The sequence below is a fragment of the Mycolicibacterium arabiense genome (genome assembly GCF_010731815.2).
Classification (GTDB): Bacteria; Actinomycetota; Actinomycetes; order Mycobacteriales; family Mycobacteriaceae; genus Mycobacterium; species Mycobacterium arabiense.
In genome coordinates this window covers 5,269,394-5,327,064 of sequence record NZ_AP022593.1, presented here as the reverse complement: position 1 = coordinate 5,327,064, position 57,671 = coordinate 5,269,394, and the positions used below count along the sequence as shown (strand labels likewise).

At 69.2% G+C, this 57,671-nt stretch carries 49 protein-coding genes and 1 pseudogene (2 of these 50 running past the window's edge); 23 read left to right on the top strand and 27 right to left on the bottom strand.

The genetic code is table 11. The features are described 5' to 3' along the window. Positions 1-1,246: the 3' portion of an FAD-binding oxidoreductase gene (locus G6N61_RS27350; RefSeq protein ID WP_163923861.1), read on the top strand. It extends 119 nt beyond the left edge of the window; the window shows 1,246 of its 1,365 coding nt (coding positions 120-1,365); the start codon falls outside the window, past its left edge; the stop codon is at positions 1,244-1,246. Between the two features lie 12 nt (positions 1,247-1,258). On the opposite strand, the gene G6N61_RS27345 is transcribed toward G6N61_RS27350, so the two are convergent. Together G6N61_RS27345 and G6N61_RS27340 are read right to left on the bottom strand one after the other, a co-directional pair. Next, complete coding sequence (locus G6N61_RS27345) at positions 1,259-3,004, bottom strand: ABC transporter ATP-binding protein (protein WP_163923859.1); 1,746 nt, start codon at positions 3,002-3,004, stop codon at positions 1,259-1,261. Further along, positions 3,001-5,592, bottom strand: coding sequence for an ABC transporter ATP-binding protein/permease (locus G6N61_RS27340; RefSeq protein WP_163923857.1), 2,592 nt, complete (start codon positions 5,590-5,592; stop codon positions 3,001-3,003). The genes G6N61_RS27345 and G6N61_RS27340 overlap by 4 nt, the downstream gene beginning before the upstream one ends. 136 nt (positions 5,593-5,728) lie before the next feature. Here G6N61_RS27340 and G6N61_RS27335 point away from each other — a divergent pair, with 136 nt between their 5' ends. Together G6N61_RS27335 and G6N61_RS27330 are read left to right on the top strand one after the other, a co-directional pair. Further along, entirely contained in the window at positions 5,729-6,967 is a 1,239-nt protein-coding gene (locus G6N61_RS27335) for a cytochrome P450 (RefSeq protein ID WP_163923855.1), read from the top strand. Next, the gene (locus tag G6N61_RS27330) at positions 6,964-7,533 is read left to right on the top strand and encodes a TetR/AcrR family transcriptional regulator (RefSeq protein ID WP_163923853.1); all 570 of its coding nucleotides are present in this window, start codon (positions 6,964-6,966) and stop codon (positions 7,531-7,533) included. The genes G6N61_RS27335 and G6N61_RS27330 overlap by 4 nt, the downstream gene beginning before the upstream one ends. Here G6N61_RS27330 and G6N61_RS27325 read toward each other — a convergent pair whose 3' ends face one another. The 3 genes from G6N61_RS27325 to G6N61_RS27315 form a co-directional block, all read right to left on the bottom strand. Beyond that, entirely contained in the window at positions 7,534-9,978 is a 2,445-nt protein-coding gene (locus G6N61_RS27325) for an arylsulfatase (RefSeq protein WP_163923851.1), read from the bottom strand. 59 nt (positions 9,979-10,037) lie between these two features. Next, positions 10,038-11,168 carry an acyltransferase family protein gene (locus tag G6N61_RS27320; protein WP_163923849.1) on the bottom strand — a complete coding sequence of 377 codons (1,131 nt, stop codon included), beginning with the start codon at positions 11,166-11,168 and terminating at the stop codon, positions 10,038-10,040. A 75-nt stretch (positions 11,169-11,243) separates the two neighbouring features. After that, positions 11,244-12,920, bottom strand: coding sequence for a DEAD/DEAH box helicase (locus G6N61_RS27315; RefSeq protein ID WP_163923847.1), 1,677 nt, complete (start codon positions 12,918-12,920; stop codon positions 11,244-11,246). A gap of 145 nt (positions 12,921-13,065) precedes the next feature. Here G6N61_RS27315 and G6N61_RS27310 point away from each other — a divergent pair, with 145 nt between their 5' ends. The 3 genes from G6N61_RS27310 to G6N61_RS27300 are packed head-to-tail and all read left to right on the top strand — an operon-like array spanning position 13,066 to position 18,483. Continuing rightward, positions 13,066-13,635, top strand: a complete 570-nt coding sequence (locus G6N61_RS27310; RefSeq protein WP_235887325.1) for an LppP/LprE family lipoprotein — start codon at positions 13,066-13,068, stop codon at positions 13,633-13,635. 55 nt (positions 13,636-13,690) lie between these two features. Further along, positions 13,691-17,128: a TM0106 family RecB-like putative nuclease gene (locus G6N61_RS27305; RefSeq protein WP_163923845.1), complete on the top strand. Its 3,438-nt coding sequence runs from the start codon at positions 13,691-13,693 to the stop codon at positions 17,126-17,128. Beyond that, a complete protein-coding gene (locus tag G6N61_RS27300) occupies positions 17,125-18,483 on the top strand; it encodes an FAD-binding oxidoreductase (protein WP_163923843.1) in 1,359 nt (452 codons plus the stop codon). The genes G6N61_RS27305 and G6N61_RS27300 overlap by 4 nt, the downstream gene beginning before the upstream one ends. A 3-nt stretch (positions 18,484-18,486) precedes the next feature. Here the strand turns inward: G6N61_RS27300 and G6N61_RS27295 are convergent, their stop codons facing one another. Together G6N61_RS27295 and G6N61_RS27290 are read right to left on the bottom strand one after the other, a co-directional pair. Then, positions 18,487-20,445 (bottom strand): MFS transporter, encoded by a 1,959-nt coding sequence (locus G6N61_RS27295; RefSeq protein WP_163925139.1) that lies wholly within the window; start codon positions 20,443-20,445, stop codon positions 18,487-18,489. A 210-nt stretch (positions 20,446-20,655) separates the two neighbouring features. After that, complete coding sequence (locus tag G6N61_RS27290) at positions 20,656-21,945, bottom strand: multidrug effflux MFS transporter (RefSeq protein WP_163923841.1); 1,290 nt, start codon at positions 21,943-21,945, stop codon at positions 20,656-20,658. A 136-nt stretch (positions 21,946-22,081) separates the two neighbouring features. Between G6N61_RS27290 and G6N61_RS27285 the strand changes: the two genes are divergently transcribed. Together G6N61_RS27285 and G6N61_RS27280 are read left to right on the top strand one after the other, a co-directional pair. Then, complete coding sequence (locus G6N61_RS27285; RefSeq protein ID WP_163923839.1) at positions 22,082-22,837, top strand: hypothetical protein; 756 nt, start codon at positions 22,082-22,084, stop codon at positions 22,835-22,837. Positions 22,838-23,013: 176 nt separating this feature from the next. Beyond that, positions 23,014-26,877, top strand: a complete 3,864-nt coding sequence (locus G6N61_RS27280) for a multifunctional oxoglutarate decarboxylase/oxoglutarate dehydrogenase thiamine pyrophosphate-binding subunit/dihydrolipoyllysine-residue succinyltransferase subunit (protein WP_163923837.1) — start codon at positions 23,014-23,016, stop codon at positions 26,875-26,877. Positions 26,878-26,942: 65 nt separating this feature from the next. Here the strand turns inward: G6N61_RS27280 and G6N61_RS27275 are convergent, their stop codons facing one another. Then, a complete protein-coding gene (locus tag G6N61_RS27275) occupies positions 26,943-27,317 on the bottom strand; it encodes a DUF732 domain-containing protein (RefSeq protein WP_163923834.1) in 375 nt (124 codons plus the stop codon). 106 nt (positions 27,318-27,423) lie between these two features. Between G6N61_RS27275 and G6N61_RS27270 the strand changes: the two genes are divergently transcribed. Then, on the top strand, positions 27,424-28,254 hold the full coding sequence (locus G6N61_RS27270) for an SDR family NAD(P)-dependent oxidoreductase (RefSeq protein ID WP_163923831.1): 831 nt from the start codon (positions 27,424-27,426) through the stop codon (positions 28,252-28,254). 19 nt (positions 28,255-28,273) lie between these two features. On the opposite strand, the gene G6N61_RS27265 is transcribed toward G6N61_RS27270, so the two are convergent. Together G6N61_RS27265 and G6N61_RS27260 are read right to left on the bottom strand one after the other, a co-directional pair. After that, complete coding sequence (locus G6N61_RS27265; protein WP_235887324.1) at positions 28,274-29,107, bottom strand: glycine betaine ABC transporter substrate-binding protein; 834 nt, start codon at positions 29,105-29,107, stop codon at positions 28,274-28,276. A gap of 4 nt (positions 29,108-29,111) precedes the next feature. Further along, positions 29,112-30,314, bottom strand: coding sequence for an NAD(P)-dependent malic enzyme (locus tag G6N61_RS27260; protein ID WP_163923825.1), 1,203 nt, complete (start codon positions 30,312-30,314; stop codon positions 29,112-29,114). Between the two features lie 132 nt (positions 30,315-30,446). Between G6N61_RS27260 and corA the strand changes: the two genes are divergently transcribed. After that, positions 30,447-31,550 (top strand): magnesium/cobalt transporter CorA, encoded by a 1,104-nt coding sequence (corA, locus tag G6N61_RS27255; RefSeq protein ID WP_163923823.1) that lies wholly within the window; start codon positions 30,447-30,449, stop codon positions 31,548-31,550. A 76-nt stretch (positions 31,551-31,626) separates the two neighbouring features. Here the strand turns inward: corA and G6N61_RS27250 are convergent, their stop codons facing one another. From G6N61_RS27250 to G6N61_RS27225, 6 genes are all read right to left on the bottom strand, one after another. Continuing rightward, positions 31,627-32,217 (bottom strand): suppressor of fused domain protein, encoded by a 591-nt coding sequence (locus tag G6N61_RS27250; RefSeq protein ID WP_163923820.1) that lies wholly within the window; start codon positions 32,215-32,217, stop codon positions 31,627-31,629. Next, positions 32,214-33,386, bottom strand: a complete 1,173-nt coding sequence (locus G6N61_RS27245; protein ID WP_163923816.1) for an ABC transporter ATP-binding protein — start codon at positions 33,384-33,386, stop codon at positions 32,214-32,216. Before G6N61_RS27245 ends, G6N61_RS27250 begins: the two co-directional genes overlap by 4 nt. A gap of 2 nt (positions 33,387-33,388) precedes the next feature. Continuing rightward, positions 33,389-34,225 carry a carbohydrate ABC transporter permease gene (locus tag G6N61_RS27240; protein ID WP_163923813.1) on the bottom strand — a complete coding sequence of 279 codons (837 nt, stop codon included), beginning with the start codon at positions 34,223-34,225 and terminating at the stop codon, positions 33,389-33,391. Then, a complete protein-coding gene (locus G6N61_RS27235) occupies positions 34,222-35,148 on the bottom strand; it encodes a carbohydrate ABC transporter permease (RefSeq protein ID WP_163923811.1) in 927 nt (308 codons plus the stop codon). The genes G6N61_RS27240 and G6N61_RS27235 overlap by 4 nt, the downstream gene beginning before the upstream one ends. Then, positions 35,145-36,503, bottom strand: coding sequence for an ABC transporter substrate-binding protein (locus tag G6N61_RS27230; RefSeq protein WP_179973532.1), 1,359 nt, complete (start codon positions 36,501-36,503; stop codon positions 35,145-35,147). Before G6N61_RS27230 ends, G6N61_RS27235 begins: the two co-directional genes overlap by 4 nt. Before the next feature lie 251 nt (positions 36,504-36,754). Beyond that, positions 36,755-37,255 (bottom strand): YflT domain-containing protein, encoded by a 501-nt coding sequence (locus G6N61_RS27225; RefSeq protein WP_163923805.1) that lies wholly within the window; start codon positions 37,253-37,255, stop codon positions 36,755-36,757. A 118-nt stretch (positions 37,256-37,373) separates the two neighbouring features. On the opposite strand from G6N61_RS27225, the gene G6N61_RS27220 reads away from it, so the two are divergent. Both G6N61_RS27220 and G6N61_RS27215 read left to right on the top strand, forming a co-directional pair. Continuing rightward, positions 37,374-38,054 carry a DUF4190 domain-containing protein gene (locus G6N61_RS27220; RefSeq protein ID WP_163923803.1) on the top strand — a complete coding sequence of 227 codons (681 nt, stop codon included), beginning with the start codon at positions 37,374-37,376 and terminating at the stop codon, positions 38,052-38,054. Continuing rightward, positions 38,054-38,548: a DUF4190 domain-containing protein gene (locus G6N61_RS27215; RefSeq protein ID WP_163923800.1), complete on the top strand. Its 495-nt coding sequence runs from the start codon at positions 38,054-38,056 to the stop codon at positions 38,546-38,548. The genes G6N61_RS27220 and G6N61_RS27215 overlap by 1 nt, the downstream gene beginning before the upstream one ends. Before the next feature lie 16 nt (positions 38,549-38,564). Here G6N61_RS27215 and G6N61_RS27210 read toward each other — a convergent pair whose 3' ends face one another. After that, a complete protein-coding gene (locus G6N61_RS27210) occupies positions 38,565-39,521 on the bottom strand; it encodes an HpcH/HpaI aldolase/citrate lyase family protein (RefSeq protein ID WP_163923796.1) in 957 nt (318 codons plus the stop codon). Positions 39,522-39,546: 25 nt separating this feature from the next. On the opposite strand from G6N61_RS27210, the gene G6N61_RS27205 reads away from it, so the two are divergent. The 4 genes from G6N61_RS27205 to G6N61_RS27190 all read left to right on the top strand — a co-directional run bounded on the left by G6N61_RS27205 (position 39,547) and on the right by G6N61_RS27190 (position 44,042). Then, positions 39,547-40,863, top strand: coding sequence for a magnesium transporter MgtE N-terminal domain-containing protein (locus G6N61_RS27205; protein ID WP_163923793.1), 1,317 nt, complete (start codon positions 39,547-39,549; stop codon positions 40,861-40,863). Next, a complete protein-coding gene (locus G6N61_RS27200; protein ID WP_163923790.1) occupies positions 40,860-41,423 on the top strand; it encodes a DUF1003 domain-containing protein in 564 nt (187 codons plus the stop codon). Before G6N61_RS27205 ends, G6N61_RS27200 begins: the two co-directional genes overlap by 4 nt. 119 nt (positions 41,424-41,542) lie before the next feature. After that, positions 41,543-42,856: a lytic transglycosylase domain-containing protein gene (locus tag G6N61_RS27195; protein WP_179973531.1), complete on the top strand. Its 1,314-nt coding sequence runs from the start codon at positions 41,543-41,545 to the stop codon at positions 42,854-42,856. A gap of 43 nt (positions 42,857-42,899) precedes the next feature. Continuing rightward, on the top strand, positions 42,900-44,042 hold the full coding sequence (locus G6N61_RS27190; protein ID WP_163923787.1) for an Mrp/NBP35 family ATP-binding protein: 1,143 nt from the start codon (positions 42,900-42,902) through the stop codon (positions 44,040-44,042). Between the two features lie 17 nt (positions 44,043-44,059). On the opposite strand, the gene tatB is transcribed toward G6N61_RS27190, so the two are convergent. The 4 genes from tatB to sigE all read right to left on the bottom strand — a co-directional run bounded on the left by tatB (position 44,060) and on the right by sigE (position 47,390). Then, positions 44,060-44,494, bottom strand: a complete 435-nt coding sequence (tatB, locus tag G6N61_RS27185) for a Sec-independent protein translocase protein TatB (protein WP_163923784.1) — start codon at positions 44,492-44,494, stop codon at positions 44,060-44,062. 4 nt (positions 44,495-44,498) lie between these two features. Next, positions 44,499-45,995: a serine protease HtrA gene (htrA, locus tag G6N61_RS27180; RefSeq protein WP_163923781.1), complete on the bottom strand. Its 1,497-nt coding sequence runs from the start codon at positions 45,993-45,995 to the stop codon at positions 44,499-44,501. Between the two features lie 78 nt (positions 45,996-46,073). After that, a complete protein-coding gene (gene rseA, locus G6N61_RS27175) occupies positions 46,074-46,469 on the bottom strand; it encodes an anti-sigma E factor RseA (RefSeq protein WP_163923779.1) in 396 nt (131 codons plus the stop codon). Between the two features lie 117 nt (positions 46,470-46,586). Next, positions 46,587-47,390 (bottom strand): RNA polymerase sigma factor SigE, encoded by an 804-nt coding sequence (gene sigE, locus G6N61_RS27170; RefSeq protein ID WP_163923776.1) that lies wholly within the window; start codon positions 47,388-47,390, stop codon positions 46,587-46,589. Positions 47,391-47,567: 177 nt separating this feature from the next. On the opposite strand from sigE, the gene G6N61_RS27165 reads away from it, so the two are divergent. From G6N61_RS27165 to G6N61_RS27145, 5 genes are all read left to right on the top strand, one after another. Beyond that, complete coding sequence (locus tag G6N61_RS27165; protein WP_163923773.1) at positions 47,568-48,227, top strand: O-methyltransferase; 660 nt, start codon at positions 47,568-47,570, stop codon at positions 48,225-48,227. Positions 48,228-48,391: 164 nt separating this feature from the next. Next, on the top strand, positions 48,392-49,054 hold the full coding sequence (locus G6N61_RS27160) for a TetR/AcrR family transcriptional regulator (RefSeq protein ID WP_163923769.1): 663 nt from the start codon (positions 48,392-48,394) through the stop codon (positions 49,052-49,054). Continuing rightward, positions 49,047-49,958 carry an ABC transporter ATP-binding protein gene (locus G6N61_RS27155; protein ID WP_163923766.1) on the top strand — a complete coding sequence of 304 codons (912 nt, stop codon included), beginning with the start codon at positions 49,047-49,049 and terminating at the stop codon, positions 49,956-49,958. Before G6N61_RS27160 ends, G6N61_RS27155 begins: the two co-directional genes overlap by 8 nt. Continuing rightward, a complete protein-coding gene (locus tag G6N61_RS27150; protein WP_179973530.1) occupies positions 49,955-51,589 on the top strand; it encodes an ABC transporter permease in 1,635 nt (544 codons plus the stop codon). The genes G6N61_RS27155 and G6N61_RS27150 overlap by 4 nt, the downstream gene beginning before the upstream one ends. A gap of 4 nt (positions 51,590-51,593) precedes the next feature. Beyond that, positions 51,594-52,268 carry a methyltransferase family protein gene (locus G6N61_RS27145; RefSeq protein WP_163923763.1) on the top strand — a complete coding sequence of 225 codons (675 nt, stop codon included), beginning with the start codon at positions 51,594-51,596 and terminating at the stop codon, positions 52,266-52,268. Between the two features lie 271 nt (positions 52,269-52,539). On the opposite strand, the gene G6N61_RS27140 is transcribed toward G6N61_RS27145, so the two are convergent. Then, positions 52,540-52,983 carry a hypothetical protein gene (locus tag G6N61_RS27140; RefSeq protein WP_163923761.1) on the bottom strand — a complete coding sequence of 148 codons (444 nt, stop codon included), beginning with the start codon at positions 52,981-52,983 and terminating at the stop codon, positions 52,540-52,542. Positions 52,984-53,062: 79 nt separating this feature from the next. Here G6N61_RS27140 and G6N61_RS27135 point away from each other — a divergent pair, with 79 nt between their 5' ends. Continuing rightward, a complete protein-coding gene (locus G6N61_RS27135) occupies positions 53,063-53,656 on the top strand; it encodes a DUF4126 domain-containing protein (RefSeq protein ID WP_163923758.1) in 594 nt (197 codons plus the stop codon). On the opposite strand, the gene glgC is transcribed toward G6N61_RS27135, so the two are convergent. Continuing rightward, positions 53,653-54,867 carry a glucose-1-phosphate adenylyltransferase gene (gene glgC / locus G6N61_RS27130; RefSeq protein ID WP_163923755.1) on the bottom strand — a complete coding sequence of 405 codons (1,215 nt, stop codon included), beginning with the start codon at positions 54,865-54,867 and terminating at the stop codon, positions 53,653-53,655. The two genes, G6N61_RS27135 and glgC, sit on opposite strands and share 4 nt — an antisense overlap. Positions 54,868-54,990: 123 nt before the next feature. On the opposite strand from glgC, the gene glgA reads away from it, so the two are divergent. Beyond that, a complete protein-coding gene (gene glgA, locus G6N61_RS27125) occupies positions 54,991-56,142 on the top strand; it encodes a glycogen synthase (protein WP_179973529.1) in 1,152 nt (383 codons plus the stop codon). 62 nt (positions 56,143-56,204) lie between these two features. Here glgA and G6N61_RS27120 read toward each other — a convergent pair whose 3' ends face one another. The 4 genes and pseudogenes from G6N61_RS27120 to G6N61_RS27105 form a co-directional block, all read right to left on the bottom strand. Then, the gene (locus G6N61_RS27120) at positions 56,205-56,372 is read right to left on the bottom strand and encodes a DUF3117 domain-containing protein (RefSeq protein ID WP_003406247.1); all 168 of its coding nucleotides are present in this window, start codon (positions 56,370-56,372) and stop codon (positions 56,205-56,207) included. A gap of 178 nt (positions 56,373-56,550) precedes the next feature. After that, entirely contained in the window at positions 56,551-57,156 is a 606-nt protein-coding gene (locus G6N61_RS27115; RefSeq protein ID WP_163923752.1) for a DNA-3-methyladenine glycosylase I, read from the bottom strand. A 74-nt stretch (positions 57,157-57,230) separates the two neighbouring features. After that, a pseudogene (locus G6N61_RS31020) lies at positions 57,231-57,596 on the bottom strand (DivIVA domain-containing protein); the annotation flags it as partial. Between the two features lie 52 nt (positions 57,597-57,648). Beyond that, on the bottom strand, positions 57,649-57,671 hold the 3' end of the coding sequence (locus tag G6N61_RS27105; protein WP_163923746.1) for a glucosyl-3-phosphoglycerate synthase. It continues 919 nt past the right edge of the window; only the last 23 of its 942 coding nucleotides appear in the window; its start codon lies beyond the right edge, outside the window; the stop codon is at positions 57,649-57,651.

The following is a 57,671-nucleotide window of genomic DNA, read 5'->3' as shown; positions in this document are numbered from 1 at the left end:
GCTGGCGGTCGTGCGACCCCGTCGCACCGAGGAGGTGCAGACCGTCATGCGGTGGGCGACGGCGCACCACGTGCCCGTGGTCCCCCGTGGCGCCGGGACCGGGCTGTCGGGCGGCGCGACGGCACTCGACGGTGGCCTGGTGCTGTCGACGGAACTGATGCGCGACATCGCCATCGACCCCGTGACCCGGACCGCCGTCACGCAGCCGGGGCTGTTCAACGCCGAGGTCAAGAAGGCTGTCGCCGAGTACGGCCTGTGGTACCCACCGGACCCGTCGTCCTACGAGATCTGCAGCATCGGCGGGAACATCGCCACGAACGCGGGCGGGCTGTGCTGCGTGAAGTACGGCGTGACGACCGACTACGTGCTTGGCGTGCAGGTGGTGCTGGCCGATGGCACGGCGGTCCGCCTGGGCGGTCCCCGCTTGAAGGACGTCGCCGGGTTGAGCCTGGTGAAGCTGTTCGTCGGCAGCGAGGGCACGCTCGGCATCGTCACCGAGGCGACGCTGAAACTGCTTCCCGCCCAACACCGCGGATGCACGGTCGTGGCGTCGTTCGACTCCGTCGCCGCCGCCGCGGACGCCGTCGTCGAGATCACCGGACGCATCCGCCCGTCGATGCTCGAGTTCATGGACGCCGTCGCGATCAACGCGGTCGAGGACAAGCTCAAGATGGGTCTGGACCGCAACGCCGCGGCGATGATGGTCGCCGCCTCCGACGATCGCGGACCCGCAGGCGTCGAGGACACCGAGTACATGGCGTCGGTGTTCACCGAGCACGGCGCAACGGAGGTGTTCACCACCGCCGACCCCGACGAGGGCGAGGCGTTCGTGGCGGCCCGTCGCTACGCGATCCCCGCGGTCGAGGCAAAGGGCTCGCTCCTGCTCGAAGACGTCGGCGTGCCGCTGCCCGCACTGGCCGACCTGGTCAGTGGCGTCGAGAAACTTGCCGAGCAGCACGGGCTGATGATCTCGGTGATCGCCCACGCCGGCGACGGCAACACCCACCCGCTGATCGTGTTCGACCCGTCCGACGCCGCGATGACCGAACGCGCGCATACGGCATTCGGCGAGATCATGGACCTGGCAGTCGGTTTGGGCGGCACCATCACCGGCGAGCACGGCGTCGGCCGGTTGAAGCGGCCGTGGCTGGCCGGGTACCTCGGCCCCGAGGCGATGGAACTGAACCGCCGCATCAAGGTCGCGCTCGACCCCGACGACATCCTCAACCCCGGCGCCGGGCTCTAGCCCTTTCCGCCGCTACCCGCGCGCGGCGATCTGCCAGTCGGCGGCGTCGCGCTGCTGGGTCCAGAACTCCCGGAAGCGGTGGTGCGGGCCGTCTTCGGCGAGCAGCGCGTCGATGCTGCCGTCCTCGACGACGCGCCCGGCCTCGAGGAACAGCACGCGATCGGCGTGCCGGATGCTCGCGAGCCGGTGCGCGACGATCACCCGGGTTCGTGGGCGCAGGTCGGCGGTCAGGGCCTCGACCACCGCCGCCTCGTTCTCGGTGTCCAGTGCGCTCGTGGCCTCGTCGACCAGGAGCACCGGCGCCGGCTTGAGCAGAGCGCGGGCGATGCTGACCCGTTGACGCTCACCACCGGACAGCGCCGAGCCCGCCTCCCCCACCACGGTCTGATCGCCATCGGGCAGCTGGCCGGTCAATTCGTCGACCCGGGCCAGTCGCATCGCACCAGCCACGGTCTCCGCATCGGCGCCGGGATCGCCGACGAGCACGTTGTCCCGGATGCTGCCGTCGAACAGGTACGGGTGCTGGAACACGACGCTCACTGCGGCCCGGCGGGCGGCGTCGTCGAGCAGCGCCAGGTCGACGCCGTCGAACAGCACCCGGCCGCTGGTGGGCTGGTGCAGACCGGCGATCAGCGCGAGCACCGTGCTCTTGCCCGACCCGGAGGGCCCGACGATCGCGGTGGTCGCACCGGGCTCGAGCACGAAGCTCACCCGGTCGAGGACCACCTCGCCGCCGTAGCCGAAGGTGACGCCCTCGAACTCGATGCGGGGCGGTGCGGCCGGGTCGGCGGCCGTCGCGACACCGGCGGACAACGTCGGCGCGTCGAGCACGGTCTGGATCCGGCCGAGCGTGGCGCGCGTCGACTCCAGGGCGGGCGCCAGTTCACCGAGCGCGGCGAACGGTTCGAGATAGCGCGCGATCACCACGATCAGCGCGATGGCCTCCGGCACGCCAAGCTCGCCGCGCACCGTCAGAAGTGTCGTCATGCCCGCGAGGCCGATCAGCGCCGCCTGACTGGCGAGACTGAATAGCAGCTGGCCCGGGATCTGCATGCCGAGCAGGCGCAGGGTCGCGCCGTGCTGCGCCTCGAGCGCCGCGCCGACGGAACTGCGTGCGGGTTCGACGCGACGGGCGGCGCGCAACGCCTGCTGGGTGCGGGCGAACTCGATGATGCGTTCGGTGAACGCCGTGTTGGTCTCGGCGGCGACCTGGTCGGCCTTGCGGCTGAGCCGTCCAGACAGCCACAGCGCACCCAGCAGGACCACCACACCGGCCAACGCGGCCAAGCCGAGTGTTGGCGAGATCGCGAGCAGGGCAACGGCGATCGCGGCGGGCAGCAGCACGGCGCCGATGAGCGGGGTCAGCAGATTCACGACCAAGCCGACGAGTTCGGGGCCGGTGGCGGCTATTGCCTGCCGCGTCGTCGCGGTGTTGTCGTTGGTGAGCCAGTCCAGTCGAATGTTCGGCAGTCGGTCGGCCATGTCGTGCTGCGTGCTGTCGAGGACCGCGAAGCCGAGGTCGAAGGCCGTTCGGGCGGTGACGTAGTCGACGATCCAACCGATCACGGTGACGGCCGAGAGCCAGCCGAACCACGTCCAGGCGCGCTGCGGCGCGTCGCTGAACAGCGCGGCGACCAGTGGCACCAGCAGGACGGTGCCCGCGGCGCGCAGGAGGACCGACAGGACTGCCAGCGTGGCGTAGCCGCCGACCCTGCCCCTGCGGTCGGTCGGCATCAGTCCCAGCAGGGTGCGGATCATCGGCCCGCCTCCCGCCCGGCGCCCGCCGCGACGGGTCGGCCGGATTCCCACAGGGCACGATAGCGACCGCCCTTGGCGATGAGTTCGTCGTGGGTGCCGATCTCGGCAACCCTGCCGTGGTCGAGTACGACGATCTGGTCGGCGTGGGTGATGGTGTGCAATCGGTGGGCGATCACCAACACCGTGCGGTCCCGGGTGAGCCGGTTGAGCGCCTGCTGGACCAGGTATTCCGATTCCGGGTCGGCGAATGCCGTTGCCTCGTCGAGGATCAGCACCGGGGTGTCGGCGAGCATCGCCCGGGCGATGGTGAGGCGCTGTCGTTCGCCGCCGGACAGACCCGAGGCTGCCCCGAGCACGGTGTCGTAACCGTCGGGCATGCGCATGATCCGGTCGTGGATCCTGGCGTCGCGGGCTGCCCTCTCGATGCGTTCGGCATCGGCGCCGGGCTCGGCGAGCGCGATGTTCTCCGCCACCGTGCCGTGCACCAATTGCGCGTCCTGCAGCACGAATCCGACACTGCGATACAGGTCGTCGGCCGACAGGTTGCGCACGTCCCTGCCGTCGACGCGGATCGCTCCGCGCTGCACGTCGTGGAACCGTGCGGCCAGGGCCGCAAGCGTGGACTTGCCCGATCCGGAGGGGCCGACGAGCGCGGTCACCGTGCCCGGGCGCAGCGTCAGCGTGACGTCGTCGATCACCGGGACCTCGGGCCGGTAGCCGAACGTGACGCGGTCGAACTCGACCGTCCCGCCGCCTGCCGACCCGCCCGAATCGCCATCGGCTCCCACGGCCAGTTCCTGTTCGTCGAGCACCGTCTGCACGCGCCGGGCGGCCAGCATCCCGCCCTGGATTCCGCCGAGGCCGTAGCCGATGCCGAGTAGACGGGCCCCGAACGTGGTGCCCAGCAACAAGAACGGCAGCAGGTCGACCGGGTCCATCCGGCCCGCGACCACCAGGGGCGTACCGACGACCATGATGAGCCAGAGGAACGTCGCGGGCCGGGTCACTAGATCCATCAGCGTCTTCTTGCCGACGAACGGACGCTGCCACGCCACCAGGAACGCGATGTAGTCGTCGAGTCTGCGACGGAAGCTCGACGCCGCGGCGCCACCGAACACCCGCACGACGGGCTGGCCTTCGAGATAGGCGCCTGCCTCGCCGTTCATCCGCTCCGCCCAGCGCGGCGCCTGGGTGATGCGGTTGCCGGATTGGATGGTCATCGCCGACATCAGCACCAGGTACACCAGCACCGGCCCGAGCAGCGCCAGCGCGATCCGCCAGTCGACGACGAATAGGTAGACCAGCACGGCCACCGGCGCGACGACCGCGGCGACCGCGTCCGGGATGGCGTGGGTGACGAGGTAGTGCAGCGACAGGGTGTCGTCGGACACCAGTTGCTTGACCGAGCCCGACCCGCGAGCGGTGAACCAGCCCAACGGCACTCGCGACATCTTGGTGAGCAGGCGGACGCGCAGGTCGTGGGCGAAGCGTGCGTCGATGCGGTGCAGCCACAGCGTCAGCCCGGCGGACAGGGTCGTGCCGACGCCCAGGAGCACCAGCGCTGTGACGCCGAGCGTCCACAGTCGGGCCTCACCGGCACCGGTCAGCAGCAGCCGGGCCAGTTCGACGAGGAGGACGAACGGCGCGAGTTCGATCAGCGTGATCAGCGCCTGCAGGAGGCCGGAGACCACGAGCGGCGTCCGTAGCGGTGCGAGCAGCCTGCCCGCCGCCTGCGCGCGCCAACTCCCGCGGGCGGGCCCGGCCGGTGCCGGGGCGGGTTTTGCCGCGGGCGCCGGCGCGGATCCGGCCGCGGGCGCCGGGGTGGGCTGCTCGTCACCGCGCTTGGTGCCCATCGCGCGGCCCTCGGTCCAATACGCCTGGGCGTGGATCTCCTGCTTGGGGAAGCCGAACTCGTCGCGCAACCGCGTCCGAACGTGCTTGAGCGCTCCCGCCTCTGGGCCGGCCCAAGCGTGCCAGTTCGACCAGTCCCTGGCCTCGATCGCCGCGGCGAGCGACGTCGGGCCCTGCCGGGGCACGCGGTGCACGGTGAGGCGGGGGTGTTCGGCGAGCGGGATGAGCGCGTCGTCGTCGTGGTGCTGCTCGAGGTAGACCTCGATCGGGATGTCGTGGGGTACCGCGCCGATGATCCCGTTGATCGCGGGCGTCGATGCCGGGTCGCCGATGACCAGGTACCCGGCGGGCCGGTCGACGGGGTCGTCGGGGACCGAGAAGCCCCTCGACCCCATCGACATCACCGAGATCGTCGTTCCCGGCTCTGCTCGCCGCGCCCAGGCCGACGCGGGCCCCGCCGGTTCGTGCAGCACCACGTCGATGGAGAAGTGACCGGTCTCGGTGTCGGCGCTGGAGATGGTGTACGCCCGCTGGAACTCCGTGTCGGAGCCGTCGGGATCGGGGAACCAGAACCGCAGCCACGACGTGGGTTCGGCCTCGGCGTCGGAGAACACCGTCGGGGAGACCAGATGGATCCGCAGGAAGTTCGGCGCGAGCGGTTCGGATCCGAGCACCGTCATCTCGTGGTCGCGTGCTCCGAAGCCGCGCATCATCACGCCTTGCAGTCCGCGTGCCATCGGGTGCCTCCTCCCCGCGGCGGGGCCTTCGACGACGGCCTCGTCCGCAGCACTAAGGGTAGCCTTACCAGCTTTTCAGATGGGCGGGCCATGACCAACCATTGACATCTCGCCCGTGTTGTCGTAGTCATGAGACATGTCGACGGATTTGTCTCACGGCGCGTCTGCCGCCTTCCACCTGGCGACGCCCGCGACGTGGCCGGACCCGTGGCCCATGTACCGCGCACTACGCGACCACGACCCCGTCCACCACGTCGTGCCCGACGACGATCCAGAACGCGACTACTACGTGCTCTCCCGGCACGCCGACGTCTTCGCGGCGGCTCGCGACCACCAGACCTTCTCGTCCGCCCAAGGCCTGACGGTCAACTACGGCGAACTCGACCTCATCGGGTTGGCCGACAACCCGCCGATGGTCATGCAGGACCCGCCAGTGCACACCGAGTTCCGCAAGCTGGTGTCCCGCGGATTCACGCCACGGCAGGTCGAGGCCGTCGAGCCCAAGGTCCGCGAGTTCGTCGTGCGGCGCATCGAACGCCTGCGCACCGACGGCGGCGGCGACATCGTCGCCGAGCTGTTCAAACCGCTGCCGTCGATGGTGGTGGCGCACTATCTCGGCGTGCCCGAGGAGGACCGCGACCAGTTCGACGGGTGGACCGAGGCCATCGTGGCGGCCAACACCTCTGAAGGGGGCGTCGGGGGCGCGCTGGCGACCCTCGGCGATGCCCTGGGCGGCATGATGGCCTACTTCACTGCCCTGATCGAACGCCGGCGCGCCGAACCAGAGGACGACACCGTCTCACACCTGGTCGCCGCGGGCGTCGGCGCCGACGGCGACATCGCCGGCGTGCTGTCGATCCTCGCATTCACCTTCACGATGGTGACCGGCGGCAATGACACGACGACCGGGATGCTGGGCGGCACAGTGCAATTGCTGCACCAGCGGCCCGATCAGCGCGCACTGCTGGCCGGCCACCCGGAGCTGATCGGCGACGCCGTCGACGAATTCCTGCGGCTCACCTCGCCGGTGCAGATGCTCGGCCGCACGGCCACCCGCGACGTGACCATCGGCGACACCACGATCCCCGCGGGTCGCCGCGTGATGTTCCTCTACGGCTCGGCCAACCGCGACGAGCGCCAGTACGGTGACGACGCCGCCGATCTCGACGTGACGCGCAAACCGCGCAACATCCTGACCTTCGGTCACGGCGCGCACCACTGCCTCGGCGCTGCCGCGGCCCGCATGCAGTCCCGGGTCGCACTCGAGGAACTGCTGACCCGCATTCCCGCCTTCGAGGTCGACGAGGATCGAATCGTCTGGGCGGGCGGCAGTTACGTGCGGCGGCCACTGTCGGTTCCGTTCACCACACCATGAGCGACTGGCTGTCCGAGCGGCGCGGCGACGTCGCGGCGGAGAAGATCCTCGACGCGGCCGAACGACTCTTCGTCCGTCATGACGCCGCGACGGTCGGCATGAACCAGATCGCCAGTGCCGCGGGATGTTCGAGGGCCACGCTGTACCGGTACTTCGAGAACCGCGACGCGCTGCACACCGCCTACGTGCACCGGGAGACCCACCGGGTGTTTGGTGAACTGGCACAGCGCATCTCGGGCATCGCCGATCCCCGCGAGCGTCTCCTCGAGGGCGTGCTGATCGCGCTGCGCAGCGTGCGCGAGAGCCCGGCGCTCTCGTCGTGGTTCGCGAGCACGCAGCGGCCCATCGGCGGCGAGATGGCCGAACGCTCGGACGTCATCAAGGCGCTGACGGAGTCGTTCCTCGCGTCGCTCGGCGTCGACGACGTCGAGAGCCGCGCACGATGGCTCGTCCGCGTGATGATCTCCCTGCTCGTCTTCCCCGGCCGCGACGACGACGAGGAGCGAGCGATGCTCGAGCAGTTCGTGCTACCACTACTGACGGTCACCGACCAGCGCGCCCGCTGATCACTGCCTGGCCATGGCCACCCGGAAGCGCTCCTCGGGGTCGATGTAGTGGTCGGCGTCTCGGGCGTCCTCGCCGAGATCGATTCGGACCCATTCGATCCTGCCGCTGAACCTGCTGGTGTGGTGCGTGTAGTCGGGGCTGACGGTGGTACCGGACTCGTAGCCGACGTCGGTCGTCTCGTCGGCCGAGAAGATGAAGCCCTGGGTCTGCTCGACGCGGCCGCTGCCCACTTCCCTGCCGTCGTAGTAGAGCGTGACGTCGCCGCCCCTGCCCATGCCGCCGCCGTCGTAGCCGAACTCTATCCGCACCTGGCTGGTGCCGGTGGGAATGGGCTCGACCGCCACGATCTCGAAGGACTTGATGCCGAGCACGTTGTAGTGGAACTTGGCCCGGCCATCCTTGGCATAGAGGCTCCACCCGCCGAATCTGCCGCCCTGGGCGATGATCACGCCGTCGGCGCCGCCGGCAGGCACGTCCACCTCCGAGGTGACGGCGAACGACTTGTTCTTGATGTCGACCACGCTGTTCTCCGACAGCCGGCCCATGCCGGCGAAGAGCATCTGACTGTTGCCCTTGATCAGTGACGGGCGGCCGGCCGTTGCCGGGTTGATCCGCTCAATCTGGCGGTCGTCGAGCGGGAGCACGTTGTACTTGACCGCCTCGATGAGCCACAGCCGCTGCAGCTCGTGGAGCTTGTCGGGGTGCTCCTTCGACAGGTCATTCGCCTGCGTCCAGTCCGAGTTGCCGTCGTAGAGTTCCCAGACGTCGTCGTCGAACGCCGGCATCACCGCGCCACCCATCGCCCACGGCGTGCGGTGCTTGGTGACCGCGCTCCACCCCTTGTGGTAGATGCCGCGGTTGCAGAACATCTCGAAGTACTGCGTCTGATGGCGCTCCGGGGCGTCGGCGTCGGCGAAGCTGTACAACATGCTCGTCCCCTCGATGGGACTCTGCATCACACCGTTGACCATCGTCGGCGCGGGAATCCCAGCCGCCTCTAGCACTGTCGGCGCGACGTCTATGACGTGGGCGAACTGGTTGCGATGTCCCCCCTTGTCCTCGATTCCGTTGGGCCAGTGCACGATCGTGCCGTTTCGAGTTCCGCCCCAGTGCGACGCCACCTGCTTGGTCCACTGATACGGCGAATCCATCGCCCACGCCCAGCCGACCGCGTAGTGACCGTAGGAACCCTCGCCACCGAATTCGTCGATCTTCGACGCCAGGAACTCGGGGGTCTCGATGTCGGCCATGCCATTGAAGTTCGCCATCTCGTTGAAGGCACCCTGCAGCGTGCCCTCCGCCGATGCCCCGTTGTCGCCGACGATGAGGTAGACGAGCGTGTCGTCGAGCAGCGGCCCCAGCGAGTCGAGCAATCGGCCCACGTGGTGATCGGTGTGCTCCATGAAGGCGGCGTACACCTCCATCTGCCGCTCGAGCGCCGGCTTCAGCGCGGGATCCATGTCGTCCCAGGCCGGGATCTCCGCGTCACGCGGAGTCAGCACGGCGTCCGGCGGAATGACGCCGAGCTCCTTCTGTCGCTCGAAGGTGATCTCTCGTTGACGATCCCAGCCGTGGGCGAACTTGCCCCGATACTTCTCGATCCATTCCTTCGGCACGTGGTGTGGCGCGTGCGTGGCACCCGGGGCGAAGTACATGAAGAAGGGCTTGTCCGGCAGCAACGCCTTCTGCTGACGCACCCAGGTGATCGCCTTGTCGGTCAGGTCCTCGGTCAGGTGGTAGCCCTCGGCAGCCGTCTTCGGCGGTTCGATCGGGACCGTGCCCTCGTACAGCGCCGGGTCCCACTGGTTGTTCTCACCACCGATGAAGCCGTAGAAGTATTCGAAGCCGCCACCGCCGGTCGGCCATGCGGTGAAGGGACCGGCCGGGCTGGTCTGCCACACGGGCACCTCGTGGCACTTGCCGAACTGGGCCGTCGCGTAGCCGTTGAGCTTCAGCGTCAACGCCAGCGGCGCCTTCGTGTTCGGCAGCACCGAGGTGTATCCGGGTGCGGCAGTTGCCGTCTCGGTGATGTTGCCCATGCCGACCGAATGGTGGTTGCGACCGGTCAGCAGCGCCTGGCGGGTCGGTGAGCACAGCGCCGTCGTGTGGAACCGGTTGTACCGCAGTCCCCCGTCGGCCAGTCTCTCGAAGTTGGGCGTCTGGCACGGCCCGCCGAACGCGCTGCTGGCGCCGAACCCGACGTCGTCGATGAGGATGACGAGCACGTTGGGGGCGCCCTCAGGCGGGCGCACGTCCTTGATCGGCGGGTAGCTGGTGTCCGGGTCCTTGGCGTCGTACGTGGTCAGCCCGACGTGCTCGACGTCGGGAATCGGCAGGATGTCGCGCCGGACCACCGGCGAATCGGTTGAACTCACGGTGGTGTCCGCTCGCCGAAGTGATCGCCGCGGAGGCGATCTCGACCCCGTCGCTGGAGTACGAGGCATTCAGCCTACGGGCCCGTCACGCAGGTCCGCAGGCCTTTCTCGCAGAGTGTGATCTTGATCTACGAACGCACGCGCGTGAATCGGTGCAGCAGCCACGCCAGCGGCACCGTGACGACCATCGTCGCGACGAACAACCAGAACATCGACCCGGTGTAGATGCCGAAGTGCAGGATCTCGACCATCGCCAACTCCATGGTGACGAGGTGGATCAGGAAGATCTCGTAGGAGATCTCACCCAGGAAGACCATCGGCCGACTCGCCATCGCGCGGGCATACAGCCCGCGATTGGACAGCGCCAGCGGCGCCACGATCAGCGTGGCGATGACGGCGTAGAACAGCGCTTTGGCCAGCCCCTCGCGCAGTTCGGACGGCGCGGTCGTCGGCGCCCCCGCGATCGGCGTCGATGCGATGAAGTAGCACACCAGCGCCAACGGGATGCACAACAACGCGTAGCCGTTGACGCCCATCTCGCGCAGTGCCGCCAGGATCATGCCGCCCACGAACCACGCCAGATAGGCCGGGAGCCAAAGCTTTGCGCCGTCGGGCAGGAAGTCGGTGGTGTGCACCAGCACCAGCCACGCCGGCGTGATCAACCCGAGTGCCAGCAGACCGCCGAGCAACATGCCGGGCCGCCACTGCCTGCGGCACAGCACCACCAGCAGCAGGTACGCCAACGCTGGCAGCGCCACGTAGAACGCAGCCTCCACGGCCAGGCTCCACATCTGCGTCAATCCCTGGTGCAGGAACGTGATCCAGTAGTGGTCGGTGTAGATCTGCGTCAGCGTGAGGTTGCGAAACAGACCCACCCACGTGTGCCCGGGATTGGGGCCCGCCATGCGGAAGTGGTACAGCGCGTAGGCCACCAACACCGTGACGACGTAGGCAGGCATGATGCGCCGCACGCGGTGCCAGGCGTAGCGCGACACCGACGGCGACGCGCCGCCGCGGGCGGCAGCACGCACCCACGGGCTGAACAACAGGAATCCCGACAGGACGAAGAAGATCGGCACGCCGATCTCCATGCGCGAGTAGACCAGCCCGAGGTAGCCGTGGGTGTACTTGCCCGTGGTGTACGCCGCGTGGGTGAGGACGACCAGGATCGCCGCGACGGCGCGAATGCCCGTGAGGGAGTCGACCCGACTGCGGCCCGCCGACTCCAGGCCACCCTCGGCCGTATCCGGCCGAAACACCGTCCGCTCGCCCCGGGTCAATTTCCCGTCGCTTCGCTCGCCCCGGTCAATTTCCCGTCGCTTCGCTCGCCCCGGTCACTTCGGCTTGTTGCCTCGATAAGGCTTGGGGCCGCGATCGAGCGTCAAGTTGATCGGCACACCCTGGATCTTGGTGTGCTCGAGCTTCTTGAGCGTCTCGTGCGACAACTTCCTGGGCAGCTCGACGAGCGAGTAGTCCGGCCGGATCGCGATGTGTCCGAAGTCGCTGCGATGCAGGCCGCCCTCGTTCGCGATCGCCCCGACGATGGCGCCAGGCATCACCTTGTGCCGCTTGCCGACCGCGATGCGGTAGGTGGCGAGGTCGTCGCGAGTGTCGCGCCGCTTGCGCGGGGGGCCGTCGTCGCGATCCGGACGCTCGCGACGCTTCTCCGGCGGCGGTTCGGTCATCAAGAACTCGCCACCGTCGTGGCTCTGCAGCGCCAGGGCCGCGGCGATGTCGGCCATCGGCACGTCGTGATCGCGCTCGTAGGCCTCGATCAGCTTGCGGAACAGGTCGATGCCCGGGTTGCTCAGGCCGTTGGTGATCGAGTCGCGGAACTTCTCCACGCGCTGGGCGTTGACGTCGTCGACCGACGGCAGCTGCGACTCGACGAGCTTCTGCCGCGTGACCCGCTCGATGGAGTTGAGCAGGTGCCGCTCCCGCGGCGACACGAAGAGCAGCGCGGTGCCCGATCGTCCGGCGCGGCCGGTGCGGCCGATCCGGTGCACGTAGGACTCGGGGTCGTGCGGGATGTCGTAGTTCAGCACGTGCGAGATGCGCTCGACGTCGAGGCCACGGGCGGCGACGTCGGTCGCGACGAGGATGTCGATCGACCCGTCCTTGAGCTGCGCGATGGTCCGCTCGCGCACGGCCTGGGCGATGTCGCCGTTGATGGCCGCGGCGGAGAACCCGCGGGCGCGCAGCTTTTCGGCGACCTCTTCGGTGGCCTGCTTGGTGCGGACGAAGACGATCATCGCCTCGAACGGCTCGACCTCGAGCAGGCGGGTCAGCGCGTCCATCTTCCGCGGGCCCGCGACCTGGATGTAGCGCTGGGTGATGTTGTCGGCGGTCGCGGTCTTCGACTCGACCTTCACCTGCACCGGGTCGTGTAGGTACTTGCTGGTGATCTTGCGGATGCCCGGGGGCATGGTGGCCGAGAACAGCGCCACCTGCTTGTACTCCGGGGTGCCCTCGAGGATGCGTTCGACGTCCTCGGCGAAGCCCATCTGCAGCATCTCGTCGGCCTCGTCGAGCACCAGGTAGTCCAGATGCGAGAGGTCCAGGCTGCCCTTGTCCAGGTGGTCGATCACGCGGCCTGGCGTGCCCACCACGATCTGCGCGCCGCGCTTGAGACCTGCCAGCTGCGGGCCGTACGAGGAGCCGCCGTACACCGGCAGGACATTGACCCGCAGGTGGGCGCCGTAGCGGCTGAATGCCTCTGCGACCTGCAGGGCGAGTTCGCGGGTCGGGGCCAGTACCAGCGCCTGCGTGATGCGGCTGTTGGTGTCGATCTTCGACAGGATCGGGATCGCGAACGCTGCGGTCTTGCCCGTCCCGGTCTGGGCGAGCCCGACCACGTCGGAGCCCGCCAGCATCGCGGGAATGGTTGCGGCTTGGATCGGCGACGGCGTTTCATAGCCGACGTCGGCGACGGCCCGCAGCACCTCGGGGTGTATCTGCAGGTCGGCAAAGGTGGTCTCGGTGCTCGAGGCATCCGAATCAGGCGACGTCATCGAGTGAAGAGTCTACGGGTTCTCGCGACCGCCAACCGCCTCGCACACAAGACGACGGGTACCGTGCGGTGATGTGAGACGCCTGGGGCGAGCGAAGCGACGGGAAATCGGCCTGGGGCGAGCGAAGCGACGGGAAATCAGCCTCGTGCGGGCGAAGCGACGGGTTCTGGGTCCCGCAGTGCTGGCGGCCGTGCTGCTCGCCGGCTGTGGTTCCAGCGATTCGACCGTCTCCAAGACCCCGGAGGGCAGCGCGTCCGTCGCGCCGACCGCCATGAGCGCACCACCGCCCGTGGAACCGACGATCGCCGCGGGACCGACCGCGACGCCCCCGCCCGCAGATCCGTGCGCGGTGAACCTCGCGGCACCCGAGATCGCGAAGGCGGTCTCCGAACTGCCCCGCGATCCGCGGAGCAATCAGCCCTGGAGTCCCGAGCCGCTCGCGGGCAACTACAACGAGTGCGCGCAGCTGTCGGCGGTGGTCATCAAAGCCAACACCAACGCCGACAACCCGAACACCCGCGCGGTGCTGTTCCACCTCGGCAAGTTCATCCCGACCGGTGTGCCCGACACCTATGGATTCAACGGCATCGACGACACCGCGACCACCGGCGACACGGTGGCGCTGATGTACTCGAGCGGCTCGACGGGACTCAAGAGCGTGGTGCGGTTCCGCTGGAACGGCAACGGCGTCGAGCTGATCGGCAACACGGGCTAGCAGCGCCGCGGCCGATCCCGGCCCCGTGTCGGACCGCTGGCCTAGAGTGGCCAGGATGTTCCTGACCGGAGGCGCCGACCGCCAAGTCGTCTACAGCGCTTCGGATCTCGCTGCGGCCGCGCGCTGCGAGTACGCCCTGCTGCGGTCGTTCGACGGTCAGCTCGGGCGGAGCCCGCGGATCACGACCGACGATGCGCTGCTCGCCCGCACCGCCCAGCTCGGCGACGAGCACGAGCAGCGTCACCTCGACCAGCTCCGCGACGAACTCGACGGCAACGCGGTGGTCATCGGCAAGCCGACCTACACCGTCGCCGGGCTGACCGCTGCCGCCGAGGCCACCCGGGCCGCCGTCGAGCACCGTGCCCCCGCCATCTACCAGGCCGCCATGTTCGACGGTCGGTTCGTCGGGTTCGCCGACTTCCTGATCCTCGAACCCACCGACGACGGCGGCCAGTACCGGCTGCGCGACACCAAGCTGGCCCGCTCGGTGAAGGTGGAGGCGCTGCTGCAGCTCGCCGCCTACGCCGACACGTTGCAGCGCAGCGGCGTGCCGGTGGCGCCCGAGGTCGAACTGGTGCTCGGCGACGGCGCCATCGCCCGCTACCGGATCGACGAGCTGCTCCCCGTGTACCTGCCGCGGCGGGCCGCGCTGCAGCGCCTGCTCGACGACCACCTGGCCGGCGACGCGCCGGTCACCTGGGAGGACGAGTCGGTCCGGGCGTGCTTCCGCTGCCCGGAGTGCGAGGTCCAGGTGCGCGCCCACGACGACCTCGTGCTCGTCGCGGGCATGCGGGTGAGCCAGCGCGCGCGTCTGCTCGATGCGGGCATCACGACCGTGCGCGAGCTGGCCGACCACGACGGCGCCGTCGACGAACTCGCCGCGCGCACGGTCGCGGCGCTCACTGCTCAGGCGCGACTGCAGGTGGCCGACCGGGTGGACGGCAAGCCGCCGTACGAGGTCATCGACGCCCAACCCCTGATGGCGCTGCCCGACGCGAACAAGGGCGACCTGTTCTTCGACTTCGAGGGCGACCCGCTGTGGACCGTCGACGGCCGCGAGTGGGGCCTGGAGTACCTGTGGGGCGTCTTGAGCGTGACCGACGAATTCACCCCGTTCTGGGCGCACGACAGGGCCAGTGAACGTCAGGCGCTCGTCGACTTCCTCGCGTTCGTGCGCAAGCGGCGCAAGCGCTACCCCGGCATGCACGTCTACCACTACGCGGCCTACGAGAAGAGCACGCTGCTGCGGCTGGCAGGCCGCTACGGCGTCGGCGAGAACGAGGTCGACGACCTGCTCCGCAGCGGTACCCTCGTCGACCTCTATCCGTTGGTGCGCAAGAGCATTCGGGTCGGCACCGAGAGCTACAGCATCAAGTACCTCGAGCCGCTGTACATGGGCAACGAGCTGCGTGACGGCGAAGTCACCACGGCCACCGACTCGATCACGCAGTACGCCGAGTTCACGGCGCTGCGCGACGCCGGACGCGCCGACGACGCGGCCGTCGTGCTCAAGCAGATCGAGGACTACAACCGCTACGACTGCCGGTCGACGCGCAGGCTGCGCGACTGGCTGATGGCCCGCGCGATCGATTCCGGGGTGCCTCCGCGCGGACCACAGCAGGTCCGCGACGAGGCCGCCGCCGCGACGGTGGAGATCGCCGACGACCTCGAACGCAGGCTGCTGAAGTTCGCAGGCGACGGCACCGAGGAGCGCACCCCCGAACAGACCGCCGTCGCGATGGTCTCGGCAGCGCGCGGTTACCACCAGCGCGAGGACAAGCCGTTCTGGTGGGCGCACTTCGACCGCATCAACAACCCGGTCGACGAATGGGCCGACGACGGCGGGGTGTTCATGGTGGACAGCGCCGAGGTCGTCGCCGACTGGCACAAGCCTGCCAAGGCCCGCAAGCAGCAGCGCCAGCTCCGGGTCACCGGCGAACTCGCCTCCGGCGAACTCGGCAGAGAGCTGTATGCGCTGTACGCGCCGCCGGGTCCGGCGGGCCTCGCCGGCGACCCCGACCGACGGGTGTGGGGTTCGGCCACACCGGTGGACTGCGACGATCCGTCGATGCCGACCGAGGTCGTCATCATGGAGCGCGAACCGAAGGACGGCGGCTGCTTCGACGAGACACCGTTCGCCCTGACACCCGGCCCGCCGATCGGCAAGAAGCCGCTGCAGACCGCGATCGAGTCGGCGGCGACGTTGATCGGCGCCATCCTGCCGAACCTGCCCGCCGACGCCGTCACCGACATCCTGCTGCGGCGCCCGCCGCGCACCGTCAGCGGCGGCGGGCTCCCCCGCACCGGTCAAACCGTCGACGACATCACCGCGGCGCTGCTCGACCTCGACTCGTCGTATCTCGCCGTGCACGGTCCGCCTGGCACGGGCAAGACCTACACCTCGGCCCACGTCATCGCGCGACTCGTCGCCCGCGGGTGGCGCGTGGGCGTGGTCGCGCAGTCGCACGCCGTGGTCGAGAACCTGCTCGGGTGCGTGATCGAGGCGGGCGTCGACCCGCAGCGCGTCGGCAAGAAGAAGAGCCCCGGCGGACCGTGGCAGGACGTCGACGAGAAGGACTACCCCGGGTTCATCGCCGACCACGACGGTTGCGTGATCGGCGGCACGGCATGGGATTTCGCCAACGACGGACGCGTCCCCAGGGGCAGCCTGGACCTGCTCGTCGTCGAGGAGGCGGGCCAGTTCTGCCTCGCCAACACGATCGCCGTGGCGGCCGCGGCGACGAACCTGCTGCTGCTCGGCGACCCGCAGCAGCTACCACAGGTCAGCCAGGGCACCCACCCGGAGCCGGTCGACCACTCCGCGCTCGGATGGCTCGTCGACGGCGAGCACACGCTCCCGCCGGAGCGCGGCTACTTCCTCGACCTCTCGTACCGGATGCATCCGGCGGTGTGCGCGCCGGTGTCACGGCTGTCCTACGACGGCCGCCTGCACTCGCGGGAGGACGTCAGCGCTGCCCGCCGCCTCGACGGCGTCGTGCCCGGGGTGCGCGTGCTGGCGGTGAACCACGACGGCAACTCCACCGAGAGCCCGGAGGAGGCCGACGCGATCGTCGGCGAGATCGAACGGCTGCTCGGCTCGACGTGGACCGACGAGGGCGGCCCCACGGCGCTCGCCCAGCGGCACGTCCTGGTCGTCACCCCGTACAACGCCCAGGTGCAGATGCTGCGCCGCCGCCTCGACGCCGCAGGCCTGGCCGACGTCGAGGTGGGCACGGTCGACAAGTTCCAGGGCAGGCAGGCGCCGGTCGTGTTCGTCTCGATGACGGCGTCCTCGGCCGACGACGTCCCGCGCGGAATATCGTTCCTGCTCAACCGGAATCGGCTCAACGTCGCGATCAGCCGGGCGAAGTACGCTGCGGTGATCGTCCGGTCGCTCCACCTCACCGACTACCTGCCGTCCACGCCCGACGGGTTGATCGGTCTCGGCGCGTTCCTCGCGCTGACCGACGCCTGTGATACACCCGCACAGTGACCGACGTGCTGATCGACCGCCTCGCCGAGATCGTCGGCGCGCGCCACGTCAGCACCGATCCCGACGTGCTGGTCGGCCGCTGCGTCGACTACACCGGCCGCTACCGGGGGCACGCCCGCGCGCTGGTGCGGCCCGGCGACGCCGACGAGGTGGCGGGGGTGTTGCGGACCTGCCGCGACGCGGGCGCGAACGTGACGGTGCAGGGCGGCCGAACCTCACTGGTCGCCGGAACCGTGCCCGAGCACGACGACGTGCTGCTGTCGACCGAGCGGCTGACCGACATCGGTCCGATCGACGCGGTGGAGCGCCGCGTGCGGGTGGGCGCGGGCGTGACCGCGGCGGCGCTGCAGAAGGCCGCGGCCGCAACGGGTTTGGTGTTCGGGGTGGACCTGGCCTCACGCGATACCGCGACCATCGGCGGGATGGCCTCGACGAACGCCGGCGGCCTGCGCACCGTGCGGTACGGGAACATGGCCGAACAGATCCTCGGCCTCGACGTTGCCCTGCCCGACGGCTCGATCGTGCGCAGGCACAGCGAGGTTCGGCGCGACAACACGGGCTACGACCTGACGTCGCTGTTCGTCGGCGCGGAGGGCACCATCGGCGTCATCACCGCGCTCGACGTGCGACTGCACCCGACGCCTGCCCACCGGGTGACGGCGGTCGTCGGGTTCGACGACCTGGGTGCGCTGATCGCGCTGGGTCGCGAGTTGCGCGACGCCGACGGCATCGCCGCGCTGGAGCTGATCGATGCGCGGGCGAGCGCGCTGACCGCCGAGCACCTCGGCGTCGCCGCACCCGTCGACGGCGCGTGGCAGCTGCTGGTGGAACTGGCGGGTGACACCGACCAGACCGAGCGGCTGGCCGACGCGCTCGGCCGGGCCGACCTGGTGGGCGAGCCGGCCGTTGGAGTGGATTCCGCTGCCGCACAACGCCTGTGGTCCGTGCGCGAATCGGTGGCCGACGTGCTCGGACGGTACGGGCCGCCGCTGAAGTTCGACGTCTCACTGCCGCTGGCGAACGTCCCCGGCTTCGCCGCCGCCGCGACGGCCCTGATCGCCGACCACGCACCCGACGCGATCCCGGTGCTGTTCGGCCACGTCGGGGAGGGCAACCTGCATCTGAACCTGGTGCGCTGCGCGCTCGACGGCGACGCCGAGCGCGCGCTGTACTCGGCGATGATGACGCTGATCGCCGACCACCGCGGCAACGTCAGTTCCGAGCACGGGGTGGGCAGCCGCAAGCGCGACTACCTTCGGATGTCGCGCACCCCCGAGGACATCGCGGCGATGCACGCGCTCAAGACGGCGTTCGACCCCGACGGCTATCTCAACCGCGCGGTGCTGTTCGGCTGACCGCTAGTCGCGGAAGCGCATCGAGTGCCGACCGTAGGTCCCGGCATCCTCGCCCGAGGTCTCCTCCTCGTCGCGGCGGCTGTGCCTGCCCGCCGCCGAACGCGAGGGCACCTCGAACCGGTCCAGTCCCCCGACAGGTCCGTCGACGTGATGACCGTTGTGCGCGTGGCCATTTCGAGCGACGTCCGCGGCTGGCGCCGACACGGGTTGCACGTCGGTGACCGCCGCCGGCTCGTCGTCGACGAACAGGTGCTGCCACGCTTCGACGGGACCGCCTCGCCACTCGTCGGCGGGGGCGGGCAACGGGGGTTCGACGTGCACGTCGAACGGGGTCGTCACGCTATCGTCGACCGGAGGGGACACGGGGGCGTCCACACGCGATCGGACCGCCTGCAGCGGCGCCGATTCCGGCTCGTCCCAGTCCACCGTGTACTCGACGTACTCGTCGTCGTCGGGGAAGTAATCCGCGTCGTCGGGCACGGTCCGTCCGCCCACGGGTGGCCGCACCGGAGCGGGCCCGTGGTCACCCGGCCCGCGCAGGAACAGCGCAGCGACGACACCGAGCAACGCGACGAACGCGGGTAGCAGCAGGGCCTGGGACAGCGCCGCCGAGAACGGCACCTGCAGGAAGTCGGGCAGCTCCGTGATGCCGGCCTCGGCACCGGGCGGACGCTCGCCGCCGCCGGGCATCTCCGCGCCGATCCGCGACGTCATGAACGCGGCCATGCCCGCACTGCCGAGGACGCCACCGATCTGTCGCGTGGTGTTGTACACCCCGGAACCGGCTCCGGCCAGGTCGGGCGGCAGGTGCCGGGTGGCCGTCGCGGCCAGCGGTGACCAGATGAACGCCATCCCGACGCCCATCACGATCAGCGGCAGCACGAGGCGCCAGATGGGCGTCGTGTCGGTCATCTCGACCGACAGCCAGGTCAGCCCGATCGCCAGCGCCGAGAAGCCGAATCCGACGATGGGCGTCGGCGCATGGCGGTCGACGAGCTTGCCGACGAACGGCGCCAGCACGCCGGACGAGATCGCCATCGGGGCCGTCAGCAGCGCGGCCCGCGTCGGCGAAAGGCCGGCCACCGCTTGGGCGTAGAACATCAGCGGCAGGATCATCGCCGTCACCGCGAAGCCGATGACCGAGATGCCCAGGTTCGACAGGCTGAAGTCCCTGTCGCGGAAGATCCGCAGCGGGATCAGCGGGTCCCCGGGGTTGACCGACTGCCAGTAGACGAACGCCGCGACGAACCCGAGACCCGCGACGACCATGCCCCAGATCCACGGCGCCCAGTCGTGCGACTCGCCCTCCTGCAGGGCGAACACGACCAGGAACATGCCCGCTCCCGAGAGCAGGACGCCCAGGAGGTCGAACCCCTTCTTCTCGGTCGGCAGCGAGGGCACGAACCAGTACGCCAGCGCGAGGCCGATGACGCCGACCGGGACGTTGACGATGAAGATCCAGTGCCAGCCGAGACCATCGACGAGGACGCCGCCGGCGAGCGGGCCGACGAGCGTCGCGACACCGGCCGTCGCGCCCCAGATGCTGAGCGCGACGCCGCGGCGGTCCGGCGGGAAGATCCGGGTGATCGCCGACAGGGTCTGCGGGGTCAGCAGCGCCGCCCCGACGCCCTGCACGACGCGGGCGGCGATCAACATCTCGATGGTGTCGGCGAGACCGCACCACAGCGAGGCGGCGGTGAAGATCCCCAAACCAATCAGGTAGAGGTTCTTCGGGCCGTACCGGTCCCCCAACCGGCCGGCCACCAGCAGCGGCACGGCGTACGCCAGCAGGTAGGCGCTGGTCACCCAGATCACCGCGTCGTAGTCGGCGCGGAGGCCGTCCATGATCGACGGGTTGGCGACCGACACGATGGTCGCGTCGACCAGGATCATGAAGAAGCCGACCATCATGGCCCACAGGACGCGCCATGGGTTCGCCGATTGCGGGTGGGTGGCCCGCATCCGGTGCAGGGCGTCTAGTACTGCGGTCACGCTCGTGTCTTCCGTGAGTGCGCGCGGGTGAGCCGGGCTCGCGGGGGCTGGGCCCAGCGGACTCCGGTGGGATGCCGAACGCCCCTACCCGATCACGCCTGTCGAACTATCCCGACGACGCTACGGACGCCTCGTCGTCGGGTCGACTCCGGGGTGCCCGGCCTGGCTGGACCGGCTCGGCTATACCGGTTCCGCGATGGCCGCGCCGACGAACTCCTCGTCATCGGACGTGGACTCTGCGCCGACGCGCGCGGCCAGCAACGCGCCCAGCGCGATCACGGCACCGGCGGTCATCACCACGGCGAGCGCGATTTCGTCGTTGCCGAGCACCCCGACCAGGGGTGCCACCGCGGCACCGAGGCCGAACTGCGCGGCGCCGAGCAGTGCCGCCGACGTACCCGAGGCCTCGGGGTGCCGCGACAGTGCCAACGCCGGGGCGTTGGGGATGACGAACCCCATCGCGCCCAGGATCAGCCACACGGGCACGACGAACGCGGCCAGCCCGCCGACGCCGGCTACGGCCAACCCGATGAAGACCACACCGAAGAGCGAGGACGCCGCGAGCGCCCACACGACGATGGCCTGCGGGGTGAACCGGCGCAGCAGCACGACGTTGAACTGCGTCGAGCCGATGAGAGCCACCGCGCCTGCGCCGAACACCAGCGCGAAGGACTGCTGGTCGAGTCCGTAGCGGCCCTGCAGGACGAACGACGCACCGGCGATGTAGGCGAACAGGCCCGACATGCCCAGCGCGGCGACGAGGACCAGGATCACGAACCGCGCGTCACCGAACAGTTGGCCGTACGTGCTGAGGATCCCGCGGACCCGCAGCGGCCTGCGATGTGCGGTGGGCAGCGTCTCCGGCAGCGCCAACGCGGCCATAAGGAGCAGTGCGCCCGCCAGGACGACGAGCACGGCGAACACCCAGTGCCACGACCCTTGCAGCAGTACCGCCGCGCCCAGCGACGGCGCGAGCACCGGGGCGACGCCGAGCACCAGCATCAACCGCGACATCACCGTGGCGGCGGCGTTGCCCTTGAACAGGTCGCCGACGATCGCGATGGATACGACCATGGTCGCGGCAGCGCCCATGCCCTGCAGGCCACGCGCCAGGCCGAGCACGGTGATGTTCGGCGCCAGCAGGCAGATCAGCGACGCGACCATGTGCAGGACGATGCCCGCCATCAGCGGACGGCGACGTCCCAGCGAATCCGACAGCGGGCCGATGACGAGCTGCCCGATCGCCAGACCCGCCAGCGTGCCGGTCAGTGTCAACTGCGCCACCGACGACGACACCGACAGTTCCTCGGCGATGCGTGGCAGTGCGGGCAGGTACATGTCGATGGTGAGCGGACCGAGCGCGACGAGCAGGCCGAGCACCAGGATCATCCGGGTTCGACCCGGTGCCTGGGTGCCATCGGGTGCCACGTCTACGCCGCTGCCGAGGTCTACGTCCGGGGAAGAGGCCATGGAACTCTTTAGCAACGCGCACGACTCATTTCTTCCCGAGCCTGCCCAAAGTGACCGCCGTCACCACCGGGCACGCTGGGCGGGGTGCCGTTCGTTAACCTGAGGATTCCGCGATCGCACACAGGAGGCGATGAGCATGGGTGCTGGATTCCGCGCCAAGGGCCGGCAGCTGCCAGCCACCGGCCACGAGAACGACGACGATCCGAGCGCGGCCGTCAAGGCCCTCTCGGCGATCATCGAACGCGGCGCACGGGTGCAGGCTCCCGCGGTGCGGGCCTACGTCCAACGCCTGCGTGATGCCGATCCGGAGTCGACGCCCGACCAGATCGTGGCCAGGCTCGAGAAGCACTACCTCGCGGCCGTGATGGCCAGCGGCGCCGCAGTCGGTTCCGCCGCGGCGTTCCCCGGCGTCGGCACGCTCGTCGCCATGTCCGCCGTCGCCGGCGAGACCGTGGTGTTCCTGGAGGCCACCGCCGTCTTCGTGCTCGCGGTCGCCGAGGTGCACGGCATCCCCGCCGAGCACCGCGAGCGGCGGCGCGCACTGGTCCTGGCGGTGCTGGTGGGCGAGGACGGCAGGCACGCCGTGATGGACCTGGTCGGCCCGGGACGCACCAAGGGCGCCTGGCTGGCCGACGGCGCCGCGCAGCTCCCGCTGCCCGCGGTGTCGCAGCTGAACTCCCGGCTGCTGAAGTACTTCGTCAAGCGCTACACGCTCAAGCGTGGAGCGATCGCGTTCGGCAAGATGCTGCCGGTCGGGGTGGGCGCTGTGGTCGGTGGTGTCGGCAACCGAATGATGGGCAAGAAGATCGTCGACAACGCCCGTGTCGCGTTCGGCGCACCGCCGCCGCGCTGGCAGTCGACGCTGCACGTGCTGCCCGCACCGAAGCAGTGACAACCCGCGCACGGGCCGTCCGTCGGAGACCACAACGACCATAAGACCGTTGCCGTGGTCTGCCAGGTGTGCGAGGGATAGCCTGGAAGGCGGCGCAAGGGTGGGCCATACCGCATACAGACGCAAGCGGGCACGTGCTCGATTGCAATGGCAGAGGAATCGAGGCGACAGCTGCCGTGAGCAGTTCACCTTCACCATTCGGGCAGAACGAATGGCTGGTCGAGGAGATGTACCGCAAGTTCCGGGAGGATCCCACCTCGGTGGACCCGAGTTGGCACGAGTTCCTCGTCGACTACTCACCGGAACCGACCACGGCGGCCTCGGCACCGGCGAACGGCAAGAGCGGCGCGACCGCCAAGACCGGTCCCTCCTCCCCACCCATCCCGGCGCCGGCTCCGCCGCCCGCCAACGGCTCGTCGTCGAACGGCTCCAAGACCGCGCCGAAGGCCCCGGAGAAGAGTTCCGCCAAGCCCGCCGAGAAGGCTGCTGACAAGGCGCCCGCGAAGCCCGCAGCAGCCGAGAGCAAGCCTGCCGACAAGACCTCGACGTCGGAGAAGCCCGCCGCGCCCGCGACCAAGCCCGCCACGTCGGCGACTGCGGCCAACCCCGAGCCCGCGAAGCCGAAGAGCCCCGCGGGTCCGCCGCCGGCCGAGGACGACGAGGCCGCGGTCCTGCGCGGTGCCGCAGCAGCGGTGGTCAAGAACATGAACGCCTCGCTAGAGGTGCCGACCGCCACCAGCGTCCGCGCCATCCCGGCGAAGCTGATGATCGACAACCGCGTCGTCATCAACAACCACCTCAAGCGCACGCGCGGCGGCAAGATCAGCTTCACCCACCTGCTGGGCTACGCGATCGTGCAGGCCGTCAAGAAGTTCCCGAACATGAACCGGCACTTCGCCGAGGTCGACGGGAAGCCCAACGTCATCACCCCGGCCCACACCAACCTGGGCCTGGCGATCGACCTGCAGGGCAAGGACGGCAAGCGTCAACTCGTCGTCGCCGCCATCAAGCGGTGCGAGACCATGCGCTTCGGCCAGTTCATCGCCGCCTACGAGGACATCGTGCGGCGCGCCCGCGACGGCAAGCTGACCGCCGAGGACTTCTCCGGCGTCACCATCTCGCTGACCAACCCCGGCACCATCGGCACCGTGCACTCGGTGCCGCGCCTGATGCGCAACCAGGGCGCGATCATCGGTGCGGGCGCCATGGAGTACCCCGCCGAGTTCCAGGGCGCCAGCGAGGAGCGCATCAACGAGATCGGCGTCGGCAAGCTGATCACGCTGACCTCCACCTACGACCACCGCATCATCCAGGGCGCGGAGTCGGGCGACTTCCTGCGCACCATCCACCAGCTGCTGCTCGACGACGAGTTCTTCGACGAGATCTTCCGCGAACTCGGCATCCCGTACGAGCCGGTGCGGTGGCGCACCGACAACCCCGACGCGATCACCGACAAGAACGCCCGGATCATCGAGCTGATCGCGGCCTACCGCAACCGCGGCCATCTGATGGCCGACGTCGACCCGCTGCGCCTGGACAAGACCCGGTTCCGCAGCCACCCCGACCTCGACGTCCTGACCCACGGCCTGACGCTGTGGGACCTCGACCGCGTGTTCAAGGTCGACGGGTTCGCAGGCGCCGAGTACAAGAAGCTGCGCGACGTGCTGTCGGTGCTGCGCGACGCGTACTGCCGTCACGTCGGCGTGGAGTACACCCACATCCTGGAACCCGAGCAGCAGAAGTGGATCCGGGACCGCGTCGAGGTCAAGCACGACAAGCCGACCGTCGCCGAGCAGAAGTACATCCTGAGCAAGCTCAACGCCGCCGAGGCGTTCGAAACGTTCCTGCAGACCAAGTACGTGGGGCAGAAGCGCTTCTCGCTCGAAGGCGCCGAGACCGTCATCCCGATGATGGACGCCGCGATCGACCAGGCCGCCGAGCACGGTCTCGACGAGGTCGTGATCGGCATGCCGCACCGCGGCCGGCTCAACGTGCTGGCCAACATCGTCGGCAAGCCCTATTCGCAGATCTTCAGCGAGTTCGAGGGCAACCTGAACCCGTCCCAGGCCCACGGCTCCGGTGACGTGAAGTACCACCTCGGCGCCACCGGCACCTACATCCAGATGTTCGGCGAGAACGACATCGAGGTATCGCTGGTGGCCAACCCGAGCCACCTCGAGGCCGTCGACCCAGTCCTCGAGGGACTGGTGCGCGCCAAGCAGGACCTGGTGGACAAGGGCGACGGACCCGATGGCTTCACGATCGTGCCGATGATGCTGCACGGCGACGCGGCGTTCGCCGGACAGGGCGTGGTGGCGGAGACGCTGAACCTGGCGCTGCTGCGCGGCTACCGCACCGGCGGCACCATCCACATCGTGGTCAACAACCAGATCGGGTTCACCACCTCACCGCAGAATTCGCGCTCCAGCGAGTACTGCACGGACGTGGCGAAGATGATCGGCGCGCCGATCTTCCACGTCAACGGCGACGATCCCGAAGCCGCTCAGTGGGTGGCCCGGCTGGCGATCGACTTCCGGCAGAAGTTCAAGAAGGACGTCATCATCGACATGCTGTGCTACCGCCGCCGCGGGCACAACGAGGGCGACGACCCGTCGATGACGCAGCCGTACATGTACGACGTCATCGACACCAAGCGGGGCGTCCGCAAGACCTACACCGAGGCCCTCATCGGTCGTGGCGACATCTCGATGAAGGAAGCCGAGGACGCCCTGCGCGACTACCAGGGTCAGCTCGAGCGTGTCTTCAACGAGGTCCGCGACCTCGAGAAGCACGACATCGAACCCAGCGAGTCGGTGGAGTCCGACCAGGTGCTGCCCGCGAAACTCAGTACGGCAGTGGACAAGTCGCTACTGGCGCGCATCGGCGACGCGCACCTGTCCTTCCCCGAGGAGTTCGCGGTGCACCCGCGCGTCAAGCCGGTGCTCGAGAAGCGGCGCGAGATGGCCTACGAGGGCAAGGTCGACTGGGCGTTCGGCGAACTGTTGGCCCTGGGCACCCTGGTCTCGGAGGGCAAGCTGGTCCGGCTGTCCGGCCAGGACACCCGCCGCGGCACGTTCACCCAGCGCCACTCGGTGATCATCGACCGCAAGACCGGAGCGGAGTTCACGCCGCTGCAGCTGCTGGCGACCAACACCGACGGCACGCCGTCGGGCGGCAAGTTCATGGTCTACGATTCGGCGCTGTCGGAGTTCGCGGCAGTCGGCTTCGAGTACGGCTACTCGGTCGGCAACCCCGACGCGATGGTGCTGTGGGAGGCGCAGTTCGGCGACTTCGTCAACGGCGCGCAGACGATCATCGACGAGTTCATCAGCTCGGGCGAGGCCAAGTGGGGCCAGCTGTCCGACGTCGTGCTGCTGTTGCCGCACGGTCACGAGGGTCAGGGCCCCGACCACACCTCGGGTCGCATCGAGCGGTTCCTGCAGGTGTGCGCCGAGGGGTCGATGACGGTCGCGATGCCGTCGACGCCTGCGAACTACTTCCACCTACTGCGTCGGCACGGCATGGACGGCATTCACCGTCCGCTGATCGTGTTCACGCCGAAGTCGATGCTGCGCAACAAGGCCGTCGTCAGCGACATCCGCGACTTCACCGAGCAGAAGTTCCGCTCGATCATGGAGGAGCCGACGTACACCGACGGCGTCGGCGACCGGTCGAAGGCCAAGCGAATCCTGTTGACCAGCGGCAAGATCTACTACGACCTCGCTGCCCGCAAGGCCAAGGAGGGCCGCGACGACGTCGCGATCCTGCGCGTCGAGCAGCTCTACCCGCTGCCCCGCAAGCGCCTCGCGGCGACCATCGACGAGTACCCGAACGCCGAGCAGTTCTTCTGGGTGCAGGAGGAGCCGGCCAACCAGGGCGCGTGGCCCACGTTCGGGCTATCGATGCCGGAGTTGCTGCCCGATCACCTGACCGGGATCAAGCGCATCTCGCGCCGTGCGATGTCGGCGCCGTCGTCCGGGTCGTCGAAGGTGCACGCCGTCGAGCAGCAGGAGATCATCGACGAGGCGTTCGCCAAGTGAGTTGATGCTGCGTGAGGGTCGCCAGCCTGCCGGGTCCGGCGACCCTCACGCAGAAATTCGGTGTGTCAGAACCCCGCAAGCCCGAACGGGATGGGGTTTTGCCCGTTGGCCAGCGAGGTCACGGCGGCCGGGCAGAACATCGAGATGGCGATGCCGGTGAACATGGTCGCGGGGCCGAGCGGTCGGCCCAGTGCGTCCGAGACGCCGGCCGCGACGTCGGCCATCTGCTGACCTGGTTCCGACAGCATCGGGCAGACGGACTGGCCAACCGACACTGCGGTGGCCGGATCGATGCCACCGAGACCGGCCGAACTGAGCGCTCCTACGAAGGCATCGGCCCCCGGATCGGCGTGCGCCGGGGTGGCCAGGAACGTCGCGCCCGCGATCAGACCTGCGGACACTGCCAGCGACGCTGTCGTCGCCTTGGGGATGCGCTTCATGGACTGTCCTTCGCACCCCGGCGCGGATCCGTTACCCGCTTTCGGCGATACCGCCGGTACTGTCTATGCTCGACACGAGTCGAATAAGCGAGACGAGGGAGTACGCATGGAGGGCTTCGCGGGCAAGGTCGCGGTCGTCACGGGCGCCGGATCGGGTATCGGCCAGGCCCTGGCCATCGAGTTGGCACGGTCGGGCGCCAAGGTCGCGATCAGCGACGTCAACATCGAGGGCCTCGCCGTCACCGAGGAGCGCATCAAGGCGATCGGCGCCCCGGTGAAGGCCGACCGGCTCGACGTCACCGAGCGCGAGGCCTTCGAGTTGTACGCCGACGCCGTCAAGGCCCACTTCGGCAAGGTCAACCAGATCTACAACAACGCCGGCATCGCGTTCGCGGGCGACGTCGAGGTCAGCGGCTTCAAGGACATCGAGCGCGTCATGGACGTCGACTTCTGGGGTGTCGTCAACGGGACCAAGGTGTTCCTCCCCCACCTCATCGAGTCCGGCGACGGGCACGTGATCAACGTGTCGAGCATCTTCGGCATCTTCTCGGTGCCCGGCCAGGCGGCGTACAACGCGGCCAAGTTCGCCGTCCGCGGGTTCACCGAGGCGCTGCGCCAGGAGATGGCGCTGGCCAAGCATCCGGTCAAGGTCACCACCATCCACCCGGGCGGCATCAAGACCGGCATCGCGCGCAACATGACGGCCGCCGAGGGCATCGACGTCGACGAACTCGCGAAGACGTTCGACAAGAAGCTGGCCAGCACGTCACCGGAGAAGGCCGCGCAGATCATCATGGACGGCGTCCGCAAGAACAAGGCGCGGGTCCTGATCGGCAACGACGCCAAGGCACTCGACCTCATCGTGCGCCTGACCGGCTCCGGCTACCAGAAGCTGTTCGCCGGCGTCATCGCCAAGGCGCTGCCCAACTCGCACTGACCCGAAGCCGCCCGGAGGGTCAGTGGCCCAGCGGGTGTGACGACAGCCAGTCTCCGGCCAGCGCGGCCGGGTCCTTGCCGTCGCCCACCTGACGCAGCATGTCGGCCAGTGCTCCGTTGTCGAGTTCGCCTGCGATCTGGTTGAGCGCTAGCACCTGCTGCTCGGTCAGTTCGTTGCGCCGGTACAGCGGCACGACGTTCTCCGCCCGGATCAGCGAGGTGCGGTCGGTGAGCACCACCGCCCAGTCCGGGACGTCCGCGGCCGCCGTGGACGTCCACGCCAGGTCGATGCGGCCGGACTGGAGCGCAGCGAACAGTGCTGTCTGATCACGGAATTCGCGCGGCTCGGGCAGCCGGCAGGACCCGACCGCGCGCGGCGTGACGGCGCCGACGACCGCGCCGGCATTTGGGCGCCCGCACGTCCTGGCCAACGCCGTGACGTCACTGCCACCCCACGCCTCGGCCGTCTGCTCGGTGACCGCGACGGCCGGTCCGTCGTCGGCGGACTGGGCGTAGTCGCCTGCCGCGATGCCCTCGGGCAGCGCGCCGATCATCGCCCGGTACACCTGCTCGGGCGCGCGGGCGGTGGAGTTCGGGTCGAAGCGCGTCAACAGCCGGCCGGTCAGCCCGGGGGCCACTAGCACGTCACGGGTGTCGAGGTCGCCCACCGGGTCGTCGCTGGTCTCCACGTGTGCGGGGCTGCCGTAGTAGCGCAGCGCCGCGGCGTAGAGCTGGGCCAGCAGTGCGGACTGGGGGTCGTCGGTCGCGCCGACCGCGATCGACGGGGGCGCCGACCCGCCGCTGCATCCGGCGATCAGCAGCGCGACGAGCGCGACGACCAGCCGGCGAGTCAAGGGCTCAGACTCCCGAGGCTTCCGCGACCGCCGCAGCCACCGCCGGGCCGACGCGCGGGTCCAGCGCGCTGGGCACGATGTGGTCGGCCGCGAGATCGTCGCCGACCACCGAGAAGATCGCATGAGCCGCCGCGACCTTCATCGCCTCGGTGATGCGGCGGGCGCCTGCGTCGAGCGCACCGCGGAAGACGCCCGGGAAGGCCAGCACGTTGTTGATCTGGTTCGGGAAGTCGCTGCGGCCGGTCGCCACCACGGACGCGTACTTGCGTGCGGCGTCGGGGTGGATCTCGGGGTCCGGGTTGGACAGCGCGAACACGATGCCGCAAGGGGCCATCGTCGCGATCAGGTGCTCGGGCACCAGTCCTGCCGACAACCCGAGGAACATGTCCGCACCGTCGAGCGCCTCGGCCACGCCGCCGGTCAGCGCACGCGGGTTGGTCCGAGCGGCCAGCTCGGCCTTGAACGAATTGAGGTCGTCGCGGCCGGAGTGCACGATGCCCTTGCTGTCGAGCACCGTGATGTCGCGAATCCCACTGGCGAGCAGAATGTTCGTGCACGCCACGCCTGCCGCACCCGCACCGGAGACGACGACCTTGAGCGTGGTCATGTCGCGGTCGAGGACCTTGGCCGCACCGAGCAGCGCGCCGAGGACGACGATCGCGGTGCCGTGCTGATCGTCGTGCATCACCGGGCAGTCGAGGGCCTCGATGGCGCGGCGCTCGATCTCGAAGCAGCGCGGCGCCGAGATGTCCTCGAGGTTCACCGCGCCGAACGTCGGCCGCAGCCGGATCAGCGTCTCGATGATCTCGTCGGGGTCCTTGGTGGCCAGCACGATCGGGATCGAGTCGAGACCGCCGAACGTCTTGAACAGCGCGCTCTTGCCCTCCATCACCGGCAGCGACGCCGACGGGCCGATGTCACCGAGTCCGAGGACGGCGCTGCCGTCACTGACGACCGCGACGAGGCGGTTGGCCCAGGTGTACTTGGCGGCGAGGGCGGGGTCGGCGGCGATCGCGCGACTCACCTGGGCGACGCCCGGGGTGTAGGCGATCGACAGGGCGCGCTGCGTGTCGAGTGGCTCCCTCAGATCGATCGAGAGCTTGCCGCCCTCGTGCGCTGCGAAGATCTCGGCGTCGTCGATGACGACTTGCGGCGTACGAGCAGCGGACGGCGTATCACTCGACGAATCAACAGCACTGTTGGACACCCGCGTCAGGTTACTGCACCCTGACATCTCACCCCGGTGCTCTCCCGGCTCGTGAGCACGCCACTGCCAGCTGACAGGCGTATCATTTCGGCGCCCGACCAGGGGCGCACACCACGGAGAGGGGACCTGGCGATGCCGTCGTTCCGCGCGCTGCAGCCCTCGGTGCTCAAGGCGTCCGCCCGCCGTCCCGCTGAAGCCGACTTCCACTCCATCCACGTGCCGGTCGCCCGCGCGATGGTCGACTGCGGCGTGTACGCCGACGGGGCACGGCTGCCGGGCAAGTACACCCACGGCGGTGCTCTGGCGAAGGTCCGCGAACTGGAGGCCTCGGGTGTGCCTGCCTTCGTGTGGATCGGTTTGCACGAGCCCGACGACCATCAGATGCAGGCGGTGGCCGACGTCTTCGACCTGCACGAGCTCGCCGTCGAGGACGCCGTGCACGCCCATCAGCGGCCGAAGCTCGAACGCTACGACGACACGCTGTTCCTGGTCCTCAAGACCGTGAACTACGTCGAGCACGAGTCGATGGCCAAGGTGCGCGAGATCGTCGAGACCGGTGAGATCATGATCTTCGTCGGCCGCGACTTCGTCGTCACGGTCCGCCACGGCGACCACGGCGGCCTCGCGAGCGTCCGCAAGCACATGGACAGCGCGCCCTCGAACTGTCGGCTGGGCCCGTACGCGGTGATGCACGCGATCGCCGACCACGTCGTCGACTCCTACCTCGACGTCACCGACCTGGTCGAGAACGACATCGACGCGATGGAGGAGAACGTCTTCTCCCCCGACAGCGCCACCGACATCGAGCACATCTACCTGATGAAGCGCGAGGTCGTGGAACTGCGCCGCGCGGTCAGCCCACTGGCCAAGGACCTCGAGCGCATGGGCACCGACTACAACGACCTCGTCTCCAAGGAGGTCCGGCGGTACATGCGCGACGTGCTCGACCACACCATGAAGGCGTCCGACCGCATCGCCAGCTACGACGAGGTGCTCAGCTCACTGGTGCAGGCAGCGGTCGGCAAGGTCTCGATGCAGCAGAACACCGACATGCGCAAGATCTCGGCGTGGGTCGCGATCGCCGCCGTCCCGACCGCGATCGCGGGCATATACGGGATGAACTTCGAACACATGCCGGAACTCAAACAGGTATGGGGCTATCCGGCGGTGCTCTTGCTGATGTTGACCGTGTGCACCACGCTGTATTTCACCTTCCGGCGCAACCACTGGCTGTAGGCGGCTCTCGCCGAGTGTTGGATTGTGTCACGCTGCGGCGCGAAAACCGTGGCGGTAACCGACGTTCGGCAACTGGTCAGCTGGGGCTGGCGGCGCGGCGTCGCGGATCGCGCACGTCCACGCCGTCGGTGAGCCACGCCTCGCGCATCGCCTCGGCTCCCTTGAGCCGCACCCACGCCGCCTCGGTCGCGGTGATCGGCGTCGCCGACAGCACCGTCACCGGATGATCCCCGTCGACGTCTACGTCGTCGATGTCGCTGCGCCCCAACAGCACCGCGGTGAACGGGGCGCCCTCCCACAGCGGCGTCTCCAGGTCGATCAACGCATCCTCGACCAGGATCACCCCCTCGATCGATGGCGTGGACGCCACCACGGCGATCGACTTGGCCAACCCGGCCGGGGTGGGCCCGCGCTGGGAGAGCACCACCTCGGCGCGCGGGCCGGTCGACGTGTCCGCAACGAACTCCATCGGATCCATCATCGGGTGCCGCGAACAGCCAACGGAGACATAGTGATAGACGCCGTCCGAGTCGGCGCCGAACCTCAGCACCTCCATCGGCTCCGCGCCCAGGAACGTCACGTTCGCCCCGACGGGGTCGCCCGTCACGCCCGCGGCGGCGAAGTGTTCGCGCAGTCGCGCCCGAACCGCTGTGAGAACGTCGCTCACGCTGCCGGCGGGATCGACAGGTTCACGCCCGAGTCGGCGTCGAAGAGCACCAGCCGCGAGGTGTCGAACGCCAACTCCGCCGTCTGCCGTGCCACGAGCTTCGACTCGGTCGACACCCGGGCGGTGAATTCGTTGTCGGCACCGCCGGATTCGACCGCCAGCTCGGCGAGCTGGCTGGCCCGGGCGCCTTCGCCCTCGGTGTGGAAGTGCACGTACTTCTCCGCGCCGAGCGACTCGACGAGGTCGACGGTCACCTCGAACGTCAGCGCTCGGATGCGCGCGTAGGTGTCCATGAGCGATGAATCGTCGAGGTGCTCCGGCCGCAGGCCCGCGATCACGTTGGCCGGCTTGGGGTGCTTGCGCAGCAGGTCGGACGCCTCCTGGGTGAGCGTCACCTCGCCGAAGGGCAGCCGCACGCCGACGTCGGTCAGGGTGGCGGGGAAGAAGTTCATCGCCGGACTGCCGATGAACCCTGCGACGAACAGGTTCGCGGGCCGGTTGTACAGCTCCTCGGGCGTGCCGATCTGCTGCGCGACGCCTGCCAGCATCACGACCACGCGGTCACCGAGCGTCATCGCCTCGGTCTGATCGTGCGTGACGTAGACGGTGGTCGTGTTCAGGCGGTTCTGCAGCCGGGCGATCTCCGAGCGCATCTGCACGCGCAGCTTGGCGTCGAGGTTCGACAGTGGCTCGTCCATCAGGAATGCCTTGGGGTTGCGCACGATTGCGCGCCCCATCGCGACCCGCTGCCGCTGACCGCCGGACAACTCCCCGGGCTTGCGGTCCAGCAACTCGGTCAGGTCCAGCGTCTTGGCGGTCTCCTCCACCTTGGCGGCGATGTCGGCCTTCGACGCCTTGGCCAGGGTCAGCGGGAAGGCGATGTTCTGCCGCACCGTCATGTGCGGGTACAGCGCGTAGGACTGGAACACCATCGCGATGTCGCGGTCCTTGGGCGCCTTCTCGTTGACCCGCTCGCCACCGATCGTCAACTCGCCGGAGCTGATGTCCTCGAGCCCGGCGATCATGTTCAGCGTGGTCGACTTACCGCAACCCGACGGACCGACCAGGATGATGAACTCGCCGTCGGCGATCGTCAGCGACAGTTCCTTCACCGCCGTCGCGCCATTAGGGTAGCTCTTCGACACCCGGTCCAACACGATCTCGGCCATGACTACCCCTTCACCGCACCGGACGTGAGCCCGGCGACGATACGTCTTTGGAAGATGAGCACGAAGATGATGATCGGCACGGTGATCACCATGGCACCGGCCGCGATCGACCCCGTCGGCTCCTCGAATTGCGAACTGCCCGTGAAGTTCGCGATCGCCACCGGCGCGGTGATAGCCCGCTCGGTCGCGGTCAGCGACAGCGCCAGCAGCAGGTCGTTCCACGCGAAGATGAAGACCAGGATCGCCGCGGTCACGATGCCCGGCGCCGCCAGCGGTGCGATCACCTTGCGGAAGGCCTGCGCGGGCGTGGCCCCGTCCATCTTGGCGGCCTTCTCCAGATCCCATGGGATCTCCTTGAAGAACGCCGACATGGTGTAGATCGCCAGCGGCAGCGCGAACGTGATGTAGGGGATGATCAGGCCGGGCCACGTGTCGAACAGGCCCACGGCGCGCTCGATGTTGAAGATCGGTGTCACCAGCGAGATCTGGGGGAACATCGCGATCAGCAGCGCCACGCCGACGAGCAGTTTCTTGCCGGGGAACGCCAGCCGCGCGATCGCGTAGGCGGCCATCCCGCCGATGACGACGGCGATCACGGTGGTGATCAGTCCGATGCCGATCGAGTTGACCAGCGCCGAACTGAACACGTTGCCCTGGAAGATCGCGGTGTAGTTGTCGAACGTCACCTCGGCGGGAATGAGCTTGCCGTCCTTGACACTCGACGTCGGCTTGAGCGACAACGACAGGATCCACAGCACGGGGATCAGGGCGTACAGCACGACCAGGACGTTGACGACGACCCAGCCCGTGGCGCGACCGGCGCCAGCTCGTTCGTTCATCGGCGTCCCCCCACGTCGTCACTGCCCGGGGCCGCGGCGCCGAAGATCTTCACGTAGATGAACGCGATCACCGCGACCGACAGGAACACCAGGACGCTGATCGCCGAGCCAAGGCCGAGGTTGAACGCCTTGAACAGGTTGTCGTAACCGAGGATCGAGACCGATCCGGTGTCGTTGGCCCCGGCGGTCAGCACGTAGATGTTGTCGAAGATGCGGAACGCGTCGAGCGTGCGGAACAGCAGCGCCACCAGGATCGCCGGCTTCATCAGCGGCAGGATGATCCTGACCAACCGCGTCCACGAACCGGCGCCGTCGACCTGGGCCGCGTTCAGCAGATCCTGCGGCACCAGCGCCAGCCCGGCGAGCAGCAGCAGCGCCATGAACGGCGTCGTCTTCCACACCTCGGCCAGCACGACAATCGCCAAGGACGGGAACTGTTCGGTCAGAGGCGCACTGCCCTCGGGCAGCAGGTTGGCCAGATAGCCGGTGCCCGGCGTCCATGCGTAGTACCAGCTGTAGGACGCGGCGACCGTCACGATGCCGTACGGCACCAGGATCGCGGTCCGCACCACGCCCTTGCCGAAGATGGTCCGGTGCATGACCAGTGCGAGCGCCATGCCGAGTACGAACTCGATGGCCACCGACACCACGGTGATCGCCAGCGTCACCGCGAACGCCGTCCACCAGTAGCCGTCGGTGAGGATCGTGACGTAGTTGCTCAGTCCGACGAACTCGGTGTCGTCCGGCGCGGCGAGGTTGTAGCGCTGCAGGCTGAGCCACACCGCGTAGGCGATCGGGTACGCCGTCACCGCGATCATCAGCAGCACCGCGGGACTGATCAACAGGAAGGCGAGCTTGCGCTCGGACCGCTCGTCGTCGGTGGCGGCGACGGCAGGCGTCGACTCCGTGGGTACCGCGGTCACGGGATCAGCCCCTTACCGTCGATGGCCTTCTGCACCTGTTCGGCGAGTTCGTCGGCCGTGCGCTCCGGGTCGATCTCGGTGATGGGCGCCAACGTTGCCGAGATACGGGTCGACACCGCCTGATACACCGGGGTCGCGGGACGCACGGCGGCGTCGACGAGCTGACGACGGATGACGTCGTACTGCGGGTACTTGGTCTGGAAGGCGGGGTCGTCGTACAGCGACGCCCGCACGGCAGGCAGGCCGCCCTCGACCGAGGTGTAGCGCTGGTTCTCCGCGTTGCGCAGGCAGCGGATCGCCTCGAAGGCCTCGGCCTTGCGCTGAGTGTTCTTGCCCACCGCCAGGTTCAGGCCACCGAGCGTCACCTTCGCGGGCTGCCCGGGCACGACACCCGGGAACTCGGCGAAGCCGAACACCTTCTTGCTCGCCTCGTACGCCGAGGTGAACTGCTCGTCGGACGGCGAGAACGTCCCCTCGTCGTTGATGGCGCTCGCGAGGTCGGGCTGCTGATCGAGCGGCAGGAAGGAGACGCCCCCCTTGACCGCGTTCTCCAGCAGCGACGGCAGCACGAACGGCCAGTTCACCTCGAGCGCGGCCTTGCCCTGTTCGAGCGCCAGGCGTGCGGTGCCCTCGTCGGTCTGAGTGATCGACGGGTCGGCACCCGGGGCGGTGGCGACGGACTTGATGATCTGCAGGGCCTTGACCGTCGCGGCGCGGTGCTCCGGGGTGTCGGTCAGCGTGACGGTCTCGCCGTCCTCGGAGAGAATCTGTCCCCCGGCGCTGGCCAGCAACGTGTTGAACCACACCATGAGGCCCTCGTACTGCTTGGCCTGCACGGCAATCCAACTCGGCTCACCGGCGGCGTGCAGGCGGGTGGCGTCGGCCACCATGGCGTCCCAGTCCCGGGGCGGTTCGGGTACGAGATCGGCTCGGTACCAGAGCAATTGGGTGTTGGTGGTGACGGGCGCCGCGTACAGCCGGTCCTGCCACTCGGCCGTCTTCAGCGGGCCGGGCAGGGTGTCCTCGCGGGCATCGGCCTCCGCCTGGCCTGCCGGGTCGTCCGAAAGCGGCAACGCCCAACCGGCTTCGGCGAACTCCGCGGTCCAGACCACGTCGAGTGCCATGACGTCGAGGGTCTTGTCGTTGCCGGTGAGTCGACGAGCCAGCTGCAGCCGCTGGTCGTCGGCACCCTTGGGCAGGCTGACCTGTTGAATGGTGAACCGGCCGCCGAGTTCCTCGTTGCAACGCTTCGCCACCGCGGTGAACGTCGCCATCTCGTTGGCCGGTGTGTAGAAGTTGATGACGTTCCCGCCACCGCCGGAGCTGCACGCCGTCAACGACGCCACCGAGGTCATCGTCAGCGCAGCTACAGCCGCAGCGCATAGCCGCCGAGCGCGCACGACCCGCCTCCATCCGCGTCCGACGGGCCGCCGAGGCAGCTCCGTCGCTTCACGTCGCCGCTGGCGCGACGGCGGGCGGGGAAACCTCCCGCGCGCAAACCGTAGAGCGATTCGGGCGTGATGTGCAACACTCCCCGCCGCGTACGGCCGATATCGGGCCTAATCGTGACCTGAGACTTGGCGCGCGGCGACCGCCGCGACACCCGTCAGATAGTCAAGCGCGCCAGCAGATCCCGCCCCTGCTCGGCGGCCTGCGGGTCACACAGGACGTCGTAGCGTCCGGCGACGAGCTGCATCGTCGAGCTGAAATCCCTTGTGCCGCGCGCCATTGCGTACTGTAGGCCCGAGGTGATCAAGCCGAAGAACACACCGGCGACCAGGCCCGCGATCAGCGACCCCCACGGGCTCGGGCTGAAGAAGCCGAGCACCAGACCGATGAACAGACCCAGCCAGGCGCCGGTCAGCGCACCGCCGCCGAGCACGCGCGGCCACGTCAACCTGCCCGTGACCCGTTCCACCTGCATGAGGTCGACGCCGACGATGGTGACCTGCTGCACGGGAAACTGCTGGTCCGACAGGTAGTCGACTGCCCGTTGCGCTTCGGCGTAGGTGGGGTACGACCCGATCGGCCATCCCTTCGGCGGGGTCGGTAGTGCTGGGGGCATTCCACGTCCCTGCTTCTGTCCTGGTTGAAGCGGGCTGGTCATGTTCGTCTCCTCGAGAAGAAGTGAGTTCGCGTCTCTCACGACAACGCACCGGCATGGCTCATCGTGCCCCGAAAGCGCGTCGAACACTCGGTATCGGCGGTGCGCTAGGTTTGGATCCATGACGAGTGAGGACTCGAACCCAGGTCAGACGTCGTCACCCGACTCGGGCGCCGGAGGGTCGGAACCGGCTCCCCAGGGCTACGAATCGCCCCCCATCGAGGACACCCCGCGACCGGACGAGCAGGACTCCGGCGACTCGGCGCCTGCGTACGCGAACTCCTACGAGCCGCCGTCGTATGAGCAGCCTCGCTACGACCAGCCCTCCTACGAGCAGCCCTCGTACGACCAACCGCAGTACGGCCAACCGCAGTTCGGCCAGTCGCAGTTCGGCCAGCAGGCGCCGCCGCAGTACGGCACCCCGGGCAACTACCCGCCTCCCCCGCCCTACGGCGCCGCCCCCGGTTACGGTCCGCCGCCCGGGTATCCGCCGCCCGGCTATGGCGCGCCAGGCTATGGCGCACCCGGTTACGGGGCTCCGGGTTACGGCGCTCCCAGCTATCCCGCCTACGGCGCGCAGCCCACGAAGACGAACGCGTTGGCCATTGCCTCACTGGTCGCGTCCGTGGTGTCGCTCTGCGGCATCGGCTCGATCGCGGGCATCATCCTCGGCGTCGTCGCGATCAACCAGATCAAGGTGAGCGGCGAGTCCGGCCGGGGCCTGGCCCTCGCGGGGATCATCGTCGGCGCCGTGACGCTGCTGTTCAGCATGCTCTGGCTCGTCCTCGTCGCGGCGGCTTGATGACCAACGGTCCCGAGCAGCCTTACCGCGGCCCCGAGTTCCCGGCACCCGACGGTTCGACGCAGCCGCTGGACTACCCCGCCAACCCCGGGCTGCCGCCGCCTGTCCACCCCGACGGGTGGTCGCAACCGGGCGGATACCCGCCGCCCGGGTACCCGGCCCCGGGTTACCAGCAGCCCGGCTACCCGCCGCCCTATCCGCCGTACGCCGGCGGCTACCCGTACGACCCCTACCGAGCGGCTCAGCCCGCGGGCACCAACGGCAAGGCGATCGCGGCGCTGGTCTGCGCACTGACCGGACTGCTCTGCGGCCTGCCCGCGGTCGTCGGCGTCGTCCTCGGGATCATCGCCATGCGCGAGACCCGTCGCACCGGGCAGGACGGGTGGGGTCTGGCGCTCGCGGGCGTCATCGTCGGCGGCCTGATCACCGCGGGCATGATCCTGTACGTGCTGCTGATCGTCGGTATGTTCGCCAGCGGTTACGCCGTCACCTGAGGTTCGTCGTCTAGCGCTACGCGGGCGGTTCGAACTTCGCCGTCGTGCGCGCCATCCCGGCCGCCCTGCCCTTGCCCGCGATCACCAGCGCCATCTTGCGGCTCGCCTCGTCGATCATCTCGTCGCCCAGCATCACCGCACCGCGCGCCCCGCCCGCCTGCGACGTGTGCCACTCGTAGGCTTCGAGGATCAGCTCGGCGTGGTCATAGTCGTCCTGGCGGGGACTGAAGATCTCGTTGCCCGCGTCGATCTGGTCGGGGTGCAGCACCCACTTGCCGTCGTAGCCGAGCGCCGCCGAGCGACCGGCGACCCTGCGGAAGGCGTCGGTGTCGCGCACCTTCAGGTAGGGCCCGTCGATCGCGTTGATGCCGTGCGTGCGCGCGGCGACGAGGATGCGCATCAGGACGTAGTGGTGGGCGTCGCCCACGTCGTAGCCCTCGGGCTGCTCGCCGACGACCAGGGTGCGCATGTTGAGGCTCGCCATCATGTCCGCCGGCCCCAGCACCAACGACTGCACCCGCGGTGCCGCGGCGATCGCGTCGACGTTTGACAGGCCCGCGGCGTTCTCGATCTGCGCCTCGATCCCGATCTGGCCCACCGGAAGTCCGTGCGTGTGCTCGAGCTGGGTGAGCAACAAGTCCAGCGCCTGAACGTGCGAGACATCCACGACCTTCGGCAGCACCACCAGGTCCAGGTGTTCGCCTGCCGTCGCCACGACCTCGATGACGTCGGCGTGGGTCCACGGCGTCGTCCAGTCGTTGACCCGGACGCCGCGCAGCTGACCGGCCCAGCCGGGTTCGGCGAGCGCGGCGGCCACCCGGGCGCGTGCAGCGCCCTTGGCGTCCGGGGCGACGGCGTCCTCGAGGTCGAGGAACACCTCGTCGGCGGGCAGCTGTTTGCCCTTGGCGATCATCTTGTCGCTACTACCAGGGACCGACAAAACGGTTCGACGGGGGCGATACGGGTTGGACACGCCAACACTCTCTACCCTTTGTGGCATGGCGGCGGTGAACAGGGTCTATGCGGCCCGGCTAGCGGGGATGGTGGTGCTCGGTCCCGATGGCGAGTCCATCGGGCGCGTTCGCGACGTCGTGATCAGCATCAGCATCGTCAAGCAGCAGCCCAGAGTACTGGGCTTGGTCGTCGAATTGCTCACGCGCAGAAGGATCTTCGTGCCGATCCTGCGCGTCACCGCCATCGAGCCGAGTGCGGTCACGCTGACCACCGGCAACGTGTCGCTGCGCCGATTCGCCCAGCGGCCCGGTGAGGTCCTCGTGCTGGGCCAGGTGCTCGACACCCGCGTCCGCGTGGACGATCCCGAGCTGCCGCAGCTCGCGGGCGTCGACGTCGTGGTGGTCGACCTCGCCATGGAGCAAGTGCGTTCCCGCGATTGGGTCGTCACCCGCGTGGCGGTGCGGAACCACCGTCGCCTGGGCAGACGCACGTCGGTGCACGCCGTCGAATGGCAGAACGTCGTGGGCTTGACGCCGTCGGCGCTCGCGCTGCCCGGCCAAGGCGTCGCACAGCTGCTCGCGCAGTTCGAGGGGCAGCGCCCGATCGAGGTCGCCGACGCGATCCGGGAACTGCCGTCCAAACGGCGCTACGAGGTGATCAACGCCCTCGGCGACGAGCGCCTCGCCGACATCCTGCAGGAGCTGCCCGAGAGCGAGCAGGTCGATCTGCTCGAACAGCTCGACACCGAGCGCGCCGCCGACGTGCTGGAGGAGATGGATCCCGACGACGCCGCCGACCTGCTCGGCGAACTGGGTGCCTCGCGCGCCGAGGTGCTGCTGGCCCGGATGGATCCCGAGGACTCCGAACCGGTGCGGCGGCTGCTCAAGCACTCCCCCGACACCGCAGGCGGTCTGATGACGTCGGGACCCGTCGTGCTCGCCCCCGACACCACGGTCGCAGAGGCGCTGGCCCGCGTCCGCGATCCCGACCTGACCCCGGCACTGGCGTCTCTGGCGTTCGTCGTGCGCCCGCCGACCGCGACGCCGACCGGGCGCTACCTGGGCTGCGTACACCTGCAGCGGCTGCTGCGCGAGCCGCCCGCCACCCTGGTCAGCGGCATCGTCGACACCGACCTGCCCAACCTGACCCCCGACACCTCGCTGGCCGCGGTCACCCGCTACTTCGCCGCCTACAACCTGCTCTGCGGGCCGGTGGTGGACGAGGAGAACCACCTGCTGGGCGCCGTCACCGTCGACGACGTGCTCGACCACCTCCTACCGCACGATTGGCGTGTCAACGTCGACGAGCCCGAACTGCCGGTAGCCGACGTCACGGCCGCGGGCCCCGCTAGGCCGTCATGAGTGAAGCGACGGCGCGTCAGCGCCTCGACACACCCCGTACGTCCCGACGCCTCACCCCGCAGTTCGACGTGGAGGCCGCCGGCCGCTTCGGCGAGAGGTTCGCCCGATTCCTGGGCACCGGGCGATACCTGGCCATCCAGACGGTGTTCGTCATCGTCTGGATCCTGCTGAACCTGTTTGCCGTTGGGCTGCAGTGGGATCCGTACCCGTTCATCCTGCTGAACCTGGCGTTCTCGACGCAGGCCGCCTACGCCGCGCCGCTGATCCTGCTGGCACAGAACCGCCAGGAGAACCGCGACCGGGTGGCGCTCGAAGAGGACCGGCGGAGGGCCCAGCAGACCAAGGCGGACACCGAGTACCTCGCCCGCGAGCTGGCCGCACTGCGAATCGCAGTGGGCGAGGTCGTGACCCGCGACTACCTGCGCCGCGAACTCGAGGACCTGCGCGATCTGCTCAACGAGCTGCAGCCGCCCAAGGAGGGTGGGGCCAAGTCGAAGTCGGACAAGAAGGGCAAGTCGGCCTCGCGCGGTGACGGGCGCGTCGGACCCTCGAACCCGTGATTTGCGATCTCGCCAACGAGGGTGTTGAAAGCCATTGTGGGGATTGCTGCAACGTATGAAACCGAAGTCGGTATGGTGACCTGGTTCACACGGTGTTCGGCTTGGGTAGGACGGTCTTAGTGCACATTGGCGGACGCGACGTCATCGCAACGGTGCGTCGTCGCGCGGCCCGAGTGGTCCGCACACCAGCTTTCGGCGTGATCGTCATCGCCCCCGCAGTGCTCATCGGTGCGGTCGGTGCGGCCGCACCCGCGCCCAAGCACACGGTCAGCGCCGACGGTTACATGCCACTCGCCGCCGTCGCGCGCGGTGCCGACGACTCAGGCGTCCGGGTGATCGCGGCCGCCAAGCCGATCAAGCCATTGCGGATCGCCGCGGCCAACCCGTCGCCGCCGCCACCGCCGATCGTGTTCAGCACGATGGGCAACATGCGCATCCCGGTGATGGCGCTCAACGCCTACCGCAACGCCGAGCGGATGATGGCCTCGGCCTACCCCGGGTGCGGCGTCAGCTGGAATCTGTTGGCGGGCATCGGCCGCATCGAATCGCTACACGCCAACGGCGGAGCCACCGACGCACGCGGCACGCCGATCCAGCCCATCTACGGCCCGACCCTGGACGGGACGCTGGCGGGCAACGAAGTGATCGTGCAGAGCGTGCAGTCCGGCCGGGTCACCTACGCCCGCGCCATGGGGCCGATGCAGTTCCTGCCGGGCACCTGGGCGCGCTACGCCTCCGACGGCGACAACGACGGCAAGGCCGACGTGCAGAATCTGTTCGACTCGACGCTGGCCGCCGCCCGCTATCTGTGCAGCGGCAACCTCAACCTGCGCGACCAGTCGCAGGTGCTCGCCGCGATCCTGCGCTACAACAACTCGATGGCCTACGCGCGCAACGTACTTGGCTGGGCAGCCGCCTACCAGACCGGTGTCGAACCGGTCGATCTGCCGGTCATCGGCGGCCCGCCGCCACCGATCTCCGACGTCCACCTCACGACGACCCGCGGTCAAGGCCTCGGCCCGGGCCTGCCGCCCAACGCGACCGGCCTGCCCGCGACCGATCCGCTGGCCGTCACCCCGCTGTTCGACATCGGCGGCACCAACGCCGCGGGCACGATCGGCGCACCCGCCGCCGCGCCCGGACCGCTGAACCCCGGTGCCGTCGCACCCGGTGGTGCGCCCGCGCCGGCAGCACCGCAGCAGAACTGCCAGGTGTTCTGCATCCAGGGCACCCCGGCACCGCCGCCGGCCGCCGTCCCACCGCCCGCTCCTGCCCCGTTCGCGCCGCCGCTGTTCGGGCCCCCGAACCCGGTTCCCGCGGCTCCGTTCGCCCCGCCGCCACCTCCCCCCGCGCCCGGTGGACTCCCCGCCGAAGCCGCGCCGGTGGTGTCGCCGGGTCCCCTCGGGCAGCAGCCCGGACCGCCCCCGGCCTGACCTCTGCCGGAGCGGTCGCCGACGCGGCCTAGACTCGCAGGTGATGTCCTCTACACCCAGCGAACTCGAAACGGCGGTGCGCGCCGCCCTCAACAAGGTGATCGACCCCGAACTGCGGCGTCCGATCACCGAGGTCGGGATGGTCAAGAACGTCACCGTCGACGATTCGTCGGGCGTGCACGTCGAGATCTTCCTGACCACGTCGGCCTGCCCCAAGAAGACCGAGATCACCGACCGAGTGACCAGCGCCGTCTCCGACGTGCCCGGCACCGGCGCGGTGAAGGTCACCCTCGACGTGATGAACGACGAGCAGCGCACCGAACTGCGCAAGCTGTTGCGCGGCGATTCGCGTGAACCCGTGATCCCGTTCGCTCAGCCCGGATCCCTGACGCGCGTGTATGCCGTCGCCTCTGGCAAGGGCGGGGTCGGCAAGTCCAGCGTCACCGTGAACCTCGCCGCTGCGATGGCAGCCCGTGGGCTGGCGGTCGGCGTGCTCGACGCCGACATCTACGGCCACTCGGTGCCCCGCATGATCGGCACCGACGAGCGTCCCACCCAGGTCGACTCGATGATCCTGCCGCCCGTGGCGCACGACGTGAAGGTCATCTCGATCGCGATGTTCACCCAGGGCAACACGCCCGTGGTGTGGCGCGGTCCGATGCTGCACCGTGCGCTGCAGCAGTTCCTCGCCGACGTGTACTGGGGCGACCTGGACGTGCTGCTGCTCGACCTGCCGCCCGGCACCGGTGACATCGCCATCTCGGTGTCGCAGTTGATCCCCGGCGCCGAGATCCTGGTGGTCACCACGCCGCAGCTGGCAGCAGCCGAGGTCGCCGAGCGGGCGGGCGCGATCGCGCTGCAGACCCGTCAGCGCATCGCAGGCGTGGTCGAGAACATGTCCGGTCTGCTGATGCCCGACGGCACCACCATGGCGCTGTTCGGGGAGGGCGGCGGACAGAAGGTGGCCGAGCGCCTGTCCCTGGCCGTCGGCGCCGACGTGCCGCTGCTGGGCCAGGTACCGATCGATCCCGCGCTCGTCTCGGCGGGTGACTCGGGGACGCCGCTGGTGCTCAGTGCGCCGGATTCACCGGCCGGCAAGGAATTGCGCAAGGTCGCCGACGCCCTGTCGTCGCGCAAGCGCGGCCTCGCGGGCATGTCGCTCGGACTGGACCCCGCGGGCCGCTAGGGCGACGGGGAAACGCGTTAGGTCGCGTCGGTGTCGAACCGCGTCGGGCCACCAGATGGCCCGGCGGGCTTGGCCGGTGGCGTGCCCAACGTCGGCGCGGACACCGGCTTCTCGGTGGGCGTGTCGGAGCCGTTGCTCGGTGAGCCACTGCCGGGGGTGTCGAACTTCCCGGTGAAGATCGAGTCGTCGCCGTCGAGCAGGTGCTTGGTGAGCGCGGCCCGCGGCGTCATGCCGCGCAGCTTCTGCAGTTCGGACAGCGGTTCGCGCAGATCGTCGAACTCCGGGCCGAGGTCCTGGCGCAGCTGACTCGTCGCCCCGGACAGGTACTCACGGGCCTGGCGCACCGCGTTCGACGCCCAGCGGATCGCACCGGGCAGCCGCTCGGGGCCGAGGATGACGAGACCGGCGATCACCAGGACGAGCATCTCGCCCCACCCGACGTTGGCGAACACGGCGCTACTGGGCGGGCTGGTCTGCGTCGGAGCCGGGGGTGATCATCAGCGTGACGGGGCGGCCGTCGCGCATCACCTCGATGGGCGACTCCTGGCCGATCTTGAGCTGACGCACCGCGACGATCATCTCGTCGGCGTCGGCCACCTTGCGGTCCCCGACCTTGACGACGACGTCGTTCTCGAGCAGGCCGGCCTTCTCGGCGGGGCCACCGACGGTGACGTTGGCGACCTGCGCACCGGAGGCGACGGAGTTGCTGACCGAGCGGGCGGTGAGGCCGAGCGACGGGTGGGCGATCTTGCCGTCCCTGATCAGGGCGTCGACGACGTCCTTGACCTCGTTGACCGGGATCGCGAAGCCCAGGCCACTTGCGCTGTCCGACAACGACTTCCCGGCGGTGTTGATGCCGATGACCTCGGAGTTCATGTTGATCAGCGGGCCGCCGGAGTTGCCGTGGTTGATCGATGCGTCGGTCTGCACGCCGTCGATGACGGTCTCGGTGTCCGAGCCGTCGCCCGACAGTGGCACCGGACGGTGCAGCGCGCTGATGATGCCGCTGGTGACGGTGCTGCGCAGGCCGAGCGGAGCGCCTGCCGCGATGACCTCCTCGCCGACGGTGATCTTCTCCGAGTCGCCGAGCCGGGCCACGCTGAGGTTGTCGACGTTGTCGACCTTGAGCACCGCGAGGTCGGTCTTGGGGTCGCGGCCGACGAGGTTGGCCGGCACTTCCTTGCCGTCGTTGAAGACGACGGTGAGCTTGTAGTCGGCCGGGTTCTTCGCGGCCTCGGAGATCACGTGGTTGTTGGTGACGATGTAGCCGCGGCCGTCGACGACGACGCCCGAGCCCTGCGAGCCCTCGTTCTTGCTGGTGGCCTCGATCGTCACGACGGAGTCGGCGACGGCCTTGGCGACGGTGGCGAACCGGCCCGGGGGGCCTTCGGGGTTGTCGTCGGTCTCGAGCGTGACCTTGGAGGTGGTGAACGCCTCGACGACCTCGGCGGTCTTGCGTCCGACCCAGCCGCCGCTGAACCCGATCACCAGCGCGAAGATGGCCAACAGCGCCAGTGCGGTCCACGACACGCGGCGGCCGAAGAGCACGTCGCGCACGCCGAGCTTGCCCGCGGGCGCAGCCGTGGCGGTCGGCGCGGTCTGGGCGACCGCAGGCGTGCCGAGTGACGGCACCGCCGACGGGTCACGCCACGGGTCGGGGGGCGTATCGGCGCTCTTGTCGCGCTCGGCCTCGAGGGCACCGGTGTCGGCGGGGTGGCGCTGCAGCGACTCGCCGGAGCCGTGCCTGCCGAACGCCTCGGCCAGCACGGGGTCCGGCGGTTGGTTCTTGGGGGCGTACTCCCCCTGGTCCTGCTGCTTGTCGGCGCCGAGGAACGAGCCGGTGAATCCCGCGGGCCTGCCGAAGGCGCGGGTCGCCGCCGGGTCGACCGGCGGACGGGTCACCGGGCGCGGTGTCAGGCGGGGGGTATTGCCGGACTGGTCCTGATTGGTCACCCGTGTTCACTCTCGGTCGGGGCGCCCGCCGGCGAGATGATCGGCAGGCGCACGCAGGGGTCGTACTCGGGGTCCAGCCTACCGGCGCTTGCGGCGGTCACGCAGAACGTCGTCAGCAAATCCATGCTCCTCGTCGTCGAGGTGCGGGTCGGGATGGGGACTGTGCGGGATCTGCGACAACGCACCGAGAAGTGCGGTCGGGACGGCGATCGGATGGGACTCGCGCAACGCCGTGCGCGCCTGCCCCTGGGCGTCGACGGCCGACGCGCACTCTGGGCATTGCGACATGTGCCCCGCGGCGCGCAGGTGGCCCTTCATGCTCAGCTCGCCGTCCACGAACGCGGCGATGGCCTCGGTCGACAGGTGCTCGGTGGAGCCGAACTGGCGCGGCCCCACGGGATCGGTGCTCTGCGACGCGAACTGCGTGGGAAGCCAGGAGAACGCCCGACGGAAAACGTGCCCCGGGTCGGCCATCGCTCACGCTCCTCTCCAGTGGCTGCTACTGCGCGGCGCGCACTATTCGAATGTAGCGCGAGCGGCGCCGCGAAACACCCATCAGCACCGTTCGGGCACCCGATGGCGCCCGGTCGGTCAGGCCGAACGGACCTGATGACTGGCGTAACCGTCCTCGGCGCTCGAGTGCGCGGCGAGGTAGTCGCGCAGCGCCTGGCGACCGCGGTGGATGCGGCTGCGGACCGTGCCGAGCTTGACGCCGAGCGTGGCGCCGATCTCCTCGTAGCTCAGACCCTCGATGTCGCACAACACGACCGCGGCACGGAACTCCGGAGGCAGCGAGTCCAGCGCGGCCTGCAGGTCCGGTCCGAGCCGCGAGTCGTGGTAGATCTGCTCGGGGTTCGGGTCGTCGGCGGGAACGCGGTCGTAGTCCTCGGGCAGCGCCTCCATGCGGATGCGGCTGCGGCGACGGACCATGTCCAGGAACAGGTTCGTGGTGATGCGGTGCAGCCAGCCCTCGAACGTGCCCGGCTGGTAGTTCTGCACCGAGCGGAACACCCGGATGAAGGTCTCCTGGGTGAGGTCCTCGGCGTCGTGCTGGTTGCCGGACAACCGGTAGGCCAGGCGGTAGACGCGGTCTGCGTGCTGGCGCACCAGCTCGTCCCAGGACGGCATCGAGGATTGGTCGCCGGTCGCGTCGAACACCGCGGTGCCGGTCAACTCGTCGGCGGGCTCGACCCAACCCGACTGGCCGGCGTCAGCGCCTGCCTGCTCGAGGTGAGCCATGAACACGGGGGACGTGCTTGTGGTGGTCGTCGGATCCTCCAGATCACTCTTGCGGACGCCAATGTCCGGCGTCTTTGCCACGTGCCGAACAACGACTTCCCCGGCGCGAGAATTCCCGCGATCGTGGCCGTGCTGCGGGACTGCGCCGTGTGTCATGGGGCTTACCGTTCCCGACCCTGGTGAGGTTGGCATATGAGCAAACTGAACTTTTCCTGAGAATGCGGGCTACCCATGCCGCGAAGTGCACAAACCGCCTCGAAATGCGTTCATCTCGGCGTCGCCACACGGGCGTGTCGGGTGAGCCGCCGATCGGTCGGCCTCTACGCTGCGGGCATGGCCAGCTCCGATGACGCTCAGACGCGGCCGAGTCGCTCGGAGTCGCTTCTCACTCACGCCGAACAGTCGATCACCGAGGACGCGATCACCGCTGCCGCGCGGGAGCGCTCCGACGACAGCGGAGCGGGTGCCGTGACGCCCGCGGTCGGGGCGCTACTGAGCGTGCTGGCGCGGCTCGCCGGTGCGAAGGCCGTCGTCGAGGTCGGCACCGGAGCGGGGGTCAGCGGCCTCTGGTTGCTGGCGGGCATGCGCGAGGACGGCGTGCTCACGACCATCGACGTCGAACCCGAACACCAGCGCCTGGCGAAGCAGGCCTTCGCCGAGGCGGGCGTCGGGCCGTCGCGGACCCGGCTCATCGGCGGGCGCGCCCAGGAGGTGCTCACGCGCCTGGCCGACGATTCGTACGACCTGGTGTTCATCGACGCCGACCCGATCGATCAGCCGCAGTTCGTCGCCGAGGGCGTGCGGCTGCTGCGTGCCGGTGGGGCGATCGTCGTGCACCGCGCGGCCCTCGGTGGCCGTGCCGGTGACGCGAACGCCGCCGACAAGGAGGTCGCCGCGGTACGCGAGGCCGCGCGGCTCATCGCCGAGGACGAGCGCCTCACCCCGGTGCTGATCCCGCTCGGCGACGGCCTGCTCGCCGCCGCCCGCGACTAGCTCTCCCCTTCTTCAGCTAGCCCTCCCCTTCTTCGGCGAGCGTGCGTGTCTGCGGGCGACACGCCGCCTTGAAACCCGAGTTCACGCACGCTCGCGGCCACCACCCAAGCCCCTTGGTGCCACACTCTTGACCGGCGGCTGAACGCACGTTTAATCTACTAAACGTGCGTTCAGTCGACGACTTCACGGCAACGGCCCGCATCCGCGACGCGGCCATCGACCTGTTCGGCCGCGACGGGTTCACCGTCGGCGTACGCGCCATCGCGACGGCCGCTGGAGTGAGCCCGGGCCTCGTCATCCACCACTTCGGCTCCAAGGAGGGCCTGCGCAAGGCGTGCGACGACTACGTCGCCGAGAGCGTGTACGGCAGCAAGAGCGAGGCGATGCAGACCTCGGACCCGGCGACGTGGTTCGCCCAGCTCGCCGAGATCGAGGCCTACGCGCCGATGATGGCGTACCTGATGCGCAGTCTGCAGACCGGCGGCGATCTCGCAAAGGCACTGTGGCGCAGGATGATCGACAACGCCGAGCGGTACATCGAAGAGGGTGTGCGGGCAGGCACCGTCAAGCCGAGCCCGGACCCGAGGGGCCGCGCGCGCTTCCTGGCCATGGCCGGGGGCGGGTGCTTCCTGCTCTATCTGCAGATGCACGACGATCCCACGAACCTGCGCGCCGTCCTGCACGACTACGGCGAGGACATGCTCCTGCCCGCACTCGAGATCTACACCAACGGGTTGATGGCCGACGCGACGATGTACGACGCCTTCCGCGCTCAGCGCGAGCAGGGTTCCCCCTTGATCCCCGGAGAGAAGAAAGATGATGAGTGACAACGTCAATCGACCCGCGGTCGAGATCAGCGGACTGTCCAAGTCGTTCGGTCGAACACGCGCGCTCGACGGACTCGACCTCACCGTCGCACCCGGTGACGTCACCGGCTTCCTCGGACCGAACGGGGCGGGCAAGTCGACCACCATCCGGGTGCTGCTCGGGCTGCTGCGCGCCGACGGCGGAACGGTCCGGCTCCTCGGCGGCGACCCGTGGCACGACGCGGTGGCCCTGCACCGCAGGATCGCCTACGTGCCGGGCGACGTCACGTTGTGGCCCAACCTCACCGGCATGCAGGCCATCGACTTCCTCGCCGGCCTGCGCGGCACCGACGCGGTCGACGAGAAGCGACGTGACCAACTGATCGAGCGCTTCGAACTCGATCCGCACAAGAAGGCCCGCACCTACTCCAAGGGCAACCGGCAGAAGGTGGCGATCGTCGCCGCATTCAGTACGCGCGCCAAACTGTTCGTCCTCGACGAGCCGACGTCGGGCCTGGACCCGCTCATGGAGCAGGCGTTCCAGCAGTGCGTGCGAGAGGTCGCCGACCAGGGCGCCGCCGTCCTGCTGTCCAGCCACATCCTGGCGGAGGTCGAGAAGCTCTGCGACACGGTCACGATCGTCCGCGCCGGACGCACCGTCAGGTCCGGCTCGCTCGAAGAACTGCGCCACCTGATGCGGACCACGGTCACCGCCCGCGTCCGCGGCGACGGACGTGGGCTCGACGGCGAACCGTACGTGCACGACCTTCGGGACGACGACGGCCTGCTGCGCTTCGCGGTCGACCGCGGTGACCTCGACCGGGCGATGAATCGGCTCACCGACCTCGGCATCGACGAACTGACCGTCGCACCGGCCTCGCTCGAGGACATGTTCCTGCGCGAGTATCAGGGCGCCGACCGATGACCGCGCCGACGACGGCCGCGTCGACGGCCACACGTCACGGACGGCACGAGGCCTCCCCCGCCGGATCACCCTGGACCGGCACGGCGCGCCTCATCCGGCACGCGTTGCGGCGGGACCGAATTCGACTCTCGGTGTGGATCGCGGTCCTCACGCTGACCATGGCCTACTCACCCAATGCCATCGAACTGGCCTACCCCGACGAGGCGTCGCGGCTCGCCCGGGTCAACCTGCTCAAGACCCCTGCCGGGATGATGCTGGGCGGCCCCATGTTCGGCGGCAACGAGACCGATCTCGGCGCGATGATGGCGAACGAGTTGATGCTCACGCTGATCGTCGCGACCTCGATCCTCACCATCCTCACCGTGATCCGCCATACCCGTGCCGAGGAAGAAAGCGGCGCAGCGGAACTCGTCCTCGCGTCGGTCGTCGGACGCTACGCCCGCACCACCGCAGCGCTCGTCGTCGTCGCAGCGGTGAACGTGGTGCTGGCCGTGACCATGACGGCGGCCATGTCGGCCACCGGATTCGACGTCGTCGACACCGCGGCGATGTGCATCGGCGTCACCGCGGTGGCCATGGCGTTCGGCGCCGTCGCCGCCGTCACGGCGCAGATGTGGCGGCAGGCCCGCACCGCGACCGGGGCGGCGATGGCCACGCTCGCGCTTGCGGCACTGCTCCGCGGGATCGGCGACGTGATCGACAATTCCGGCAGCGCGGTCAGCTGGCTCTCCCCGATCGCCTGGGCCCAGCAGATGCGCCCCTTCGTCGAACTCCGGTGGTGGCCCCTGGCCCTGCTGTTCGCCCTCACCGCCGGTCTGGTCGCCGTCGCGGCAGGACTCGAGGCACGGCGCCAGTACGACGACGGCACCGTCGCCTCCAGCGGAGAACGTCCCACCGCGCGCCGGATCCATGGCGTGCTCGGCCTGCACCTGGTGCTGGCGCGGGGGCAGACGATCGGCTGGTCGGTGGGACTGTTCGCGGCGGGCCTTGCCTTCGGCTCGATGACGAAGTCTCTGCTCGATGCGGCAGTGACCAACGAACTGCTGGCCCGGGTCCTCGCCGCGCAGGGCACCGACGGCGTCTACACGACGATGACGCAGTTCCTGGCTGCGGCTGCGAGCGCCTACGTCGTGTCCGCGGTGCTGCGGGTGTACGGCGACGAGCAGTCCGGGCTCGGAGAAACCGTTCTCGCAGGGGCGGTTTCGCGGTGGCGCTGGCTGCTGACGGCCGTCGTCTCGGCAATCGTCGGCGCTGCGGTACTGATGTTCTTCGCCGGCCTCGGCAACGGTCTGGGGGCAGGCATCACGCTCGGCGAACCCGGCAACGTGGTCCGACTGACCCTGGCGGGCGTGGCGTTCGTCCCCGCGCTGGCCGTGCTGGCCGGTGTCGCGGCACTGGGCGTCGCGCTGCGGCATGCGTGGATCGGTTGGCTCGCAGTGACGTTCGTCGTCGCATCGCTGTACCTGGGCGCGCTGCTGCGCCTGCCACAGTGGCTGATCGACCTGTCGCCCGTGGGACGGACCACCGTCCCGACCGACGTGCCCGTCGTCGCGCTGGTCGTGATGACGGTCGTCGCCGGACTACTGGCAGGCGTCGCCGGGTGGCTCTACCGGCGCCGGGATGCGGTGTGAACCCATGAAACTCGTACTCCGGACGGTGGCCGCCATGGCGTTCAGCGTCGTGTTCTTCGGCGTGGCGCTGTTCGTCCCGGCGGGCACGGTCGACTATTGGCAGGCCTGGGTGTTCATCGCGGTGTTCCTCACCGCGACGATGGTGCCGAGCGCCTATCTGGCCGTTCGCAATCCGGCTGCCCTGGCCCGCAGGATGAAGGCAGGCCCCACGGCGGAGACACGGCCGGCACAGCGGATCATCATGTCGGCGACCGTGCTGCTGGTCATCGCCGCGCTGGTGGTCTCGGCCCTCGACCACCGGTTCGGCTGGTCGTCGGTCCCGCTGTGGCTCATCATCGCCGGCGACGTCCTCGTCGTGGGCGGCCTCGTCCTGTCGCAACTGGTCGTCGTGCAGAACTCCTACGCCGCCGCCACCATCACCGTCGAGGCGGATCAGCCGCTGGTGTCCACCGGGCTGTACGGCGTGGTGCGGCACCCGATGTATCTCGGCGCGCTGATCATGATGGTCGGCATGCCACCGGCGCTGGACTCGCTGTGGGGACTCGCGGTGGTGGCGGTCGCGCTCCCGGTCCTGGCCGCGCGCATCCTCGACGAGGAGAAGATGCTGCGCCAAGAGTTGCCCGGCTACCCCGAATACGCGTCGCGCGTGCGGAAGCGTCTCATGCCTGGCGTCTGGTGACGGCCGGTCGTCGCATACTTGACGCGTGAAACTCGATGCCCGCTCCGTCGATCGCAGGACACCCGCGGACGGCGACCAGCCGTGACCACGCCGGAGAAGCCGTGCCCCGGTGGTGGGAAGGACTGGACGGTCGACATCGAGGGCCGGCCGATCTGCCCCCGCTGCAGGCGGCGGTTGCCGACCGTGGCGGGCAAGCGCCGGTCGATCCGGGACACTCCGAAAGTCCCTCCGCACGAACGGCCGGGGCGACGGACCGGGTCGTGACCGACGGTCAGTAGCACTCGCCGGGGTGCACCATGTAGCACTGCGGGCACACCTTCTCGACCACCTCGGCCCGGCCCTTGGCCTTCGCGACCTCGGGGAGGGCGTGGCCGTCCAGCGGCTCGAAGCTCACCTCTGGCTTGACCTGCCGCAGCCGCGTGAGCCACGACGTCACGTGCTCGTAGAGGTCGTGTGTCGGTTGGTAGTTCAGCAGTTCGCGGTAGCCGTAGGAATTCGTCAGCACCAGCGACGTCGAGGGCATGGTCCCGTCCAGGATGTGCCGGACGCTGGTGACGAACCGCTTCATGTGGGCCGGCGTCTTGCCGTGCCGGGTAGCCATCTCTTCGTGCCCCAGACCGTCGGTCATCTCGCGGTAGACGACCCCGTGGCGCTTCTGGCTCGTCTGCAGGATGCCTTCGATCTCGCTCTGCAGTTCGGGTGTCATCTCGCTCATGTCGGACCTCTCAATTCGTCGCCGACGATCGTCTGACCTTACCGCCAGAAACGACTGTCACCCGCCGCATACTGATCCCATGGAACTGCTGACCGGGTTCGGCCTGGCGACGGCGGCGGGGCTGAACGCCTACATTCCGCTGCTCGCGCTGGGTCTGCTGGCGCGGTTCACCGACCTGGTCACACTGCCGTCGGGCTGGAGTTGGCTCGAGAACGGCTGGGTCATGGCGATCGTCGCGGTGCTGCTGACCGTGGAGGTCGTCGCCGACAAGGTGCCAGCGCTCGACAGCGTCAACGACGTCGTGCAGACGTTCGTGCGGCCGACCGCCGGGGGCATCGTGTTCGGGTCCGGCACCGCCGCGCAGACCGAGGCCGTCACCGATCCCGGCGCCTTCGCCGGCTCGGGTCAGTGGATACCGGTGGTGCTCGGCATTGCGATCGCGCTCGTCGTGCATCTGACGAAGACCGCGGTGCGGCCGGTCGCGAACGCGTCCACGGCGGGCATGGCCGCACCGGTGTTGAGCACCGTCGAGGACGTGACGAGCGTCGGCCTGGTGTTCGTCGCGATCCTGCTGCCGGTTCTGGTGCTGGTGGTCGTCGGTGTCATCGCGTGGGCCGCGTTCACCGTCCTGAGACGGCGACGCAGCCGCAGGCGTCCCGCGACCCCGAACTAGACCCAGACGCCCTTGCCGACGGCGACGACGCCGCCTGCACTGATGGAGAACCGGTCACGGTCCTTGTCCAGGTCGACGCCGACCATCTCGCCTGGGCCCACCATGACGTTCTTGTCGAGGATGGCGTGGCGCACGACCGCACCGCGGCCGATCCGCACACCGGGCATCAGCACGCTCCCCTCCACGATTGCACCGTCCTCGACGACCACGTTGGACGACAACACCGAATTCCGCACCGAGGCGGCCGAGACGATGCTGCCGGCACCGACGACCGACTCCTGCGCGGAGCCGCCGTTGACGAACTTCGCGGGCGCGAGGTTCGCCGACTCGCCCATGATCGGCCAGCGGCGGTTGTAGAGGTTGAAGACCGGGTGCACCGATACCAGGTCCATGTGGGCGTCGTAGAACGCGTCGAGCGTCCCGACGTCGCGCCAGTACCCGTGGTCACGTTCGGTGGACCCCGGTACCTCGTTGTCCTTGAAGTCGTAGACGGCGGCCTTCCCGTCGGCGACCAGACGCGGGATGATGTCGCCGCCCATGTCGTGATCGGAGCGGTCCTCGTCGGCGTCGGCCTTGATGGCGTCGATGAGCACCTTGGTGCTGAAGATGTAGTTGCCCATGGACGCGAACGTCTGCTCGGGATCGTCGGGGGTTCCCGGCGGGTCGGCGGGCTTCTCGAGGAACTCGCGGATGCGGCCCGACTCGTCGGCGTCGATGACCCCGAACGCAGTCGCCTCGGCGCGCGGCACCCGAATGCCTGCGACAGTGACTCCCGCGCCGCTCTCGATGTGGAACTGGAGCATCTGCTCCGGGTCCATCCGGTAGATGTGGTCGGCGCCGAACACGACGACGTAATCGGGATCCTCGTCGTAGACCAGGTTCAGGGACTGGAGGATCGCGTCGGCCGAGCCCGTGTACCACCGCGGGCCGAGGCGTTGCTGCGCGGGCACCGGGGTGATGTACTCGCCGGCAAGCCCTGAAAGCCGCCAGTTCTGCGAGATGTGCCTGTCCAGCGAATGCGACTTGTATTGCGTCAGAACGCAGATCTTCAGGTACCGCGCGTTGACGAGGTTCGAGAGGACGAAGTCGATGAGCCGATAGGCGCCGCCGAAGGGGACGGCCGGCTTGGCGCGATCCGCGGTCAGGGGGTACAGGCGCTTGCCCTCACCGCCGGCCAGGACGATGCCGAGGACGTGTGGGGCTTCCCTCATGACACAAACCTATCGGCCGCCACCGGCAGAGGCCAGCCATTCGCACTATTGGCGGCGAGTCTGTCGGATTGCAAGTCAAGACAATTGGTGCGGTGAGACAGCTCGGCCGTTACCGTCAGTGTCATGCGGGTGGCGATGATGACCAGAGAATATCCGCCCGAGGTGTATGGCGGAGCCGGCGTGCACGTGACCGAACTCGTCGCGCAGCTGCGACATCTGTGCGAGGTCGACGTGCACTGCATGGGCGCCGATCGGCCCGGCGCGTTCGTCGCGAAACCCGATCCCGCGCTCGCAGGGGCCAATCCCGCCCTGTCGACGCTGTCGGCCGACCTCGTGATGGTCAACGCCGCGGCGGGCGTCGACGTCGTGCACTCCCACACCTGGTACGCCGGGATGGCGGGGCACATCGCGGGGCTGCTGTACGGGGTTCCGCACGTCCTGACCGCACACTCGCTCGAGCCGATGCGGCCGTGGAAGGCCGAGCAGCTCGGCGGCGGCTACCAGGTGTCGTCCTGGGTGGAGCGCACCGCCGTGGAGGCCGCCGACGCGGTGATTGCGGTGAGTTCCGGCATGCGCAACGACGTACTGGACACCTACCCCGCCCTGGACGCCAATCGCGTACACGTGGTGCGCAACGGCATCGACACCGACGCCTGGTATCCCGCCGAGGGATCAGTACTCGCCGAACTCGGCGTCGACCCGAGCCGCCCGATCGTGGCGTTCGTCGGGCGCATCACGCGCCAGAAGGGCGTTGCGCACCTCGTCGCGGCCGCCCACCGGTTCTCGCCCGAGGTGCAGCTGGTGCTGTGCGCGGGAGCGCCGGACACCCCCGAGATCGCCGCCGAGGTGGGCGGCGCCGTGACCGAGCTGGCTGCCGCGCGATCCGGGGTGTTCTGGGTGCGCGAGATGTTGCCGACCCCGAAGATCCGCGAAATCCTCAGCGCGGCAACGGTGTTCGTGTGCCCGTCGGTGTACGAACCGCTGGGCATCGTCAACCTCGAGGCCATGGCGTGCTCGACGGCGGTGGTGGCCTCCGACGTCGGCGGCATCCCCGAGGTGGTGGTGCCGGGTGAGACGGGCGAACTCGTGCACTACGACAAGTCCGACACCGCGACGTTCGAGGCCGATCTCGCCGACGCCGTCAACAACCTGGTCGCCGACCCCGAGCGGGCCGCGAATTACGGACGCGCGGGACGGCAGCGGTGCATCGACGAGTTCTCCTGGGCGCGCATCGCCGAGCAGACACTCGACGTGTACCGCGCGGTCGGCGCTTGAGTACAGCCGCCTAGCCACAGCAGCGTGACCGGCCGCCGATGCGACCGGTCACGACCAAGCTGCTAGCTGGTGACGCCCTTGAGTTCGTCGCCGAGGGCCGCGGCCTCGTCGGGGGTCAATTCGACGACGAGTCGTCCACCACCTTCCAGTGGTACCCGCATCACGATGCCCCGCCCCTCTTTGGTTGCTTCCAGTGGACCGTCGCCGGTCCGGGGCTTCATCGCCGCCATCGAGTGCCTCCTCCGCATGTGCCGACCCGCGGTAGCGGACCGGTCGGGCCGGGACCGCCCACGCGTTGAAGCTCCCGGCTCTGAACTGCAACTGAACTTCCTACATTGTTCCCTATTCCGGCCGTTCAGTGTGCAAAGACCCGGCGAAGCGCCTTCGCGCGGCGGCTGAACGCCTCATTCACGAGTCCTTGCGCACGAAACAGGATGCCAGGTGATCGTCCACCATGCCGGTCGCCTGCATGAGCGCGTACGCCGTGGTAGGACCGACGAACCTGAAGCCTCGCCGCTTGAGTTCCCTTGCCATGGCCGTGGACTCGGGCGTCACGGCCGGTACGTCGGCCATCGTCGCTGGACGCGTGCGCGGCGGCGGTGCGAACGACCACAGCAGCTCGCCGAGGTCGACGCCCTGGCTCGCCAGCTCGGCGACCGCCTTGGCGTTGGCGATGGTGGCCACCACCTTGGCCCGGTTGCGCACGATGCCCGGGTCGGCCATCAGCCGCTCGACGTCCACCTCGGTATAGGACGCGACCCGCTCGGGGTCGAAGCCGTCGAACGCCAGGCGGAAGTTCTCCCGCTTGCGCAGGATGATGAGCCACGACAGCCCGCTCTGGAAGGCCTCGAGCGACATGCGCTCGAAGAGGTCACGGGTGCCGCGCAGTGGGACGCCCCACTCCGTGTCGTGATACTCGCGGTACAGCACGGAGTCGGGCAGGGACCAGCGGTCCCCGGAGAAGTCGGCCCAGCCGCAGCGGGTGCGGCCGTCGTCGGTGGCCGGTGCGCTCATCGCTCCTCGACGGCGTGCTCGCCACCCGCGCGAGCGGCGTGCAGGCCGGCGTCGGAGTCGGGGTCGTCGGCCGTGTCGAGGTCGTCGGCCCCGTCTAGATCGTCGACGTCCGGCACGTCGGACTCGAAGCCGTCCTGCGGGCTGCCGATGCCGTGCGCTGCCCGGACCGCGTCGAGTTCCCCGCGCACCAGGTCGAGTTCCTGCCCCAGCCGGTCGAGCACCCAGTCGACCTCGCTGGTCTTGTAACCGCGCAGCGCCTGAGTGAACTTGACGGCCTCGACGTCGGCGCCCGTCACGCCCGAGGCGGGCAGCACGGTCGCCGTGGTGTCACGGGGTAGCGGCGGCAGCCGCTCGCCGCGGCCGAACAGCACGGTGCCGAGCCCGAACAGCACGACGGCCACCAGGATCAGGACGACCAAATACAGCAGGATCAGCGTCACGGCATCGATAGTGCCTGAGTCGTCCGACGCGAGCGTGACCCCGGTCGGGGTTTCAGGGGCGCAGCGTGTTCATCG

Excerpts from the sequence above, each read along its gene's own strand:
- G6N61_RS27345 (WP_163923859.1), bottom strand. The coding sequence starts at position 3,004 with ATGATCCGCACCCTGCTGGGACTGATGCCGACCGACCGCAGGGGCAGG.
- G6N61_RS27340 (WP_163923857.1), bottom strand. The coding sequence starts at position 5,592 with ATGGCACGCGGACTGCAAGGCGTGATGATGCGCGGCTTCGGAGCACGC.
- G6N61_RS27335 (WP_163923855.1), top strand. The coding sequence starts at position 5,729 with ATGTCGACGGATTTGTCTCACGGCGCGTCTGCCGCCTTCCACCTGGCG.
- G6N61_RS27330 (WP_163923853.1), top strand. The coding sequence starts at position 6,964 with ATGAGCGACTGGCTGTCCGAGCGGCGCGGCGACGTCGCGGCGGAGAAG.
- G6N61_RS27325 (WP_163923851.1), bottom strand. The coding sequence starts at position 9,978 with ATGCCTCGTACTCCAGCGACGGGGTCGAGATCGCCTCCGCGGCGATCA.
- G6N61_RS27315 (WP_163923847.1), bottom strand. The coding sequence starts at position 12,920 with ATGACGTCGCCTGATTCGGATGCCTCGAGCACCGAGACCACCTTTGCC.
- G6N61_RS27305 (WP_163923845.1), top strand. The coding sequence starts at position 13,691 with ATGTTCCTGACCGGAGGCGCCGACCGCCAAGTCGTCTACAGCGCTTCG.
- G6N61_RS27295 (WP_163925139.1), bottom strand. The coding sequence starts at position 20,445 with ATGCGGGCCACCCACCCGCAATCGGCGAACCCATGGCGCGTCCTGTGG.
- G6N61_RS27290 (WP_163923841.1), bottom strand. The coding sequence starts at position 21,945 with ATGGCCTCTTCCCCGGACGTAGACCTCGGCAGCGGCGTAGACGTGGCA.
- G6N61_RS27285 (WP_163923839.1), top strand. The coding sequence starts at position 22,082 with ATGGGTGCTGGATTCCGCGCCAAGGGCCGGCAGCTGCCAGCCACCGGC.
- G6N61_RS27275 (WP_163923834.1), bottom strand. The coding sequence starts at position 27,317 with ATGAAGCGCATCCCCAAGGCGACGACAGCGTCGCTGGCAGTGTCCGCA.
- G6N61_RS27270 (WP_163923831.1), top strand. The coding sequence starts at position 27,424 with ATGGAGGGCTTCGCGGGCAAGGTCGCGGTCGTCACGGGCGCCGGATCG.
- corA (WP_163923823.1), top strand. The coding sequence starts at position 30,447 with ATGCCGTCGTTCCGCGCGCTGCAGCCCTCGGTGCTCAAGGCGTCCGCC.
- G6N61_RS27245 (WP_163923816.1), bottom strand. The coding sequence starts at position 33,386 with ATGGCCGAGATCGTGTTGGACCGGGTGTCGAAGAGCTACCCTAATGGC.
- G6N61_RS27240 (WP_163923813.1), bottom strand. The coding sequence starts at position 34,225 with ATGAACGAACGAGCTGGCGCCGGTCGCGCCACGGGCTGGGTCGTCGTC.
- G6N61_RS27230 (WP_179973532.1), bottom strand. The coding sequence starts at position 36,503 with ATGACCTCGGTGGCGTCGTTGACGGCGTGCAGCTCCGGCGGTGGCGGG.
- G6N61_RS27225 (WP_163923805.1), bottom strand. The coding sequence starts at position 37,255 with ATGACCAGCCCGCTTCAACCAGGACAGAAGCAGGGACGTGGAATGCCC.
- G6N61_RS27220 (WP_163923803.1), top strand. The coding sequence starts at position 37,374 with ATGACGAGTGAGGACTCGAACCCAGGTCAGACGTCGTCACCCGACTCG.
- G6N61_RS27215 (WP_163923800.1), top strand. The coding sequence starts at position 38,054 with ATGACCAACGGTCCCGAGCAGCCTTACCGCGGCCCCGAGTTCCCGGCA.
- G6N61_RS27205 (WP_163923793.1), top strand. The coding sequence starts at position 39,547 with ATGGCGGCGGTGAACAGGGTCTATGCGGCCCGGCTAGCGGGGATGGTG.
- G6N61_RS27200 (WP_163923790.1), top strand. The coding sequence starts at position 40,860 with ATGAGTGAAGCGACGGCGCGTCAGCGCCTCGACACACCCCGTACGTCC.
- G6N61_RS27190 (WP_163923787.1), top strand. The coding sequence starts at position 42,900 with ATGTCCTCTACACCCAGCGAACTCGAAACGGCGGTGCGCGCCGCCCTC.
- rseA (WP_163923779.1), bottom strand. The coding sequence starts at position 46,469 with ATGGCCGACCCGGGGCACGTTTTCCGTCGGGCGTTCTCCTGGCTTCCC.
- sigE (WP_163923776.1), bottom strand. The coding sequence starts at position 47,390 with ATGACACACGGCGCAGTCCCGCAGCACGGCCACGATCGCGGGAATTCT.
- G6N61_RS27165 (WP_163923773.1), top strand. The coding sequence starts at position 47,568 with ATGGCCAGCTCCGATGACGCTCAGACGCGGCCGAGTCGCTCGGAGTCG.
- G6N61_RS27155 (WP_163923766.1), top strand. The coding sequence starts at position 49,047 with ATGAGTGACAACGTCAATCGACCCGCGGTCGAGATCAGCGGACTGTCC.
- G6N61_RS27150 (WP_179973530.1), top strand. The coding sequence starts at position 49,955 with ATGACCGCGCCGACGACGGCCGCGTCGACGGCCACACGTCACGGACGG.
- G6N61_RS27145 (WP_163923763.1), top strand. The coding sequence starts at position 51,594 with ATGAAACTCGTACTCCGGACGGTGGCCGCCATGGCGTTCAGCGTCGTG.
- G6N61_RS27140 (WP_163923761.1), bottom strand. The coding sequence starts at position 52,983 with ATGAGCGAGATGACACCCGAACTGCAGAGCGAGATCGAAGGCATCCTG.
- G6N61_RS27135 (WP_163923758.1), top strand. The coding sequence starts at position 53,063 with ATGGAACTGCTGACCGGGTTCGGCCTGGCGACGGCGGCGGGGCTGAAC.
- glgC (WP_163923755.1), bottom strand. The coding sequence starts at position 54,867 with ATGAGGGAAGCCCCACACGTCCTCGGCATCGTCCTGGCCGGCGGTGAG.
- glgA (WP_179973529.1), top strand. The coding sequence starts at position 54,991 with ATGCGGGTGGCGATGATGACCAGAGAATATCCGCCCGAGGTGTATGGC.
- G6N61_RS27120 (WP_003406247.1), bottom strand. The coding sequence starts at position 56,372 with ATGGCGGCGATGAAGCCCCGGACCGGCGACGGTCCACTGGAAGCAACC.
- G6N61_RS27115 (WP_163923752.1), bottom strand. The coding sequence starts at position 57,156 with ATGAGCGCACCGGCCACCGACGACGGCCGCACCCGCTGCGGCTGGGCC.